Annotated in this window: 52 protein-coding genes (2 of these 52 cut by a window edge); 16 read left to right on the forward strand and 36 right to left on the reverse strand. The window is 73.2% G+C overall.

Translation table 11 applies throughout. The annotated features are described in order from the left end of the window. The 8 genes from TOK_RS08650 to TOK_RS08685 form a co-directional block, all read right to left on the reverse strand. A protein-coding gene (locus tag TOK_RS08650; RefSeq protein WP_098957278.1) for a salicylate synthase crosses the window boundary here: on the reverse strand, positions 1–4,365 show its 5' portion. It extends 417 nt beyond the left edge of the window; only the first 4,365 of its 4,782 coding nucleotides appear in the window; its start codon is at positions 4,363–4,365; the stop codon falls past the left edge of the window. A 45-nt stretch (positions 4,366–4,410) separates the two neighbouring features. After that, positions 4,411–4,650: an MbtH family protein gene (locus TOK_RS08655; protein ID WP_098957279.1), complete on the reverse strand. Its 240-nt coding sequence runs from the start codon at positions 4,648–4,650 to the stop codon at positions 4,411–4,413. Between the two features lie 121 nt (positions 4,651–4,771). Next, a complete protein-coding gene (locus TOK_RS08660) occupies positions 4,772–5,578 on the reverse strand; it encodes an alpha/beta fold hydrolase (protein WP_098957280.1) in 807 nt (268 codons plus the stop codon). After that, positions 5,578–7,254: an ABC transporter ATP-binding protein gene (locus TOK_RS08665; protein WP_098957281.1), complete on the reverse strand. Its 1,677-nt coding sequence runs from the start codon at positions 7,252–7,254 to the stop codon at positions 5,578–5,580. Before TOK_RS08665 ends, TOK_RS08660 begins: the two co-directional genes overlap by 1 nt. Further along, the gene (locus tag TOK_RS08670) at positions 7,247–8,977 is read right to left on the reverse strand and encodes an ABC transporter ATP-binding protein (RefSeq protein WP_253258262.1); all 1,731 of its coding nucleotides are present in this window, start codon (positions 8,975–8,977) and stop codon (positions 7,247–7,249) included. Before TOK_RS08670 ends, TOK_RS08665 begins: the two co-directional genes overlap by 8 nt. Next, positions 8,964–9,794, reverse strand: a complete 831-nt coding sequence (locus TOK_RS08675) for an ABC transporter ATP-binding protein (RefSeq protein ID WP_216361905.1) — start codon at positions 9,792–9,794, stop codon at positions 8,964–8,966. Before TOK_RS08675 ends, TOK_RS08670 begins: the two co-directional genes overlap by 14 nt. Next, positions 9,794–10,867, reverse strand: a complete 1,074-nt coding sequence (locus TOK_RS08680) for an iron chelate uptake ABC transporter family permease subunit (protein ID WP_098957283.1) — start codon at positions 10,865–10,867, stop codon at positions 9,794–9,796. The genes TOK_RS08675 and TOK_RS08680 overlap by 1 nt, the downstream gene beginning before the upstream one ends. After that, a complete protein-coding gene (locus TOK_RS08685; protein WP_098957284.1) occupies positions 10,864–11,928 on the reverse strand; it encodes an iron ABC transporter permease in 1,065 nt (354 codons plus the stop codon). Before TOK_RS08685 ends, TOK_RS08680 begins: the two co-directional genes overlap by 4 nt. 194 nt (positions 11,929–12,122) lie before the next feature. Between TOK_RS08685 and TOK_RS08690 the strand changes: the two genes are divergently transcribed. The 5 genes from TOK_RS08690 (at position 12,123) to TOK_RS08710 (ending at position 17,895) form a co-directional block, all read left to right on the forward strand. Beyond that, positions 12,123–12,440: a metalloregulator ArsR/SmtB family transcription factor gene (locus tag TOK_RS08690; protein ID WP_253258263.1), complete on the forward strand. Its 318-nt coding sequence runs from the start codon at positions 12,123–12,125 to the stop codon at positions 12,438–12,440. Positions 12,441–12,561: 121 nt separating this feature from the next. Then, on the forward strand, positions 12,562–15,357 hold the full coding sequence (gene ppc, locus TOK_RS08695) for a phosphoenolpyruvate carboxylase (RefSeq protein WP_098957286.1): 2,796 nt from the start codon (positions 12,562–12,564) through the stop codon (positions 15,355–15,357). Between the two features lie 168 nt (positions 15,358–15,525). Then, on the forward strand, positions 15,526–16,284 hold the full coding sequence (locus TOK_RS08700) for a LamB/YcsF family protein (protein ID WP_098957287.1): 759 nt from the start codon (positions 15,526–15,528) through the stop codon (positions 16,282–16,284). 118 nt (positions 16,285–16,402) lie between these two features. Then, on the forward strand, positions 16,403–17,017 hold the full coding sequence (gene pxpB, locus TOK_RS08705) for a 5-oxoprolinase subunit PxpB (protein WP_098957288.1): 615 nt from the start codon (positions 16,403–16,405) through the stop codon (positions 17,015–17,017). Continuing rightward, complete coding sequence (locus TOK_RS08710; RefSeq protein WP_098957289.1) at positions 17,014–17,895, forward strand: biotin-dependent carboxyltransferase family protein; 882 nt, start codon at positions 17,014–17,016, stop codon at positions 17,893–17,895. The genes pxpB and TOK_RS08710 overlap by 4 nt, the downstream gene beginning before the upstream one ends. 54 nt (positions 17,896–17,949) lie before the next feature. On the opposite strand, the gene TOK_RS08715 is transcribed toward TOK_RS08710, so the two are convergent. Continuing rightward, positions 17,950–18,330, reverse strand: coding sequence for a glyoxalase superfamily protein (locus TOK_RS08715; protein WP_098957290.1), 381 nt, complete (start codon positions 18,328–18,330; stop codon positions 17,950–17,952). 135 nt (positions 18,331–18,465) lie between these two features. Between TOK_RS08715 and TOK_RS08720 the strand changes: the two genes are divergently transcribed. Together TOK_RS08720 and TOK_RS08725 are read left to right on the forward strand one after the other, a co-directional pair. Then, the gene (locus TOK_RS08720; protein ID WP_098957291.1) at positions 18,466–19,305 is read left to right on the forward strand and encodes a MerR family transcriptional regulator; all 840 of its coding nucleotides are present in this window, start codon (positions 18,466–18,468) and stop codon (positions 19,303–19,305) included. Then, positions 19,302–19,661, forward strand: a complete 360-nt coding sequence (locus TOK_RS08725) for a VOC family protein (RefSeq protein ID WP_098957292.1) — start codon at positions 19,302–19,304, stop codon at positions 19,659–19,661. Before TOK_RS08720 ends, TOK_RS08725 begins: the two co-directional genes overlap by 4 nt. 42 nt (positions 19,662–19,703) lie before the next feature. Here TOK_RS08725 and TOK_RS08730 read toward each other — a convergent pair whose 3' ends face one another. From TOK_RS08730 to TOK_RS08745, 4 genes are read right to left on the reverse strand one after another with little or no spacing between them, the layout of a single operon-like run. Next, entirely contained in the window at positions 19,704–21,179 is a 1,476-nt protein-coding gene (locus TOK_RS08730; protein ID WP_098957293.1) for an adenylate/guanylate cyclase domain-containing protein, read from the reverse strand. Between the two features lie 20 nt (positions 21,180–21,199). Next, positions 21,200–22,027, reverse strand: coding sequence for a MaoC/PaaZ C-terminal domain-containing protein (locus TOK_RS08735; RefSeq protein ID WP_098957294.1), 828 nt, complete (start codon positions 22,025–22,027; stop codon positions 21,200–21,202). Then, the gene (locus tag TOK_RS08740; protein WP_098957295.1) at positions 22,027–23,406 is read right to left on the reverse strand and encodes a 3-oxoacyl-ACP reductase; all 1,380 of its coding nucleotides are present in this window, start codon (positions 23,404–23,406) and stop codon (positions 22,027–22,029) included. Before TOK_RS08740 ends, TOK_RS08735 begins: the two co-directional genes overlap by 1 nt. Beyond that, complete coding sequence (locus TOK_RS08745; protein WP_098957296.1) at positions 23,406–24,686, reverse strand: acetyl-CoA C-acetyltransferase; 1,281 nt, start codon at positions 24,684–24,686, stop codon at positions 23,406–23,408. Before TOK_RS08745 ends, TOK_RS08740 begins: the two co-directional genes overlap by 1 nt. Positions 24,687–24,765: 79 nt before the next feature. Between TOK_RS08745 and TOK_RS08750 the strand changes: the two genes are divergently transcribed. Together TOK_RS08750 and TOK_RS08755 are read left to right on the forward strand one after the other, a co-directional pair. Then, on the forward strand, positions 24,766–25,398 hold the full coding sequence (locus TOK_RS08750) for a TetR family transcriptional regulator (RefSeq protein ID WP_098957297.1): 633 nt from the start codon (positions 24,766–24,768) through the stop codon (positions 25,396–25,398). Beyond that, positions 25,395–27,293: an acyl-CoA dehydrogenase gene (locus TOK_RS08755; protein ID WP_098957374.1), complete on the forward strand. Its 1,899-nt coding sequence runs from the start codon at positions 25,395–25,397 to the stop codon at positions 27,291–27,293. Before TOK_RS08750 ends, TOK_RS08755 begins: the two co-directional genes overlap by 4 nt. Positions 27,294–27,382: 89 nt before the next feature. Here TOK_RS08755 and TOK_RS08760 read toward each other — a convergent pair whose 3' ends face one another. From TOK_RS08760 to TOK_RS08795, 9 genes are all read right to left on the reverse strand, one after another. Next, positions 27,383–28,114, reverse strand: coding sequence for an SDR family oxidoreductase (locus tag TOK_RS08760; RefSeq protein ID WP_098957298.1), 732 nt, complete (start codon positions 28,112–28,114; stop codon positions 27,383–27,385). Positions 28,115–28,223: 109 nt separating this feature from the next. Beyond that, positions 28,224–28,796, reverse strand: coding sequence for a TetR/AcrR family transcriptional regulator (locus TOK_RS08765; protein WP_098957299.1), 573 nt, complete (start codon positions 28,794–28,796; stop codon positions 28,224–28,226). 36 nt (positions 28,797–28,832) lie between these two features. Further along, the gene (gene map, locus TOK_RS08770; protein ID WP_098957300.1) at positions 28,833–29,603 is read right to left on the reverse strand and encodes a type I methionyl aminopeptidase; all 771 of its coding nucleotides are present in this window, start codon (positions 29,601–29,603) and stop codon (positions 28,833–28,835) included. 152 nt (positions 29,604–29,755) lie between these two features. Then, a complete protein-coding gene (locus TOK_RS08775; protein WP_098957301.1) occupies positions 29,756–30,685 on the reverse strand; it encodes an NADP-dependent oxidoreductase in 930 nt (309 codons plus the stop codon). 121 nt (positions 30,686–30,806) lie between these two features. After that, positions 30,807–30,977 carry a hypothetical protein gene (locus TOK_RS33285; RefSeq protein ID WP_216361906.1) on the reverse strand — a complete coding sequence of 57 codons (171 nt, stop codon included), beginning with the start codon at positions 30,975–30,977 and terminating at the stop codon, positions 30,807–30,809. After that, positions 30,974–32,092 carry a glycosyltransferase gene (locus TOK_RS08780; protein WP_098957302.1) on the reverse strand — a complete coding sequence of 373 codons (1,119 nt, stop codon included), beginning with the start codon at positions 32,090–32,092 and terminating at the stop codon, positions 30,974–30,976. The genes TOK_RS33285 and TOK_RS08780 overlap by 4 nt, the downstream gene beginning before the upstream one ends. A 1-nt stretch (position 32,093) precedes the next feature. Continuing rightward, positions 32,094–33,260, reverse strand: coding sequence for a pyridoxal phosphate-dependent aminotransferase (locus tag TOK_RS08785; RefSeq protein WP_098957303.1), 1,167 nt, complete (start codon positions 33,258–33,260; stop codon positions 32,094–32,096). After that, a complete protein-coding gene (locus TOK_RS08790; RefSeq protein ID WP_098957375.1) occupies positions 33,260–34,903 on the reverse strand; it encodes an SDR family oxidoreductase in 1,644 nt (547 codons plus the stop codon). The genes TOK_RS08785 and TOK_RS08790 overlap by 1 nt, the downstream gene beginning before the upstream one ends. Before the next feature lie 5 nt (positions 34,904–34,908). After that, the gene (locus TOK_RS08795; RefSeq protein ID WP_098957376.1) at positions 34,909–36,108 is read right to left on the reverse strand and encodes a PLP-dependent aspartate aminotransferase family protein; all 1,200 of its coding nucleotides are present in this window, start codon (positions 36,106–36,108) and stop codon (positions 34,909–34,911) included. Positions 36,109–36,273: 165 nt separating this feature from the next. Between TOK_RS08795 and TOK_RS08800 the strand changes: the two genes are divergently transcribed. After that, positions 36,274–37,587 carry a multidrug effflux MFS transporter gene (locus TOK_RS08800; RefSeq protein ID WP_098957304.1) on the forward strand — a complete coding sequence of 438 codons (1,314 nt, stop codon included), beginning with the start codon at positions 36,274–36,276 and terminating at the stop codon, positions 37,585–37,587. A gap of 13 nt (positions 37,588–37,600) precedes the next feature. On the opposite strand, the gene TOK_RS08805 is transcribed toward TOK_RS08800, so the two are convergent. Further along, on the reverse strand, positions 37,601–38,137 hold the full coding sequence (locus tag TOK_RS08805; protein ID WP_098957305.1) for a PadR family transcriptional regulator: 537 nt from the start codon (positions 38,135–38,137) through the stop codon (positions 37,601–37,603). Positions 38,138–38,264: 127 nt separating this feature from the next. On the opposite strand from TOK_RS08805, the gene TOK_RS08810 reads away from it, so the two are divergent. Further along, a complete protein-coding gene (locus tag TOK_RS08810) occupies positions 38,265–39,647 on the forward strand; it encodes a carotenoid oxygenase family protein (protein WP_098957306.1) in 1,383 nt (460 codons plus the stop codon). 339 nt (positions 39,648–39,986) lie between these two features. Further along, positions 39,987–40,658, forward strand: a complete 672-nt coding sequence (locus tag TOK_RS08815) for a PASTA domain-containing protein (protein WP_098957307.1) — start codon at positions 39,987–39,989, stop codon at positions 40,656–40,658. Between the two features lie 16 nt (positions 40,659–40,674). Here the strand turns inward: TOK_RS08815 and TOK_RS08820 are convergent, their stop codons facing one another. Together TOK_RS08820 and TOK_RS08825 are read right to left on the reverse strand one after the other, a co-directional pair. Next, positions 40,675–41,025: a VOC family protein gene (locus TOK_RS08820; RefSeq protein WP_098957308.1), complete on the reverse strand. Its 351-nt coding sequence runs from the start codon at positions 41,023–41,025 to the stop codon at positions 40,675–40,677. Further along, positions 41,022–41,699: a YitT family protein gene (locus TOK_RS08825; RefSeq protein ID WP_098957309.1), complete on the reverse strand. Its 678-nt coding sequence runs from the start codon at positions 41,697–41,699 to the stop codon at positions 41,022–41,024. Before TOK_RS08825 ends, TOK_RS08820 begins: the two co-directional genes overlap by 4 nt. A 209-nt stretch (positions 41,700–41,908) precedes the next feature. On the opposite strand from TOK_RS08825, the gene TOK_RS08830 reads away from it, so the two are divergent. Then, entirely contained in the window at positions 41,909–43,789 is a 1,881-nt protein-coding gene (locus TOK_RS08830) for an ABC transporter ATP-binding protein (RefSeq protein ID WP_098957310.1), read from the forward strand. A 46-nt stretch (positions 43,790–43,835) separates the two neighbouring features. Here the strand turns inward: TOK_RS08830 and TOK_RS08835 are convergent, their stop codons facing one another. Next, positions 43,836–44,312, reverse strand: coding sequence for a bifunctional nuclease family protein (locus tag TOK_RS08835; protein WP_253258264.1), 477 nt, complete (start codon positions 44,310–44,312; stop codon positions 43,836–43,838). 314 nt (positions 44,313–44,626) lie between these two features. Here TOK_RS08835 and TOK_RS08840 point away from each other — a divergent pair, with 314 nt between their 5' ends. Then, the gene (locus TOK_RS08840; protein WP_141566322.1) at positions 44,627–45,841 is read left to right on the forward strand and encodes a hypothetical protein; all 1,215 of its coding nucleotides are present in this window, start codon (positions 44,627–44,629) and stop codon (positions 45,839–45,841) included. Positions 45,842–45,856: 15 nt separating this feature from the next. Here TOK_RS08840 and TOK_RS08845 read toward each other — a convergent pair whose 3' ends face one another. The 10 genes from TOK_RS08845 to TOK_RS08890 form a co-directional block, all read right to left on the reverse strand. Next, positions 45,857–46,510: a PspA/IM30 family protein gene (locus tag TOK_RS08845; RefSeq protein ID WP_098957312.1), complete on the reverse strand. Its 654-nt coding sequence runs from the start codon at positions 46,508–46,510 to the stop codon at positions 45,857–45,859. 26 nt (positions 46,511–46,536) lie between these two features. Further along, entirely contained in the window at positions 46,537–47,115 is a 579-nt protein-coding gene (locus TOK_RS08850; RefSeq protein ID WP_098957378.1) for a TerD family protein, read from the reverse strand. A 47-nt stretch (positions 47,116–47,162) separates the two neighbouring features. Further along, positions 47,163–48,626: a peptide MFS transporter gene (locus TOK_RS08855; protein WP_256387967.1), complete on the reverse strand. Its 1,464-nt coding sequence runs from the start codon at positions 48,624–48,626 to the stop codon at positions 47,163–47,165. 203 nt (positions 48,627–48,829) lie between these two features. Further along, a complete protein-coding gene (rutA, locus tag TOK_RS08860) occupies positions 48,830–49,882 on the reverse strand; it encodes a pyrimidine utilization protein A (RefSeq protein WP_098957313.1) in 1,053 nt (350 codons plus the stop codon). Position 49,883: 1 nt separating this feature from the next. Then, positions 49,884–50,909 carry an LLM class flavin-dependent oxidoreductase gene (locus TOK_RS08865; RefSeq protein ID WP_098957314.1) on the reverse strand — a complete coding sequence of 342 codons (1,026 nt, stop codon included), beginning with the start codon at positions 50,907–50,909 and terminating at the stop codon, positions 49,884–49,886. After that, positions 50,902–52,293 (reverse strand): MmgE/PrpD family protein, encoded by a 1,392-nt coding sequence (locus TOK_RS08870; protein ID WP_098957315.1) that lies wholly within the window; start codon positions 52,291–52,293, stop codon positions 50,902–50,904. The genes TOK_RS08865 and TOK_RS08870 overlap by 8 nt, the downstream gene beginning before the upstream one ends. A gap of 28 nt (positions 52,294–52,321) precedes the next feature. Beyond that, positions 52,322–53,749 carry an amidase gene (locus tag TOK_RS08875; protein WP_098957380.1) on the reverse strand — a complete coding sequence of 476 codons (1,428 nt, stop codon included), beginning with the start codon at positions 53,747–53,749 and terminating at the stop codon, positions 52,322–52,324. Next, positions 53,746–53,946, reverse strand: coding sequence for a hypothetical protein (locus TOK_RS08880; protein WP_098957316.1), 201 nt, complete (start codon positions 53,944–53,946; stop codon positions 53,746–53,748). The genes TOK_RS08875 and TOK_RS08880 overlap by 4 nt, the downstream gene beginning before the upstream one ends. Beyond that, entirely contained in the window at positions 53,943–55,106 is a 1,164-nt protein-coding gene (locus tag TOK_RS08885) for an acyl-CoA dehydrogenase family protein (RefSeq protein WP_098957317.1), read from the reverse strand. The genes TOK_RS08880 and TOK_RS08885 overlap by 4 nt, the downstream gene beginning before the upstream one ends. A gap of 1 nt (position 55,107) precedes the next feature. After that, positions 55,108–56,331, reverse strand: coding sequence for a CaiB/BaiF CoA-transferase family protein (locus TOK_RS08890; protein WP_098957318.1), 1,224 nt, complete (start codon positions 56,329–56,331; stop codon positions 55,108–55,110). Between the two features lie 98 nt (positions 56,332–56,429). Here TOK_RS08890 and TOK_RS08895 point away from each other — a divergent pair, with 98 nt between their 5' ends. Together TOK_RS08895 and TOK_RS08900 are read left to right on the forward strand one after the other, a co-directional pair. Continuing rightward, positions 56,430–57,188 (forward strand): FadR/GntR family transcriptional regulator, encoded by a 759-nt coding sequence (locus tag TOK_RS08895; protein ID WP_098957319.1) that lies wholly within the window; start codon positions 56,430–56,432, stop codon positions 57,186–57,188. Between the two features lie 310 nt (positions 57,189–57,498). After that, positions 57,499–57,671: the 5' portion of an NlpC/P60 family protein gene (locus tag TOK_RS08900; RefSeq protein ID WP_098957320.1), read on the forward strand. The gene runs 1,186 nt beyond the window's last position; only the first 173 of its 1,359 coding nucleotides appear in the window; it begins with the start codon at positions 57,499–57,501; the stop codon falls past the right edge of the window.

The following is a 57,671-nucleotide window of genomic DNA, read 5'->3' on the forward strand; positions in this document are numbered from 1 at the left end:
CGGCAGCACGTCGAGGACGACGACCTCCTCCGGCACCATGTGCGACGGCAGGGTGTCGCGAACGGCCTCGCGGACCGCGTCGGCGTCGAGACCCGCCCCGGCGACGGCGGCGGCGAGCGTCGAGGTACCCGCGACGACGGCAGCCGCACCCGTCACTCCGGTGACCGCGGCCAGCGCCGCCTCGACCTCGCCGAGCTCGACCCGGAAGCCGCGGATCTTGACCTGGTTGTCGTTGCGGCCCAGGAACTCGAGTGTGCCGTCACCGCGGTAGCGGGCGAGGTCGCCGGTGCGGTACCAGTTCCGGCCCTGGTGGGAGACGAACCGGTCGGCGGTCCGGGCGGTGTCGCCGCGGTAGCCGCGGGCGACGCCGTCGCCGCCGATCCACAGCTCGCCGGGTACCCAGTCCGGGCAGTCGCGGCCGAGCTGGTCGACGACGCGGCAGACCACGTTGGACAGCGGGGTGCCGTAGGGGACGCAGCGCCAGTCGTCGGGGACGTCCGCGTCGACGACCTCGCACACCGTCGAGTGGATCGCGGTCTCCGTGGTACCGCCGAGGCCCACGAACCGGGCGCCGGGCACCGCGGCGGCGAGCCGACCGGGCAGGTCGACGCCCACCCGGTCGCCGCCGAGCAGCACCAGCCGCAGGCTCTCACCCAGCGGGACCCCCGACGCCAGGACCATGTCGAGCAACGGCGGGACGCAGTTGAGGACCGTGACGCCGTGCTCGGCGATCGTCGGCCCCCAGGACTCGACGTCGCGACGGTCGTCGCCGGGTGTGGTGACGACGGCGCCGCCGACCGACAGTGGTGCGAACAGGTCGAACACCGACAGGTCGAAGTCGAGCCCGGACAGCGCGAGGGTGCGGTCTGCCGGTCCGATGCCGAAGCGGCCGACGAGGTCGTCGATCGTGGTCATCGCCGCGCGGTGCGGCACCTCGACCCCCTTCGGCTCGCCCGTCGAGCCGGAGGTGAACAGCACGTAGGCGAGGTCCTCCTCCGCGCCGTCGACGGGTGCGGCGAGCGGGCGTGCGGCGGGCACGAACGACTCGTCCACGACGACGGTGTACCCGGCGACGGCCGCGATCCGGGCGGCGCGGGCAGGCGGCTGGGCGGCGTCGACCGGCACGTACACCCCGCCGGCGGCGAGCACGCCGAGGACGGCTGCGACCTGGCCTGCACCCTTGGGCAGCGTGACGGCCACCGGGTCACCGGAGGTGACGCCGCGGTCGACGAGTGCGGCGGCGATGCGCAGCGCCTCGTCGGCCAGCTCGCCGTAGGTGAGGGTGCGCGCGCCGAGGATCGCGACGGCCGCCGGGTCGGCGGCGGCGTGGGCGAAGAAGCCCTCGTGCAGACGCCGGTGGCTGCGGGGCGCGGCGGTGTCGTTGACGGCCGCGCGGGCGCCGAGGGCGGCCTGCGGGACGAGCCCGTCGACCGGCGCGGTCCAGGCCCCCGGGTCGTGGGCGAGCCGGGACACCAGCGCGGCGAAGGCGTCGAACATCGCGTCGACGACGCCGTCGGCCAGCTCGCCGACGCGGGCGTCCCAGTTGACGAGCAGCCCGCCGGCCAGCTCGGTGACCTGCGCGTCGAGGACGACCTGCGGGCCCTGGGAGATGATCCAGACCGGGTCGCCGAACTGCTCGTGCACGGCCGCGCCGAACAGGTCGCCCAGGGCGAGCGCGCTGGTGAACACGACGGGGGCGACGACCTGCTCGCCGCTGCTGCGGGTGAGGTCGCGCAGCACCTCGACGCCGGTGTAGTCGGCGTGGGCGGCGTCGGCGTGCATGCGGGCCTGGACCCGGCGGGCGCGCTCGACGAAGGTCAGCTCCTCGGTGAGGTCGACCTCCAGCAGCACCGACCCGGTGAAGTCGCCGACGACGTGCACGACGTCGGGGTGCACCGGCTCGCGGTCGAAGAGCGGCACGTTGAGCAGGAACCGCGGCTGCGAGCTCCAGGCGCCGATCATCTCGGCGAACGCGGTGGCGACGACCATCGCCGGGGTGAGGCCGTGCACGCGGGCGGCGTCGGTCAGCGCGGAACGCTCGGCCGCCGGCAGTACGACCGACCGCCGGGTGCTGCGGGTGCTCCACGGACGGTCGACGACACCGGCGGGCGTCGGCGCGGCCGGCAGCTCCGGGGCGCCCGGCAGCGTCGGGAGCCGGTCGCGCCACCACGCGGCGGCCCGCTCGCGGGCCTCGGCGCGCAGCTTCGGACGGGCGGCCCGGTAGCGGGCGTAGTCGTACTCCAGCGACGGGAGGTCCGCGGCCGCGTCGTCGCCGTCGGCGCTGTAGAGCGCGGCGAGGTCGGACAGCATGATCCGGTAGCTGACGGCATCGGCGGCGACCATGTCGACGTCGACGTGCAGCCGGGTGCGGCCGCCGGGCAGCAGGCTCAGCGCGGTCGCGAAGACCTCGCCGGACTCGATGTCCAGCAGCTGATGGGAGTTGACGTCGCGGACCTCCTCGAGGCGCCGCTCGCGCTCGTCGTCGGAGACCGAGCGCAGGTCGTGCACGGTGAGCCCGCGCCAGCCCGACGCCGGGGCGATGTGCTGGCGGCCGTTGTCGGTGACGACGGCGCGCAGCATGCCGTGCCGTGCGACGAGCCGCTCCAGGGCGGTGGCCAGGCGCTCGGCGTCGACGTCGGCGCCGTCGAACTCCGTGTACAGGTGCGCGGCCACGCCACCGAGGCGCTGCGCGGGTGAGCGGCCGATCCAGTAGGCGTGCTGCAGCGTGGCGAGCGGGAAGTCCTCGGACGCCGGTTCGGCGGGCACGACGGGGGCCGGGACGACGACCTCGGCCCGCCGCGACGACAGCAGCTTCGACCAGCCGTCGAGGGTCGGGGTCTCGGCCAGCTCCGCGAAGTTGACCTCGACGCCCGCACGCCGCCAGCTCGCGACGAGCTGCATCAGCGCGATCGACTCCAGGCCCAGCTCGAAGAGGTTGGCGTCGGCGGCGATCGTCTCGGCGTCCTCCTCGGTCAGCTCCGCAGCGGTCGCCCGCAGCCCCTCGACGGTCAGATCGGGTCCGGTCACCTGCGCAGGTCCTTCCTGATGGGTGGCCGCCGGGACCAGGAACCGCGAGATGCTGCGCAGCTTCTCGTTGGTCTCCTCGAACTCCCGCTCCGGTGTGGACGGTGCGACGATCCCCGCGCCCGCCCGCAGCCAGGTCCGGCCGTCCTGGGAGAACACGGTGCGCAGCACCAGTGCCGCGTCGAGCGTGCCGTCGCAGCCGACCGACAGGACGGCGCCGCTGTAGAGGCCGCGGGGGTACTCCTCGTGCTCGGCGATCAGCTCGAACGCCGGGGCCTTGGGGATGCCGGACGCGGTGATCGCGGGGAAGAGCGCGGCGAGCGCGTGCCAGGCGTTGCGGCCGTCGGCGAGGCGTCCGGTGACGCGGGAGGCGAGGTGCTGCACGCTGCCCCGCTCCTGGACGTTCATGAACTCCTCGACGAACACGCTGTCGGCGCGGCAGACGCCGGCGAGCTCGTCCTGGGCGAGCCGCACCGAGATGGCGTGCTCGAAGATCTCCTTCGGATCGCCCAGCAGCTCGACGCGGCGGGCCAGGTCGGCGACGGGGTCACCCAGGAGGGCGCGGGTGCCGGCGAGCGGCTGGGTCGAGACGCGACCGTCGGCGCCGACCTCGACGACCGTCTCCGGGCTGAAGCCGGTGGCCGCGAGCCCGCCGAGGTCGAACAGGAACGAGCGGGCGGGGGTGTTGCCGCGGCGGCCCGCGACGTAGCTGTCGACGAGGTCGATCTCGTCGGGCACCGGGACGACCCGCGACAGGATGACCTTCTGCAGCCGGTCGTCGCGGATGTCACGGACGGCGGCGGTCACCGCGGCCCGGTAGGCCTCACCACCGGTCGCCGCGACGTCGATGGCTCCACCGGGGGGACGGGTCGGGGCGGTCGCGGCGAGGGCGGCGGCCAGGGCGTCGAGCCCGGCGTCGTCGGTCGCGGCGAGCTCGGCACCGGCCGGGTCGAGACGGACCTCGCGCTCCGGCACGACGAGGTGCAGGACGGGTCGGTCACCGGCCATCGCGGTGTTCCCGCTGACGACGGTGTGCAGCTCGTACGCAGCCCAGCCGACGGCCCGCCACTGTCCGAAGGGCAGGGTCGTGAGCAGTCGCGAGACCTGCTGGAGCGGTTCGTCGCCGACCGGCTCGACCACGGTCGTCGATCCGGTCCGGAGCCGGATCCCCCGGGCGTCCATCGTCAGTTCGGCGCGCGCGCCGGACGCGAACGTCCATCGCCTGGACTGCTCGTAGACGACGTAGGGACCGGTCGCGGCGCGGGCGAGGGCCGCCGCCGCGAGGAGCGGATCGGCGACCGGGCCCACGGTCCGGCGGACGGGATCGAGGGCAGGGGTCATCGCGGCGGGTCCTTGTCGGGTTGCGGGGTGCGGGACGGATCGCGGTCAGGCGCTGGCGGCGCGCTCGCGTTCGTCGCGCTCCATCTGCTCGACCAGGCTCTTGGGCCGCATGTCGGTCCAGTTCGCCTCGATGTGGTCGAGGCACTCCTGCCGTGACGCCTCGCCGAAGACGACCGTCCACCCGGCGGGGACGACCGCGAACGTGGGCCACAGGGAGTACTGGCCCTCGTCGTTGATCAGGGCGTAGAACACGCCCTCGTCGTCGTCGAACGGATTGCCGGACATCTGGTGACCCCTTCGTGCGTGTCAGGCTCGCCTGGCCTGATCTAAGGTGAGCCTAACTAACTCGCTTGCTGACTCCGTTGAGCCTTTCGAGTGATTCGACCGGTACCGACCGTGAGGAGGGTCAAGCCCTCACGAACTCGAGGACCAGCGCGTTCACTGCATCCGGCCGCTCCAGGTATCCGAAGTGGCCACAGTCCGCCAGCTCCACGTAACGAGCGCCGGGAATCGCGTCCGCGACCTCCCGCGACAGGTGCGGCGGCAGCACCATGTCGTCCGCGAAGCCGACGACCAGCGTCGGTACCCGGACGCCGCGGTACGCGGCCAGCCGGTCGTCGTCGGCCAGCTCCAGCTGCGCCCGCACCCCCGGCCCCACCCGGGAGCCGGAGAACTCGAACAGGTCCAGCCAGTCCTGCACCGCGACCGGGTCGGCCAGCGTCCGCCGCGAGAGGTTCTGCTGCGCCGTGATCGCCGCGTGGTAGCGCGGCGGCAGCTCGATCCCCGCGTCGTGCAACGCCCGCTCGCCCTCGGACAGCGTGCGCTGCAACGGGTCCGGCCGGCCGTGCGCGGCGAGCAGCACCGCCTGGCCCACCAGGTCCGGCCGGGCCAGCGCGAGCTCGGCCACGATGCGCGCCCCCAGCGACGTCCCGACGACCCGCGCCGGCGCCCCGAGCAGCTCGACCAGGGCGGCGACGTCGCCCGCCATGTCGTCGAGCGTCATCCCGCCCGCGCACTCGTCCGACGGTGGGATGCCCCGGTTGTCCAGCGTCGCGACCCGGTGGCCGGCCGCGGTGAACGCCGGTACCTGATGCAGGTTCCAGACCCGGCCGGGACTGCCGGTGCCCATCACCAGCACCATCAGGGCGCCGTCGTCGGGGCCGTGGACCGTGTAGGACACCCGGACCCCGCCCGGGCGTTCCAGGAACGGCATCAGACCACCCGTCCCGCGTCGAGCCGGACCACCCGGGGCAACCGGTCGATCGTCGCCTCCCGGTGGGCGATGACGATGAGGGTCCGCTCCTGGCGCAGCCGGTCGACCGCCTCCTCGATCCGCGACGCCGTCGCCGGGTCGAGGTTCGCCGTCGCCTCGTCCAGGACGAGTACCGCCGGGTCGACCAGCGCCGCCCGGATCAACCCGACCAGCTGCTGCTCACCCGCCGACAGCTGGTCGCCCCGCACCCCGACGTCGGTGTCCAGCCCGTCGTCGAGGCCGTCGACCCATTCCCCCAGGCCCAGCGCCTCGACCGCGCCCAGCATCGCCACCCGGTCCGGGTCGCCCGGGGCGAGCGCCAGGTTGTCGGCGATCGTCCCGGTGATCATGTGCACCTGCTGCGGCACGAGCACGACGCGACGTCGCAGCTCCGCGGTGTCGACCTGCCCGATGTCGACACCGGCGAACCGCACCGCGCCGAGGTCGGGCTGGTAGAGCCCGGTGATCAGCTTGGCCAGCGTCGTCTTGCCGGAGCCGGTCTCGCCCACCAGGCCGACCCGGTCCCCGTGCGGGATGACGACGTCCACCCCGTGCAGCACGTCGGTGTCGGCCAGGTAGGAGTAGCGCAGCCCGTCGACCTCGATCGCCCCCCGCGCGGGGAGCGTCGCCGCCGACGTGGGCGGCTCGACGTGCGTGGCACCCAGCAGGTCGTGCAGCCGGGCCAGCCCGATCCGCGCGGCCTGGTAGTCGCCCACCAGTTGCGACATCGCGACGACGCTCTGGAACAGGTTGGCCGTGGCCAGCACGAACGTCACCAGCGTGCCCAGCCCGATGCGATCGGTGCCGACGAGCCACACGCCCAGCGCCAGCAGTGCCGCCGTCGCGATGCCCTCGAGCAGCGCGACGACCTCCAGCCGGTTGAGCACCGCGACCGTGCGGCTCGACGCCCCCACGACCGCGTCGTTGTCCCGGTCGAGGCGACGCCGCCACACCGCCATCCCGCCGGTGGCCTGCAGCGTCTCGCGGGCCGACAACGTCTCGGTGAACGTCGCCGCGAGCGTCGCCTCCGCCGCGGCCTGCCCGCCGAACGCCGGGCCCGCCGCCTTCTCGAACCACTTCATCACCAGGTACGCCGCCGGCAGGAACAGGACCAGCAGCATCAGCGTCAGCAGCCACGAGTAGAACGCGAGCACGACCGTCGTCGCCACCAGGGTGATGACCACGCCGAGCAGGTTCGGCAGGTCGCCGCGCACGAACTGCGCCAGGTCGGCGATCTCGCCCGTCGTTCGGCGCAGCAGGTCACCGGTGCGGTGCGCCTCGATGAACCGCAGCGGCGCGTTCGCCAGCCGCTCGACGGCGGTGTCGCGCATCTCGCGCACCACCCGTTCACCGGCGCGCGTCAGCAACAGCTCCGACGTCCGCAGCAGCAGCAGGCGGCCGACGATCAGGCCGACCAGCAGCCCGACGGCCCACCACAGGCCGGCCCGGTCGCCCGCCACGACGGCGTCGACACCCCGGCCGATGGCCGGGGCGATCAGCACGACCGCGAGGGTGCTGCCGATCGTCACCACCAGCGCGAGGCCGATCGCCCAGCGGTGCGGGCGCAGGTAGGGCCATGTGCGGCCCAGGATGTGCCGCGTCGACGGCTCGTCGGTGAGGACCCTGACCTCAGCCACGTACTGCCGCCTTCTCCAGGTTCACGACGACGTCGGCGGCGGCGACGGCCGCGGGCCGGTGCGTCACGAACAGGACCGTCGTGTCGGGGAGGAACTCGCGCAGCCCCGCGAGGATGCGTTTCTCGGTGGCCGGGTCGACCGCCGACGTCACGTCGTCGAGGACGAGGACCCGGGGCCGGCCGATCAGGGCCCGCGCCAGCGCCAGCCGCTGCACCTGGCCGCCCGACAGCGTCGTGCCGCGCTCACCGAGAACGGTGCCGAAGCCCTCCGGCAGCGCCTCGACGAATCGGTCGGCGGCCGCCGCGGCGCACGCGGCGGCGACGACGTCGGCCGGCACGTCCCGGCCCAGCAGCAGGTTCTCGGTGACGGTTCCCGACAGCACGACGGGCCGCTGCGGCACCGTGGCGATACGCGCCCGGACATCGGTGAGGGCCGCCGTACGCAGGTCGACCCCGCCGAACGTCACCGACCCGGCGTCGGGGTCGTCGAGCCGGCCCAGGAGCCGCGCCAGCACCGACTTGCCCGACCCGGTCGCCCCGGTCACCGCCACGAACGCGCCTGCCGGGGCGGTCAGGTCGACCGGCCCCAGCACCCGCCGGTCGCCGCGATGCGCGACCACACCGTGGACCTCCAGCGCGCCCAGCTCCGGCAGCGCGACCGGATCCACCGGCTCGGTGACCCGCGGCTCCGCGTCGGCCACCGCCGCGATCCGGCCCGCCGACACCCGCGCCTGACCTCGGTTGGACATCATGTCGACCGCCACCCCCGCGGCGATCGCCATCGTCGTCATCCACGAGGTGAACGCGACCAGCCCGCCGACGGTGAGGCTGCCGTCGATGACGGAGAACCCGCCGACCAGCAGCCCGGCCGCGATCGCGAACCGCGGCAGCGACGGCGGGATCGCCGACCACCATGACGAGATCCGGGCGACGCCCATCGTGTGCTCGGTGACCAGCCCCGACACCCGGTGGTGGCGACGCACCAGTGCCCGCTCACCACCGAGGCCACGCACCGCCGCGCTGGCCGAGAGCAGGTCCTCGACGGCGTCGGCACGGTCGCTGTGGGCCTGCGACAACGTCTCGTTGGCGCGGGCGAACCGGCGCGGGAACAGGATGTTCGCCGCCACCAGCAACGGCACCGTGACGAGGGTGACGCCGAGCAGCCGCACGTCGAGCACCGCGAGCGCCGGCAGCACGACCGCGACGGTCACCCCGATCCGCACCCACGCCGCGAGGCCCTGCACCCAGTCCCGGACCATGTCGACGTCGCGGGTCAGCCGGATCGCGAGGTCACCGTGGCCGAACCCGGCCTCGGCCATCCCCGCCCGGTCGAGCACCGCGATGCGGTCGATCAACGTGCGCCGCACCGCCTGTGCGGTGCGGAAGGCCGCGAGTCCCATCCACCACTGGCCGCCGACACCCGCGCCGAACATGACGAGCGCGAACACGGCCACGGCGCCCGACCACATCAGCGCGGTCCCGAGGTCGCCGGAGGTGATGCCGTCGTCGATGGCGTACTGCGTCGCCCAGGGCATCGCGAGCATGGCCAGCTGCTGGACCAGCGCCGCGACGATGCCCAGCGCGAACAGCCCCCGCTGCTCGCGGAGGCGGGCGCGCAGCAACCCGTCGGCCACGGCCCGGTCCGTCTCGACGACCGTCGTGGACCCGGCGGCGTCGGGCGCCTCCGGGACCTGCGGGGACGCCCCGGTCTCAGCGTGTGCCACGGCCCTCACCAGCGGACTCGACGGAACGCGCGCGGGTACCGCGCGCCACGGGCACGATCAGCGGCGTCCCCGTCTCGGGGTCCGGGATCACCCGGCACGGCAGGTCGAACACCTCGCCGATCAGCTCCTCGGTGACGATCTCGGAGGGGTCGCCCTGCGCGGCGACACGGCCGTCGCGCATGACGATCAGATGGGTGGCATAGCGGCACGCGAGGTTGAGCTCGTGCAGCACGAGCACGAGGGTGTGTCCCTCGTCCTCGTGCAGCTGCGCGCACAGGTCGAGCACCTCGACCTGATGGGCGATGTCGAGGAACGTCGTGGGCTCGTCGAGCAACAGGATCGACGTCTCCTGGGCGAGCACCATCGCGAGCCACACCCGCTGGCGCTGCCCGCCCGACAGCTCGTCGACGAACCGGTCGGCCAGGTCCAGGGTGTTCGTGCGCCGCATTGCAGCGACGACGACGTGCTCGTCGTCGGCCGACCACTGGCGCAGCAGCTTCTGGTGGGGGTAGCGGCCACGGGCCACGAGGTCGCCGACGGTGATCCCGCCGGGCGCGATCGACGTCTGCGGCAGCAGCCCCAGCCGGCGGGCGACCTCCTTGGTGGAGTGCGACGAGATCGCGGCGCCGTCGAGGTAGACCGTGCCCACCCGTGGCTTGATCATCCGCGAGAGCGCCTTGAGCATCGTCGACTTTCCGCAGGCGTTCGGCCCCACGACGACGGTGAACGACCCGTCCGGGATCGTCACGGCGAGGTCGGTGGCGACGACGCGCTCGTCGTAGGCCAGCGTCAGGTCCTCGGCGCACAGCCGGTCCATCAGGAGCGTCCCTTCCGCCATTCGCGGCCCAGCAGGACCGCGAGGTAGAGCCCACCGATGGCGCCCGTCGTGAGTCCGACGGGCAGCTGGGTCGGGGCGATGAGCCGTTGACCGGCGAGGTCGGCGGCGGTGAGCAGCGCTGCGCCGGTGAGCGCCGCGGGGAGCAGCCCGGCTCCGGTCGAGCCGGTGAGCCGGCGGGCCACCTGCGGTGCGGCGAGGGCGACGAAGCCGACCGGACCGGCCGCCGCTGTGGCGACGGCCGTCAGCCCGACGGCGGTGAGCAGCAGGGCGAGCCGGCTGCGCTCGACCGGCACGCCACGCGCGGCCGCGGCCTCGTCGCCCATCTCGAGCATCATCATCCGCTTGCCGAGCACGACCGCGATCGGCAGCAGCGCCGCGATGGCGGTCCACACCGGGACGACGTGCTGCCAGCCGCGGGCGTTGAGGCTGCCGACGAGCCAGAGCTGCGCGTTCTGCGCGTCGCGCAGGGTGGCCCGGCTGAGCAGGAACGCGTTGACCGACGCCAGCATCGCGCTCACCCCGATGCCGATCAGGATCAGCCGGAAACCGGAGACGCCGCGCTTGAACGCGAGCATGTACACGACCAGCGAGGTGACGACACCGCCCGCGATCGCGCCACCCGCGGTGCCGGACATCGTGTCGCGGAAGACGAGGATGACGAGCAGCGCACCCGTCGCCGACCCGGTGGTGAAGCCGATGATGTCGGGGCTGCCGAGCGGGTTGCGCGACAGGCTCTGGAAGATCGCGCCGCTCACGCCCAGCGCGACGCCGACGGCGATCCCGACGAGGATCCGCGGCATCCGGAAGCGGTTGACGATCAGCTCCAGGCCGGGCGGCCCGTCGCCGAACACGGTCCGCACGACCTCGCCGACGGTCGCCGGGTAGTCGCCCGTGACGAGCATCAGCACGGCGACGACCAGCACCACGACGACCAGCACCCCGCCGACGACGAGCGAGCGCGGGTGGGCCCGCACCGAGAGCCGGCCCGAGCGCGAGCGCAGGACGCGGCCGGTGAGCAGGGCGGGCGCGGGTGGCGGCTTCGTGACGGTCACAGCTGCGCGATCCGCCGTCGACGGCACAGGGCGATGAAGACGGGCGCCCCGACGAACGCCATGACGATCCCCACTTCCAGTTCGCCCGGCCGCACGAGGACGCGGCCGACCACATCGGCCCCGACGACGAGAACCGGTGCGAGGACCACCGTGTACGGCAGCACCCACCGGTGGTCCGGGCCGGTGATCATGCGGGCCACGTGCGGGACGGTCAGGCCGACGAACCCGATCGGCCCGGCCGCGGCTGTCGCGGCGCCGCACAGCAGGGCGACGGCGATCGCCCCGGTCAACCGGGTCGCACCGACGCGGGCGCCCAGCGCCCGGCCGGTGTCGTCGCCGAGGGCCAGCGCGTTGAGCGGACCGGTCAGCGCGAACGCCACGATGACCCCCACCAGGATGAACGGACCGACCTGTTCGACGATCGTGAGGTCGCGGCCGGTGAGCGACCCGATCGCCCAGAACCGGAACCGGTCGAACGCCCGGGCGTCGAGCAGCAGCGTGCCCGCGACGAACGCACCCAGCACCGCGCTGATCGCCGCGCCGGCGAGCACCATGCGCTCCGGAGTGGCCGACCGTCCCGTCGACCCCAGCAGGTAGACCGCGACCGACGCGACCCCGGCACCGATCAGCGCGAACCACACGTACCCGCCGGCGCTGGTGATGCCGAAGAAGGAGATCGCGGCCACGACGGCCGTCGACGCGCCGATCTCGACGCCGAGGAGCCCGGGGTCGGCCAGCGGGTTGCGGGTCAGGGCCTGCATGAGCGCCCCCGCCAGGCCGAGTGCGACACCGACCATCAGCCCGACGACGGTCCGCGGGAACCGCAGGTCACGGACGATGTAGGCGGCCTCGCTGCCGTCGTCGTGCCACAGCAGGCCCCACACCGAGCCCAGCTCGAGCGAGCGGGCACCGACGGCGAGGCTGAGCCCGCAGACGAGGACGAGCACCAGGACGGTCAGCAGCAGGCCACCGGCGCGGGTGGACAGCCGGCCGCGCCGGATCGGCGTGCCGTCGACGGGTGCCGCGACCGGAGCCGGGGCAGGAGCCGTCCCGGGGGTCACCGACAACCCTCCACTGACAGACCTCCTGCGTCACCGCGTGATCACCACTCGGTGATGAGGGAAGCCTAAGTTGCCTTGCTGATCGGATCAACAGCCCCCGTGGCCGATCCACGATGTGGGAGGAACCCGTACTCCAGGACATTCGCCACGTCCGCACGGCTCGTCAGATGATCCGGGCCGGGTACAGTGACGACGTGCATGACGGCATAGCAGGCTTCGAGATGCCCGACCCGGACGATGTCCGGCGGGCGGCCGATGCCCTGCGCATGCTCGCCGACCCCACCCGGATCAAGATCCTGTGGGCCCTGCTCCAGGGCGAGACCAACGTGGCCTGCCTCGCCGAGCTCGTCGGGTCGCAGCCCGCCGCGGTGAGCCAGCACCTCGCGAAGCTCCGCCTCGCGGGGCTCGTCGAGGGTCGCCGAGAGGGCACGTTCGTGTACTACACAGCGCCCGACGAGCGCGTCCGCAGGCTGCTCAGCGAGGCCATCGGCCAGCCGATCGCCACCACCTGAGCGGTTTCACCCCCAGCACCCTCCTTCCCGCGGTCGCGCGCGCCCGGCCGCCGGGTGCAGGATGTGCGCTTCCCGTCGTTCCCGCCGTCGCGAACGAAGCCACCACGCGAGCGAGGACACGATGACGGCCGACACCTCTGTTCCCGACACAGTCGTCCCCGGATCCCTCGTCCCGGGAGAGGCGCAGGCCGTCGCGGCGGGCGTCGTCTCCGAGGCCGAGCACGAGGCGCTGCGCGGCGACATCCGCAGGCTCTCGACGATGCTCGGGCGCACCGTCGCCGACCAGGCGGGCGAGGAGCTCCTCGAGCTCACCGAGACCGTCCGGAGGCTGGCCCGCACCGCCGTCACCACCGGTGGCGCCACCGACGACGAGATCGCCCGGCTGCTCTCGGGCCTGGACGCGCCGACGACCGTCACCCTCGCCCGCGTCTTCTCCCAGTACTTCCAGCTCGCGAACATCGCCGAGCAGCTGCACCGGGCCCGGGAGCTGCGCACACTGCGCGACGACGAGCACCGCCCGCTGCGGGCCCTGATGCGCCGGCTCGCCACCGAGGCCGACCGCGGCGCCGTCGAGGACGCACTCGCCCGCGCGGAGCTCGCGCCGGTGTTCACCGCGCACCCCACCGAGTCGTCGCGGCAGTCGGTGCTGCGCATCCTGCGCCGCATCGCCGAGCTGCTCGCCGAGGGCGCCGGCGACGACGAGCTCCACGCCATGGTCGACGCCCTCTGGCAGACCGACGAGATCCGCCCCGGCGCCCCCACCGTCGCCGACGAGGCCCGCGCCATCGGCTGGTACCTCGAACAGCTCGGCCGCAGGGCCGTGCCCGACCTCGTCGCTGAGCTGGAGGCCCAGGCCCGTGCCGCCGGGTTCACCGTGCCGTCCGGCGCCCGCCCGATCGCGCTCGGCACCTGGGTCGGTGGCGACCGCGACGGCAACCCCAACGTCACCCCCGAGGTGTCGGCCGAGGTCATGCGCCTCTACGCCGACCGGGCGCTGCGCATCCACCGCGAGCAGGTCGACGCCCTCGTGCACGAGCTCAGCGTCTCCACGCGCGTCGTCGAGGTCTCGTCCGAGCTGACCGAGTCGCTGGCGCTGGACCACGAGGCACTGCCCGACGTCCACGACCGCTTCATCCGGCTCAACGCCTTCGAGCCCTACCGGCTCAAGGTCAGCTACGTCCTCGCCCGCCTCGACAACACCGCCGCGCGTATCGAGGACGGCACCCCGCACGTCCCCGGCCGCGACTACCGCGACGCCGCCGGCTACGTCGCCGACCTGGAGGTCATGGACCGGTCGCTGCGGGCCAACCTCGGCGAGCGCATCGCCGCGGGCCGGCTCGCCCGCGTGCTGCGCACCGCGAAGGCGCTCGGCCTCGTGCTCGCCGCACTGGACGTCCGCGAGCACGCCGCCGCCCACCACGAGGCACTGACCGCGCTCTACGGGCGGCTCGTCGACCCCGTCATCCCCTACGCCGACCTCGACCGGCCGGCGCGCACAGCGCTGCTGGTCAAGGAGCTGGGGCTGGGCCGCCCGCTGGCACCCCGCCACGGCACCCTGCCCGAACCGGCCGACCGGGTCATGGCGACGTTCGACATGCTCCACGACGCCCAGCACCGCTACGGCGTCGACGCCGCACACACCTACATCATCTCGATGTGCCAGGGCATCGACGACGTGCTCGCCGTCGCCGTGCTGGCCCGCGAGGCCGGGATGATCGACCTCACGTCGGCGGACGGGAGCTCGTCGCTCGACATCGTCCCGCTGTTCGAGACCGTCGAGGAGCTGTCGCGGGCCGGTGAGCTGCTCGACGCCCTGCTCTCCGTGCCCGGGTACCGCCGCCACGTCACGCAGCGCGGCGACGTGCAGGAGGTCATGCTCGGCTACTCCGACTCCAACAAGGGCGCGGGCATCACCACCTCGCAGTGGCAGATCCACCGGGCGCAGCGCCAGCTCCGCGACGTCGCCGCCGGCCACGGGGTCCGGCTGCGGCTGTTCCACGGCCGCGGGGGGTCGGTCGGGCGCGGCGGTGGCCCCGCGGGCGAGGCGGTCGCGGCGTCGCCGTTCGGCACCGTCGACGCGACGCTGAAGCTCACCGAGCAGGGCGAGGTCATCTCCGACAAGTACTCGCTGCCCGAGCTGGCCCACGACAACCTGGAGATCCTGCTCGCGTCGATGCTGGAGTCGACGCTGCTGCACCAGGCCGCGCGCTGGCCGTCGGACGTGCACGCCCGCTGGGACGAGGTCATGGGGTGCCTGTCCGGCGCCGCCCAGACCGCCTACCGCGAGCTCGTCGACGCCCCCGGCCTGCCGGAGTTCTTCACCACCGCCACCCCCGTCGACGAGCTGGGCCGGCTCAACGTCGGCTCCCGGCCGTCGAAGCGGCCCGGCCAAGGGGCCCGGCGCCTCGACGACCTGCGCGCCATCCCGTGGGTGTTCGGCTGGACCCAGACCCGCATGGTCGTACCCGGCTGGTTCGGGTTGGGCACGGGCCTGCGCGCCGCCCGCGACGCCGGCTACGGTCCGGTCCTCGACGAGATGCGGCGCTGGGGGTTCTTCGCGAACCTGCTCGGCAACGTCGAGATGACGCTGGCCAAGACCGACATGCGGATCGCGCGGCGCTACGTCGACGTCCTCGTCGCCGACGAGCACCGCCCCCTCTTCGACGTCATCCGGGAGGAGCACGAGCGCACCCTCGGCGAGGTGCTGCGCTGGACCGGGTCGACGACCCTGCTGCACCGCCACCCCGTCCTGCGCAACACCCTCGCGGTGCGGTCGAGCTACCTCGAACCGCTGCACCACCTGCAGGTGCAGCTCCTCGCGCAGCGCCGGTCGATCGAGGAGCCCGGCCCCGACCTGCGCCGCGCCCTGCTGCTGACGATCAACGGCATCGCCGCGGGGCTGCGCAACACCGGCTGACGCCGTGAGTGGCAACCGCTCGTCACAGGCCCGGCAGTGCGGCGCTGCCCCTGCGCGACTGCAGGAACGGCACTGTCCCGCAGCCCGGTTGCGGGAAAATGCCGTTCCTGCAGTCCGGGGGCACGGCCACCCGAGCGCAGCGGCGCGGCGTCGGCAAGGATCGGCGACGTGACCGTGATCGACCTCAACTCCGACGTCGGTGAGTCCTTCGGGCGCTGGCGTCTCGGCGACGACGAGGCGATGCTCGCGCTGGTGACCTCGGCGAACGTGGCCTGCGGCTTCCACGCCGGCGACCCGTCGACGCTACGGGCGACGACCACCGTCGCCGCCCGCGGCGGTATCGTCGTCGGCGCACAGGTCGGCTACCGCGACCTCGCCGGGTTCGGTCGCCGGTTCGTCGACGTCGCCCCCAGCGAGCTGGCCGACGATGTCGTCTACCAGCTCGGCGCCCTCGACGGGATGTGCCGGGTCGCGGGTACTCGGGTCCGCTACGTGAAGCCGCACGGCGCGCTCTACAACACCGCGGTCCACCACGAGGGACAGGCGGGCGCGATCGTCGCGGCGGTCCGCGACTACGACTCCGGCCTGCCGATCCTCGGGCTGCCCGGGTCGGCGTTGCTGCGGGCGGCGGAGGCGGCGGGGCTGCGGGCGGTCCCTGAGGTGTTCGCCGACCGCGGCTACACCCCCGACGCGACCCTCGTCCCGCGCTCCGAGCCGGGTGCGGTGCTCGAGGATCCTCTGGAGGTCGCGCAGCGGGTGTTGCGGATCGTCACCGACGGCCTGGTGCGTGGCGTCGACGGCACCGACGTGCGGGTACGGGGCGACTCGGTGTGCGTGCACAGCGACTCCCCCGGCGCGGTCGAGATGGCGTCGGCGGTGCGCGCTGTGCTCGACGGCGCCGGCATCGACGTGGCGGCATTCGCATGATCCGCGCCGCTGCCTCCCTGCCTGCCGGCCGAACCCGCGCCGAGCTCGACATGAGACTGGTTCCGGGCGCGGGAAGACCAGTCCCCTGTCGAGCTCGGCGGGCTGGTCGTCGGTGCTCATGAGGGCGCTGACGTGCGGGGACGCTGCGGTGCTGTTCGAGGTCGAGACCCTCGACGAGGCCGTCGCGCTCGCCGCTGCCGTGCGGGCCGCGGAGCTGCCGGTGGTGGTCGACGTCGTCCCCGCGGCGCGGACCGTCCTCGTCGTCACCGATCCGGGTGCCGACCTCGGGGCGTTGCGCCACACCGTCTCCGAGCTCCCGGTCGCGGAGGCCGCCGTGACCGCCGACGCCGATCCGGTCGAGATCCACGTCGTCTACGACGGCCCCGACCTCGACGAGGTCGCCTCGCTCACCGGCCTCGGGGTCGACGAGGTCGTCGCCGCCCATACCGCGACGCCGTGGCGGGTCGCGTTCGCCGGGTTCGCGCCCGGATTCCCCTACCTCGTGGGCGGCGACCCGCGGCTGCAGGTCCCGCGTCGTGACGAGCCGCGCACGAGCGTCCCGGCCGGGTCGGTGGGGCTGGCCGGGCAGTTCTCCGGCATCTACCCGCGCGCCACCCCGGGCGGCTGGCAGCTGCTGGGCCGCACCGCCGCGACGTTGTGGGACACCGACCGCCACCCGCCGGCGCTGCTCGCGCCGGGTGACCGGGTGCGGTTCGTGAGGGTCGACCGATGAACGCGCCCCGGCGGGCGGATCATGAACACAGGACCCTGACCGTGCTGGCGACGGGACCGCGGGCGCTGCTGCAGGACGGCGGTCGTCCGGGGCTCGCGTCGATCGGGGTGGGCCGCTCGGGCGCCGCCGACCGTGGGGCGTGGGCGTTGGGCAACCGGCTCGTCGCCAACGACGGGGGCGGGGCGTCGGTCGAGGTGCTGCTCGGCGGCCTGCGGGTGAGGGCGGAGCGGGACGTCCTCGTCGCGCTCACGGGCGCCCCGGCACCGGCCACGATCGACGGGAGACCGATGGGGCACAACACCCTCCTTCCGCTGCCGGCCGGTGCGGAGCTCGCGCTGGGCACCCCCGACCGCGGACTGCGGACCTACCTCGCGGTGCGGGGCGGGATCGTCGTCGACGAGGTGCTGGGGTCCCGCAGCACCGACACGCTGTCCGGCATCGGGCCGCCCCCGCTGGAGGCGGGCGCGACGCTGCCGGTCGGGCCGTCGCCGCGGGCGTTCCCGCTGGTCGACGTGGCGCCGGTGGCGCTGCCGTCGGACGGACCGGTGACGTTGCGCGTCGTCGCCGGTCCCCGCGACGACCGGCTCGCCGACGCAGGAGCCCTCGTCGCGACGACCTGGACCGCATCCGACCGCAGCGACCGCGTCGGGCTGAGGCTGACGGGCGAGCCGCTGCGCCGGCGCGACGACGCGGAGCTGCCCAGCGAGGGGGTGGTCCGCGGTGCGATCCAGCTGCCCCCGGGCGGCGAGCCGGTGCTGTTCCTCGCCGACCATCCCCTCACCGGCGGCTACCCGGTGGTCGGCGTGGTGCGTGACGCCGACGTCGACCGCGCCGCCCAGGTCCGCCCCGGCCAGTCCGTCCGCTTCCGCCTCGCCTGAGCCCGGCTGCACCCCATCGCTGCCCGCGCAGCAGTGAGGTCGCGCGCGGACGGGTCAGGACGGGCGGACGATCTCCTGCAGCACCCAGCCGTTGCCGTCGGGGTCGGTGAAGTAGACGAAGTTGCCCCAGGGCTGGGCGTCGACGTCGGAGCACTCGATGCCGCGCCCGCGCAGGTGGTCGAGGGCGTCGGCGGCGCTGGGGACGACGACCTGGATGCCTTCGAGGCTGCCGGGCGTCATCTCGGTGAGGCCCTTGCCGATCGTGAACGAGCACGCCGAGCCCTGCGGGGTGATCTGGACGAACCGCACGTCCTCGCTCATCACGTGGTCGTGGTCGAGGGTGAAGCCGACGGTGTCGACGTAGAACTGCTTCGCGCGCTCGACGTCCGCGACCGGGAGGTGGATGAGCTCGATGCGCCAGTCGGTGATCGGCATGATGCCGTCCTCTCGTCGGTGATCCGGCTGTTCCCGAATCCGCTGAGCACGACCCTACTGAGACTTGTGGACGGATCCTGGCCACAAGGTGCGACCGCTTGACCTTTCCCCCGGGTCAAGGTCGACGCTTGCGTCATGGACGAGGACCTCCTGACGATCGGGGCCTTCTCACGGGCGACCCTGCTGTCGCCGAAGGCGCTGCGCGGCTACCACGACTCGGGGCTGCTCGTGCCTGCCGTCGTCGACGCGCGGACCGGCTACCGCGGCTACAGCCGGGTGCAGCTCGGCGACGCCGGCGTGATCCGGGCGCTGCGGCAGCTGGACGTGCCGTTGCCCGAGATCGCGCGGGTGCTGGCGGCGCGCGACCCCGTCGAGACCAGGGCGGTGCTCGCCCACCACCGCGACCGGATGCGGGCGCAGCTGGCCCGTACCGAGCAGATCCTCGGTGAGGTCGACTCGCTGCTCACCGACCCGTCGACGCTGACCCGCCACGCCGTCGTCGAACGCGACGAGCCCGCCCTGCCGGTGATCGCCCGCAGCGGCTCGTGCCGCGAGGAGGAGTTCTCCGGGGTCATCGGCGACGCCTTCCCGCGGCTGGTGGCGTTGCTGGCCGGGCAGGGCGTCGAGCCGGCGGGGCCGCTCGGGGCACTGTTCCCGGCCGAGTTCTCCGACGATCCCGCCGACGTCACCGTCTACCTGCCGCTGCCCGCCGGCGTGACGGTCGCCGGCGGCGACGGGTGCTCGGCGCAGCTGCTCCCGGCCGCCCGGCTGGCGGTCGTGACGTTCGTCGGCCCCTACACCGAGCTGTCGGAGGGGTACCGCTCGCTGGGCGCGTGGCTGGCCGGCGCCCGGGTGCCCGTCGCCGGCCCGGTCCGGGAGTCCTACCTGGTCGGGCCGGGTGACGGAGAGCCCGAGTCCGCATATCGCACCGAGATCGGCTGGCCGTTGGGCCGGCCGGAGAGGACGGAGTCATGACGTTGCAGATGGGTGGGGTCACGTTCGACTGCGAGAGCCCGCTGAAGCTGGCCGGGTTCTGGTCGGAGGCCACGGGCCGGCCGGTGGACGCGATGTCGAACGACGAGTACGCCATGGTCGGCCGGGAGAACCCCGGAGCGTTGCCGCCGATGATGTTCCTGCGCGTTCCGGAGGGGAAGACCGCGAAGAACCGTTGCCATCTCGACCTGCACAGCTCTGACCGGGAGGCCGAGGTGCTGCGACTGGTGGAGCTGGGCGCCGAGCGCGTCGAGGACCACGAGCTGGCCGAGTTCGGCCTGACGTGGACGGTGCTGCGCGACCCCTCGGGCAACGAGTTCTGCATCGCCCAGGACTGACCTGTGGGCAGCGGGGTCGGCTCACGAACGAGGCGGGGCCGCTCACCAGCGGGACGGAGTCGCGAGTCGGGTCGGGCCGGTGCGCCCGCGCAGGGTGACCGCGTCGCCGAGGCTCCAGTGCGCGGCCTCCGCCGGGTCCGCGGCGGCGACCGTGGCGCCCGCCGCGAGCACCCGCCCCTCGGTCGACTTGGCCAGCTCGGTGAGCCGGGCCGCCTCGTTCACCGGGTCGCCGATCACCGTGTACTCGTAGCGGCGCGGGTCGCCGACGTTGCCCGCCACCGCGTCCCCGGCAGACACCCCGATGCCTGTCTCGCACCCCGGCAGCTGCGCGCGAAGCCGCTCCGCGAGGGTGCGGGCGGCGCACAGCGCGCGCCCGTCGGGGTCGTCGAGTGACGCGGGGGCACCGAAGACGGCGAGCGCGGCGTCACCCTCGAACTTGTTGATCCAGCCGCCGCAGCTCTCCACGACCTCGACGACGATCCCGAAGAACCGGTTGAGCAGGGCGACGACCTCGGTCGGAGGCCGGCGCGCGGCCAGCTCCGTCGACCCGACGAGGTCGACGAACAGCACCGCGACGTGCCGCACCTCCCCGCCGAGCTCGACCTCACCGGCCGCCGCGGCCAGCGATGCGACGTCACGCCCGACCTGCCGGCCGAACAGGTCACGCAGCCGCTCCCGCTCGCCCAGCCCCTCGGCCATCGTGTTGAAGCCGGCCTGCAGCAGGCCCAGCTCGGTGCCGTCGTAGACGGGGACGCGGGCGTCGAGGTCGCCGCCCTCGACGCGGTGCAGCGCGCGGCGGACCGCGGTGACCGGGTCGGCGACGGCCCGTGCGGCACCGACCGTCGTCAGGAAACCGGCGAACAGGGCGACGAGCCCGACCGCGATCATGATCGTCGCGAGCTGGGTCGCGGGAACGTCCTGGAAGACCAGCGCCGAGACCGCCGACAGGATCAGCCCGACGACCGGCACAGCGGTGCCCAAGGCCCAGAACAGCACCGAGCGCACCAGGACCCCGAACCGCATCCGTCGCCGCGGCGGCCGGGCGGCCAGCACCCGGGCGGCGGCGGGACGCAGGATGCGTTCGGCGAACAGGTAGGAGAGCGCGGTCGTGGTGATGCCGCCGATGAGGATCGTCTCGCCGACGGTGAGCGCGAGCCGCCACGAGTACTGCAGGTTGACCAGCACGAACAGCACCATCGCGCCGAACCACAGCACGGCCTGGACGGTCGCGAGCCGCAGCGGGCCGTAGAGGACGAGGCGGCGCTCGTCGTCGTCGCGGCGCACGCGCAGCAGCAGCCCGCCCCACACGAGCCCGATCGGCAGCGACACCAGCAGGTACCCGGCCAGGATCAGCAGGTTGACGACGCGGATGCGCCCGACGTCGTCGACATCGCCGGTGGGCAGCACCCACGCGGCCAGCACGACGACGATCGCGGTCCCGGTCAGGTTCGCGGTCGCGACGACGACGCCGAGCAGCAGCCGGACCGGCCGGCCGACGACCGACCGCCCGGGCTTCATGGCGCCGGAGTGTAAGGGGCTCAGGCGGTGCGCACCGTCGCCCGCAGGTGTTCGACCTTGCCCGCGACGCCCAGGTCCCAGCCGTCCGCGGTTCGGCGGGTGCGCAGTGAGACCCGCGACGGCAGCCGCAGCGGCTTGCGGAACTCGACGTCGTAGGCCATCGCGTCGTCGAGTCGGCCCTGCATCGATGCCAGCGCCCGCGCGGCCGTCCACATGCCGTGGGCGATCGCCGTCGGGAAACCGAAGGCCTTGGCGCTCAACGGGTGCAGGTGGATCGGGTTGACGTCGCCGCTGACGGCGGCGTAGCGGCGGCCGGTGTCGGCGGGGACGAGCCACTGCGCGGCGGCCGGTTCGCCGGACACGTCGGGCAGCTCCTCGGCCGCGGCCGCGATCGCACCGGCAGGGGCCGTCGCACCTCGGGCGAGGTAGGTGCTCCGACCGGACCAGACGGGCGCACCCTCGACCGCCACGTCGGTGACCAGGTCGACCTGCGCCCCCTTCGGGTGTGGGACGAACCTCTCGGCGTGCACCGCGATCCGCAGCAGCTCACCGGCGTCGACCGCCCGGGTGGCGACGATCCTGTTGCGCACGTGGACGAGTCCGGGCAGCGGCAACGGGAACGTCCGGCGGGCCATGAGCTCGACCTGCAACGCGAACCCGAGCACGTGCGGGTAGGTCAGCGGCAGCGTGTCCGACAGGGCGAACCCGCAGACCCGGGCGTAGTCGGCGACGTGCCCGCGGTCGACGAGGACGTCGTCGCGCACGACCTCGTCGGCGGGCAGCGTGGTGCCGCGGCCGGGCAGCACCGCCCCGACGGCAGCCTTGGCGTACAACGGCGCGAGCGACATCAGGCCCCCAGGATCGACTGGCCGCACACCCGCACGACCTGCCCGTTCACCGCGCCCGACGAGGCCTGGCCCAGCCAGCCGATCGTCTCGGCGACGTCGACGGGCAGCCCGCCCTGGCGCAGGCTGTTGACCCGGCGGCCCGCCTCGCGCGTCCCGACGGGCATCTTGGCGGTCATCTCGGTCTCGATGAACCCAGGCGCCACGGCGTTGATCGTCGCGCCGTGCTCGGCGAACCGGGGCGCGAGGGCCCGGACCATGCCGATGATCCCGGCCTTGGACGCCGCGTAGTTGGTCTGGCCGCGGTTGCCCGCGATCCCGCTCTGCGACGAGACGCAGACGATGCGGGCGTCGGGGCCGAGCAGGTCGGGCGCGGCGAGCAGGGCCTCGTTGATCGTGAGCTGGGCGCCCAGGTTCACGCCGAGCACCGAGTTCCAGCGCTCGTCGTCCATGTTGGCCAGCAGCTTGTCGCGGGTGATCCCGGCGTTGTGGACGACGAGGTCCACCCGGCCGTGCCGCTCCTGCAGGAAGCCGGTCAGCCGGGACGCGGCGTCCGGCGCCGTGATGTCGAGCTGCAGCGCCGTGCCGCCGGTGCGGTTGGCCACGGCCGCAAGGCCTTCACCGGCGGCCGGGACGTCGACGGCGACGATCGTCGCGCCGTCGCGGGCCAGGGTGTCGGCGATGGCGGCGCCGATCCCGCGCGCGGCCCCGGTGACGACGGCGATCCGCCCGGCCAAGGGGCGCACCGGGTCGATCGGGTCGTCCATACCCGCGGGGTCGACGGGTTCGCCCGCCGGGACGCCGAGGTGCACGACCTGCCCGTCCACGTAGGCCGAGCGCGCGGACAGGAAGAACCGCACGCTGGAGTCGACGGTCGCGGGCGCGGCGTCCGGGTCGACGATCAACAGGTTCGCCGTCGCCCCCGCCCGCAGCTCCTTGCCGATCGACCGCACGAGCCCGTCGAGGGCCTGTGCCACGGCAGCGCCTTCGGCGCCCTGTGAGTGGCGATAGTCGCTGTGGCGACTATCGCCACTCACGGGGCCCAGGAGCAGGAGCCGGCCGGACGGGGCGAGCTTGCGTACAGCGGGGGTCAGGATGCGCTGGGCCGCGGCGAGGTCCGCGAGCGTCGTGATCTCCGTGAGGTCGACGACGACGGCCGCGAGCTTGTCCTCGCCCGGCTCCGTGACGACCGGCGCGCCTTCCTCCTCGATCAGCGCCGTGATCGGCGTGACGAACCGCCCGGCGCCGACCGCCGCGACGAGCGCCGGGCCGTCGAGCAGCGGCTGGCCGGGCTCGTAGCGGCGCAGGACCGGGATGCGCGGGGCACCCAGGCGCCGGGCGAGACCCGTGTTGGACCAGTTCCGCAGGGTGTCCGTGGGCATCAGGCACCTTCCAGGATCGCGACGACGCCCTGGCCGCCCGCGGCGCAGATCGAGATGAGGCCGCGGCTGCCGGGGCCCTTCTCGTGCAACAGCTTCGCCAGCGTCGCGACGATCCGGCCGCCGGTCGCGGCGAACGGGTGCCCCGCGGCGAGCGAGGAGCCGGTGACGTTGAGACGGGACCGGTCGATCGCGCCGAGCGGGGCGTCGAGACCCAGGCGCTCCTTGGCGAACGCGGGGTCCTCCCATGCCTTGGTCGTCGCCAGCACGGTGGAGGCGAAGGCCTCGTGAATCTCGTAGAAGTCGAAGTCCTGCAACGTGAGACCGGTGCGCTCCAGCAGCCGCGGGACGGCGAACACCGGTGCGGTGAGCAGCCCGTCGCGGCCGTGGACGTAGTCGACGGCGGCGGTCTCGGCGTCGACGACGTGGGCCAGGACCGGGAGCCGGTGCGCGGCGGCCCACTCGTCGGACCCGAGCAGGACGAGCGCGGCGCCGTCGGTGAGCGGCGTCGAGTTGCCGGCGGTCATCGTGGCGTCCTCGCCCTTACCGAAGACCGCCTTGAGCTTCGCCAAGGCCTCGACCGACGAGTCGGGCCGGAGGTTGTCGTCGCGGGTCAGGCCCAGGTACGGGGTGACCAGGTCGTCGAAGAAGCCGCGCTCGTAGGCGGCGGCGAGGTTGCGGTGCGAGGCGGCGGCGAGCTCGTCCTGGGCCTCGCGCGAGACACCCCACTCCTTGGCGGTGATCGCGGCGTGCTCGCCCATCGAGAGCCCGGTGCGCGGCTCGGCGTTGCGCGGGATCTCGGGCACGATCTGCCCCGGCCGCAGCTTGCCGACGAGCTTGACGCGGTCGCCGAGGGTGCGCGCCGAGTTGAGCGCGACGAGCACCTTGCGCAGGTCCTCGTTGACGGCGATCGGCGCGTCGGAGGCGGTGTCGACGCCGCCCGCGACGCCGGACTCGATCTGCCCGAGCGCGATCTTGTTCGCGACAGCCATCGTGGCCTGTAGGCCGGTGCCGCAGGCCTGCGCGATGTCGTAGGCGGGCGTCGACGGCGCGAGCCGGCTGCCGAGGACGGCCTCGCGGGTGAGGTTGAAGTCGCGAGAGTGCTTGAGGACGGCCCCGGCGACGACCTCGCCGAGCCGTTCACCGGACAGGCCGAAGCGGGCGACGAGCCCGTCGAGGGTCGCGGTGAGCATGTCGAGGTTGGAGGCCCGTGCGTAGCGCTTGTGGGCGCGGGCGAACGGGATGCGGTTGCCGCCGATGACGGCGGCGCGCCTGGCAGGCATGTGGTTCTCCTCTGATGCTGGGGTGCCCCGGCGTACCCGTCGGTAGCTGATACTCAAAGTACACGGTACTGTCGGTCCCGTGAAGTCAGTCCGCGACCGCCGCGACAGCCGCTGGGACACCCACCGCGAACAGCGGCGGGCCGAGCTCGTCGCGGCCGCCATCGAGGCGGTCCGGACACACGGCGCGGGCGTCGGCATGGACGACGTCGCCGCAGCGGCCGGAACGTCGAAAACCGTGGTGTACCGGCACTTCCAGGACCGGACGGGCCTCTACGTCGCGGTGTGCGAGGCCGTCGCCGCGACGCTGGTGACGCGCATCCGCGCCGCCGTCGACACGGCCCGCGAGGAGACCGGCAGCCCGCACGCCATGGTCGCCGCCGGCATCGACGCCTACCTGTGGCTGATCGAGAACGACCGCGAGGTGTACCGGTTCGTGGTACACCGCCCCCTGCTCGACACCGGTACGACGGACCCTGTGACGGATCTGACGACGGTCATCGGCGACCACGTCGCCCTCGTGATCGACGCGGCGGTGCACGACGAGAGAGCCGCCCGCTCCTGGGGCCACGGCATCGTCGGCCTGGTCCGCGGCGCCGCCGACGACTGGCTCGCCCGCCCCGACGGAACGACCCGCGCCGAGCTCACTGCCCGGCTGACCGATCTCGCGTGGACCGGGCTCGCCGGCCTGCGCACCCCGGAGGTGACCCCGTGACCGCACCCGTCGATCCCCGCCTGACCGCCCTGCGCACCCTGCTCGACGGCCGCTGGGCCGACGTCCGCGCGGAGGTCCGTGAGCAGATGGGCCGCTTCCGGCCCGTCGAGCCCGGGCTCTCGACCGAGGACTACCGCGCCCGCGTGCTGGAGCTGATGCACGAGCTGGCCGCCACCAAGCGCCCGCACGCCGGGTTCGCGCCCGAGTACGGCGGCGAGGGCGACATCGGCGGGACCGTCGTCAGCTTCCAGGCGCTCGGCTACGGCGACCTCTCGCTGCTGGTCAAGGCCGGGGTGCAGTGGGGTCTGTTCGGTGGTGCGGTGCAGGTGCTGGGCACTTCACGTCATCACGACGAGTACCTGCGCCGGATCATGGACGGCGAGCTGCTGGGCTGCTTCGCGATGACCGAGACCGGGCACGGCTCCGACGTCCAGCACCTGCGCACGACCGCGACCTACGACCCGGACACCCACGAGTTCGTGATCGACACCCCGGAGCCGGGGGCGCGCAAGGACTACATCGGCAACGCCGCGCGCGACGGCCGGATGGCGGTGGTCTTCGCCCAGTTGGTGACCGCCGGGGAAACCCATGGCGTGCACGCCTTCCTCATGCCCATCCGTGACGACGCCGGCACCTCCATGCCGGGCGTCACCATCTCGGACTGCGGCGAGAAGGCCGGGCTCAACGGCGTCGACAACGGGCGCCTGGTGTTCGACCACGTCCGCGTCCCGCGCGAGGCGCTGCTCAACCGGTTCGCCGACGTCGCCGAGGACGGCACCTACTCCAGCTCGATCGAGAACGAGAACCGCCGCTTCTTCACCATGCTCGGCACGCTCGTCCGCGGCCGGATCAGCGTCGCGGGCGGGGCGGGCAGCGCCGCGCAGAAGGCGCTCGCGCTCGCGATCCGCTACGGCGCGCAACGTCGCCAGTTCTCCGACCCGACGACGGGCGAGGAGGTCGCGCTCCTGGACTACCGCGCCCACCAGCGCAAGCTGCTCCCCGCCCTCTCCACGACCTACGCCCTGCACTTCGCGCAGGAGGACCTCGTCGCGGAGATGCACCGCATCCAGGCGCCGGGCGCCGTCGTCACCGATGAGAAGGCCCAGCGCGACCTGGAGTACCGGGCGGCTGGCCTCAAGGCCGTCGCGACCTGGCACGCGACCGCGACGATCCAGGCCTGCCGCGAGGCCTGCGGTGGCGCCGGATACCTCGCCGAGAACCTGTTGCCGCAGCTCAAGGCCGACTCCGACGTCTTCACGACGTTCGAGGGCGACAACACCGTCCTGCTCCAGCTGCTGGCCAAGGGCCTGCTGTCGGATTACGGCCACCGCGTCGGGTCACTGGGCCCGGTCGGGACGGCCCGGTTCGCTGCAGGGGTCGCGGCGGAGGCGGTCGCGGAGAAGACCGGGCTGAACAAGCTGCCGCACCGGCTGACGAAGATCGACCCGCGCGACGCCGCCACGCAGCGGGCGCTGCTGCACGACCGCGCCGAGCACCTGCTGGCGAGCCTCGCGCGCAGGCTGCGACCGGCCCTCCGTCCCGGAAATGATCAGTTCGGCATCTTCAACGACGCGCAGGACCACCTCCTGCACGCCTCCCGAGCGCACGTCGAGGCCACGGTGTACGACGCGATCGCCACCGCGGTGGAACAGGTCTCCGACGCCCCGGCCCGCGACCTGCTCGCCCAGGTCCGCGACCTGCACGCGCTGTCGGTCATCGAGGCCGACCGGGCGTGGTTCCTGGAACACGGGCGGCTCACCGTCGCCGAGTCGCGCGCCGTCACGGCAGGGGTCAACGACCTCTGCGCGAGCCTGCGCCCGCACGCCCGGCTGCTCGTCGACGCCTTCGCGATCCCGGAGAACTGGCTGGACTGCCCCCTGCTGCACGTGTCCTGACGCTCCGCCGAGTTCGACCTCAGCCTGCTTCGATCATGCTCGGGAGCAGGCTGGCGTCGACACTCGGCGGCGGGTTCGACGGGCCGCCGTCAGGGCTGCGCGGCGAGGAACTGGCGCTCGAGCTCGGGGTAGAGCAAGCGCTGGTCGTCGGACAGCGCGGACTTCACCTGCCGGCTGAAGTCGTCGACGGAGACCTCTGCCGCACCCGCCTCCAGCCCGTCGAGGGCAGCGGTGGCAACGGTCGCAGCCTCGACCTTCGGGCTGTCGACGCCGATCGTGAGGTCGGTGTCGACGAAGCCGACGTGCACGCCGACGACCTCGGTCTTCTGCTGCCGCAGCTCGATGCGGGCCGCGTTCGTCCAGGCCCAGACGGCCGCCTTCGAGCCGGCGTAGGTCGACAGCGCGGGCGGTGCCACCCAGGAGACGACCGAGAGCATCGTGACGACGGCGCCGCCGCCGTTGACGGCGAGCACCGGCGCGAAGGCCTGCGTCAGCCCGACGACGCCCAGGTAGTTGGTCTCGATCTCGCGGCGGGCCTGGTCGAGCGGCGCTGTGAGCGGCGTGCTGAACCCGGCGACACCGGCGTTGTTGACCAGCAGCGTGACGTCCCTCAGCTCGGCGGCGACAGCCGCGATCCTGCCGGGGTCGGTGACGTCGAGCCGCACGGGCACGATTCGCGGGTCGGTCACCTCGACGCTCGACTCGTCGCGGGCCCCGGCGTAGACCTTGCTCGCGCCGCGGGCCAACAGCTCGGCGACGAACGACCTGCCGATGCCCCGGTTGGCACCGGTCACCAGTGCGACTGCTCCCGTGATCTCCATGGAACGACTCCTCATCGTGTGCGAGCTCTCGTAGTACGTGAACGTCGTCGGAGAACTAAATATGACCGGTCATCTTGACTTCGACACACGGAGCCCGTGCCCGGGGCGCTCACCCGAGCAGGACACCGAACGTGACGTCGAACCACTCCCCCAGCACCGCCGGCTCCCCCGAGGTCTTCACCCGCGCGATCGCACCCTCGAACCCGTCGAGCACGTAGCGGGCGAGCACCTGCGGGTCCGGCCCGGGACGCAGGTCCCCCACCTGCCGGGCCTCGGCGAGCGCCGCCGCGACCGCGGCCGTCCACTGGTCGAGCCCCGCAGCCACCTGCGCCCGCAGCTGCGCGTTCGTCGCGGGAACGCCGGTGCTGAAGTTCCCCAGCAGGCAGCCGTGCGGGCCGTACTCGCGGGTACGGCGTTCAGCCACGGACTGCAGATGCTCCCGCAGCCGCTGCAGCGGCGGGCCGCTGCGCACGTAGAGCTCGTCGAGGCCGCTGTCGGCCACGTAGCGCCGGGTGATCTCGACCGCCAGCTCCTCCTTGCCGGAGAAGTGGTTGTAGAACGACCCCTTGGGCACGTGCGCGGCGTCCACCAGGTCCTGGATGCTCGCGCCCTGGAAGCCCTTCTCGAGGAACACGCCTGTGGCGTTCTCGACGATCCGCGACCTCACACTGACCTGTGGCACGTCTCCAATATGACCGATCGTCTTGGCCCTGTCAACTCAGCCCTTCGACGTGAGCACCCGCGGGCCCGACTCGGTCACCGCGATCGTGTGCTCGACGTGCGCGGCGCGGCTGCCGTCGGCGGTGCGCAGCGTCCAGCCGTCCTCGTCGTGGCGGTAGCGGTCGGTCCCACCGGCGATGAGCATCGGCTCGATCGCGAACACCAGCCCGGGTTCCAGGCGCATCCCGCGGCCGCGCTTGCCCTCGTTGGGGACGTGCGGGGCCTCGTGCATCTGCCGGCCGACGCCGTGCCCGCCGTGGTCGGCGAGCATCCCGTAGCGAGCCGCGCGGGCCACGGCCTGGATGGCGTGCCCGACGTCCCCGAGGCGGTTCCCGGCAAGGGCCGCGTCGATCCCCGCCAGCAGCGACCGCTCCGCGGTGTCGATCAGGGCGAGGTCCCCCGGGTCGGCGGCGCCCACGACGAAGCTGATCGCCGAGTCGGCGCACCAGTCGTCGAGATGCACCGCGAGGTCGATGCTGACGAGGTCGCCGTCGGCCAGCACCTGCGGGCCCGGCACGCCGTGCACGACGGCGTCGTTGACGCTGATGCACGTCACGGCCGGGTACGGCGTCGGGGCGAAGCGCGGGTGGTAGTTCAGGAAGGTCGGCCGCGCCCCGGCGCCGGCGACCAGCTCGCTTGCGGCGGCGTCGAGGTCGGACACCCGCACACCGGGGACGGCCTGCGCGCGGACTGCGGCCAGCACGTCGGCGACGACCGCGCCCGCCGCGGCGATCGCGTCGATCTCCGACGGCGTCTTCAACTCGACCACTGCACACACCTTCCGCGCGGACGCGACGACGACCCGGCATTGCTACCACGCCGCCGCGTCCCGCCGTGCAGCATCGGACCGACCCAGCCCCACCGGGCGCAACACCGGTGCGGTCCCGAGGGCGCGGAGACCGGTCCGCGGCGAGCTCAGCGTCACATCTGCAGGACGACCTTGCCCATCGCGTGCCCGGACTCGACCGCGGCCAGGGCCTGCGGGGCCTCGTCCAGGGGGCGGACGTCGACGACGTGCGGCGAGAGCGAGCCGTCGGCGACGAGCGCCGCGACCTCGGAGTAGACGGCCGTCGTGCGGCGGCGTTCGACGTCCCGGCCGCCCAGCTCCTTGACCAGGGACTTGTCGGCGATGCTGATCAGGTTCGCCCGGTCCTTCACCAGTTCTGCGATCTCGCGCAGGGCGTCGCCACCGACCATGTCGAACACCGCGTCGACGCCGTCGGGCAGCAGCTCGCGGACGCGGTCGGCCACCCCCGGGCCGTAGCCGACGAGCGTCGCCCCCAATGACTCGACGAGCTCGCGCTTGCCCTCGCTCGCCGTGCCGACGACGGCGACCCCGCCGTTGCGGGCGAGCTGGGCCGCGGCCACCCCGACGCCGCCGCCGATGCCGTTGACCAGCAGCGTCGCCCCCTCCGGCAGGCCCAGGGAGACGACGCCGTCGTAGGCGGTGCAGACGGCGACGGGCAGCGCAGCGGCATCGGTCCACGACACGTGCGTCGGCTTCGGGGCCGACGACTCGGCCCACAACAGGCTGTACTCGCCGTACCCGCCGGCGCCGGGTGCGGTGGAGCCGAACACCTCGTCGCCGACCGCGAAGCCCTCGACGTCCTGCCCGACCCCGCGCACGATCCCCGACACCTCGCGTCCCAGGACGGCGGGGAACTCCGTCGGTACCGGGCCGGGTCCACCGCGCCGCGACTTCCAGTCGGCGGGGTTGATCCCCGCGGCACGGACCTCGACGAGCAGCTCCGCCGGCCCGGGCGTAGGGATCGGCAGGTCGAGGAACAGCTGGTTCTCCGGGCCGCCGACGGCACTGAAGCCGTAGGCACGGAAGGTCTCGGTCGTCGCCATGTCCCTGTCCTACCCCGTCCGGCGTCGCGGGGCTTGGCGGCGGGCGCACGAAACCCGGGCGCACCCTCGCGGTCGCCGTCCCGGCGTCGGACAGCAGTGGGTTGCGGCCCGGTCGTGGCTCTCAGCGGGGCGGGCGGAGGTCGTGCAGGTGGTGCTCGACGTCGTGCAGGAAGTACCTGGCGACGGTGGCGACGGTGACGACGCTGCCGTTGCTGCGGCGGGCGGGCCCGGGCCGGTCGAGCACCCGGGTCCAGTCCTTGCCGTCGGGAACGATCCCGTCCGCTGCCGTCATGGTGCCCAGCGTGCCTGGTCGAGCACCGATGCCGGGTCGGGCATCGCCGCGATCTCGGTGCGGACCTCCCGCGCGGCCTCGTGCAGACTCCCGTCGGTGACCAGCCTGGTCAGCGTCGCGGCGGTGATCGACCGTGCCGCGACCGAGAGGCCCGCACCGCGGCGGACGACGAGATCGGCGTTGAACCGGCGGTCGCCGGGGCCGGGGACGAGCAGCTGCGGCGTCCCCGTGGCGAGCGCGGTGAGGACGGTGCCCGCCCCGCCGTGGTGCACCACCGCCGCGGCGTGTGGGAGGGCGGCCGAGAGCGGCACCCAGCCGACGGTGCGGACGTTGGGCGGCAACGCCTTCCGGGTCAGCCGGTCGGTGGGGCGGACGAGCACGATCTCGGCGTCGACGTCGGGTGCCGCGGCGACGACGGCCACCATCGGGTCACCCCCGCCCGGTCCGGCGACGGTGGAGCGGCTGACCAGGATCCGCGGCCGGGCGGTGGGTTCGGTGAGCCAGTCGGGCAGGCCGGCGCCGTCGTCGGGGACCGCGCGCATCGGCCGCCCGCCCCTGACGCCGACGACGCTCGGCGGCGCGATCGTGAGGATGTCGGCGGGCGGGGGCAGCTCGTCGAGCAGGCCGTGGCGGCGCAGCGCCCGGCGGAACAGCGGGCTGCGGACGACCGCCGCGACCAGCGACGGCCCGTCGAAGAGCGAGTTCTCCTGCAGCACCGCGGGCACGCCGAGCCGGGCGGCGGCCAGCGCCCCGGCGGGGGCGAGCGGCTCGTGCACGACGACCTCGGGCGCGAACGCGCGCGCGACGGCCACGACCGGGTCGGCGAGCCCCTCGTTGACGGCACCGAACAGCAGCCCGACCACGTCGGTCCCCGCTGTCCCGGCCAGCTCGCGGCGGGCGAGGCCGGGGTGGGCGAGCATCGTCCGGGCCGCGCAGCGACGCAGCGACACGTCCTGGGCGACGTCGACGGCGGGCAGGCCACCGAGGTCGCGGCCGACGGCGTCGCCACCCGAGGCGATCACGACCTCGTGGCCCAGCTCGGCCAACGCGTGCGCCGCCGGGAGCATCGGCAGCAGGTGCCCGACCAGCGGCGCCGCGACGACCAGGATCCGCACCTCAGCCCCGCAGGCCGGCCAGCCGTCCGACGGCCTCGGTGAGCACCTCGTCGCGCTTGCAGAACGCGAACCGCACCAGCGGCCGCGTCGCCTCGACCCCCTCGGGCGACGACGCGAACACCGACACGGGGACGGCCGCGACGCCGCAGAGCGACGGCAGGTCGTAGGCCAGCTTGTAGCCGTCCTCGAAGCCGAGGGGGCGCCCGTCGACGACGATGAAGTACGTCCCGCGCGGCTGGTGGACGGTGAACCCGGCCGCCTTCAGGCCCGCGGACAGCAGCTCGCGTTTGCCGCGCAGCGACGTCGCGATCTCGTCGTAGAAGCTGTCGGGCAGCGCGAGCGCGGCGGCGACGGCCGGCTGCTGCGGGGCGCCCGCGGTGTAGGTGAGGAACTGCTTGACCGCGCGGGTGGCCGCGACCAGCTCCGACGGGCCGTGGATCCAGCCGATCTTCCAGCCCGTCACCGAGAACGTCTTACCGGCCGACGAGATCGTCAGGGTCCGCTCGGCCATCCCGGGCAGGGTCGCGATCGGGATGTGCGGCACGTCGAAGGTCATGTGCTCGTAGACCTCGTCGGAGACGACGATCGCGTCGTGCTCGGCGGCGAGGTCGGCGATCAGCTGCAGCTGCTCCCGGTCGAACACCGCGCCCGTCGGGTTGTGCGGGGAGTTGAGCAGGATCATCCGGGTGCGCGAGGAGAACGCGGCGCGCAGCTCGTCGGGGTCGAAGACGAAGTCCGGGGCGCGCAGCGGGACGGGCCGGAACGTCGCGCCGGAGAGCGCGACCATCGCCGGGTAGGAGTCGTAGAACGGCTCGAAGGCGATCACCTCGTCGCCCGTCGAGCACAGCGACAGGACCGCCGACGCGATCGCCTCGGTCGCACCCACGGTGACGAGCACGTCGGCGGGGTCGACGTCGAGGCCGTAGAACCGCTCCTGGTGGGACGCGACGGCCGTGCGCAGCGTGGGGACTCCCGGGCCGGGCGGGTACTGGTTGAGCCCACCCATGATGTTGGTGCAGGTGTCGGACAGCAGGCTCGCGGGACCGTCGGTGTCGGGGAAGCCCTGGCCGAGGTTGATCGCGCCGGTGTCGACGGCGAGCTGGGTGATCTCGGCGAAGATCGTCGAGGTGAAGGGCGTCATGCGCTCGACCAGCATGGTCACCGACATTAGTCGGCGCCGCCGCGACGGGCGATGGCACGCAGGAGACCGGGCGCGAGACGCGACACCAGCAGCCCCACATGGGCCTCCGCGGTGACGGGCGCCAGCGCCAGGTCCTTCTCGACGGCACGCACCAGCTTCGCCGCCACCCGGTCCGGGGTGTAGTTGCGACGCCGGTAGGCCTCGGTCGCCGCCTCCCGGCTGCGTCGCTCCGTCTCCGGGTCCTGCCCGGCGAACCGGGACGTCGCGGTGATGTTGGTGTGCACGAAGCCCGGGCACAGCGCGGTGACGCCGATGCCGTCGCCGGCGAGCTCGGCGCGCAGGCTCTGCGACAGCGCCAGCACGGCGGCCTTGGTCGTCGCGTAGGCGCTCATCGAGCGGTGCGGCAGGAACGCCGCCGCCGACGCCACGTTGACGATCGACCCGCCCTCCCCGCGCTCCTGCATCATCGGCACGAACGCCTTGCAGCCGTGCACGACGCCCCACAGGTTGACGTCGACGATCCGCCGCCACTCCTGCTCGGTCGTCGCGGTGAAGGGTCCGGCCATCCCGATCCCGGCGTTGTTGACGACGACGTCGGGCACCCCGTGCTCGCGCGCGACATCGGCGGCGAACTTCTCCATCGCGCCTGCGTCGGCCACGTCCAGCTCGTACGCGGCGCCGTTCGTGGACGCGGCTGTGTCGGACGCGGCGGCGAGGTCGACGTCCGCACCGACGACGAACGCCCCGCGCGCCGCGAACGCCTTCGCCGTCTCCCGGCCGATCCCGCTGCCCGCCCCGGTCACGACGACGACCTTCCGCGCCCGGGCCGGCTCCGGGCCGCCACCGTCGACGTGCGCCTCGATGTCGCGCACCGCACGGGCGACGACGTCGGGCCGGGTCCGCGGCAGCCAGTGCGGCCCGGCGACCTCCCGCACCCACAGCCGGTCGGCGAAGGTCTCGGCCGACCGTGCCAGCGACGGGCCGACGTAGGCGTCGTCGCGGGGGGCGAGCACCTGCGTCGGCACCTGCGTGACGCGGCGCTGCGGCGAGCGCACCCGGTCCCCGATGTTGGCGCGGTAGAGCTCCAGCCCGTTGACCGCGGTCCTGGTCGTCGGACGCGCGATCTTCTCGCGACCGGCCAGCACCGCACCGAAGATCCCGCTGCGCCACGCCAGGACGGGCACGACCGGGAGCCGGAAGAACGAGATGTACCAGGACTTCCGGGCCTGCCGGCGCCGGTCGCGGGCCGACGCGGTGCGGAACCAGCGGCCGATGTGGTCCAGGCACGGCCCCGAGATCGACGTGTACGACGCGAGCCGGTCGCGGAAGTCCGGGTCCGTCACGAGGTGCCACGACTGCACGGAGCCCCAGTCGTGTGCGAGCAGGTGCACGGGCCGGTCGGGGCTCACGGCGTCGATCACGGCGGCGAGGTCGGCGGCCAGCCGGTCGACCCGGTAGGCGTCGCGGCGCCGCGGCGCCTCCGACTCCCCCGCGCCCCGCACGTCGTAGGTGACGACGTGGTGGTCGACGGCGAGGTCGGCGACGACGTCGTCCCACACGTGCTGGTCGTCGGGGTAGCCGTGCACGGCGACGACCGTCGGCATGGAGGCGTCGCCGTGCTCCCGCACCGCGAGCCGCAGACCGTCGGACGTCCGGATCTCGTCGACCATGCCCGTCACCCTAGGGATCGACGCGGGGGAAGTGCGGCCTCCAGCTCGGCGATCAGGTCGGCGGGCTCCTCGATGCCGACCGAGAGCCGGACCAGGCCGTGGGTGATCCCCAGCTCGGCGAGGGCCTCGGGCGTCAGGGACCGGTGCGTGGTCGTCGCCGGGTGGACCAGGGTGGTGGCGACGTCGGCGAGGCTCGGGGAGAGCGGGATCGCCGAGCCGAGGCCGCGGATGAGGTCGTCGACACCCGCGCGACCGGCGGCCAGCTCGAACGACAGCATGCCGCCGACGCCGTCTGGCAGCATCCGGGCGGCCACCTCGGCGTGCGGGTGGCCGGGCAGCGACGGGTGGTGCACGTGCGTGACCGCCGGGTGCGACGCCAGGAACTCGGCGACGGCCAGCCCGCCGCGGGTGTGCGCGGCCATCCGCAGCGGCAGGGTCTTCAGCCCGATCAGCGCCATCCAGGCGTCGAACGGTCCGAGGGTGCCGCCGTAGTGCACGACCGACGCCCGGATGCGACCGATCAGCTCGGCGTCGCCCGCGACGATGCCGCCCATCGCGGCGGAGTGCCCGCCGAGGTACTTCGGGATGCTGTGCCACACCAGGCCGGCGCCGTGCTCGATCGGCCGGAACAGCGCCGGGGTGGCGAACGTCGAGTCGACGACGACCGTGACGCCGGCCTGCTCGCCGATCTCGACGAGCGCGGGCAGGTCGGGCACCCGCATCGTGGGGTTGGTCAGGGCCTCGACGAGCAGCAGCTTCGTCCGCGGGGTGATCGCGCGGCGGACCTCGCCGGCGTCGGCGGCGTCGACGAGGGTCGTCTCGATGCCGAGCCGCGGCAGCTCCAGGTCGAGCAGGGTCCGGGTGCCGCCGTAGGCGTTGCGGTCGGCGACGACGTGGTCGCCGGACTCCAGGAGGCCGAAGACGATCCCGGTGATCGCGGCCATGCCCGACGCCGTGGACACCGCGTCGGCGGCACCCTCGAGGTCGGCGACTGCCCGCTCGAGCACCTGGCCGTTGTAGTGGCCGAAACGGTAGTAGACCTGGCCCTGCTCCTCGTCGTCGAGAACGCGGTGCAGCGCGGCGAGGTCCGGGTAGGTGTGGACGGTCGACTGGACGAGCGCGGGCGTCAGCGGCAGCGCGGCCCCCGGCGCGATGTGGGTGCCGGCGCGGGCGGCGAGGGTCGTCGGGTGCGGCCTGCTCGTCATGCTGTCGTCCACTCCAGGGTGTCGGGGTGCGGCTCTCGGGTCAGATGATGCCGGTCCTCACGAGAAGTTTCTCCCGAGGGCCGGACCCCCCGGGGACCCGAGTGCAGCCGGTCACATCCCGGGCATCCGGGAACCTTCACCCGTTCCGGGGTGTTGCACCTTTCCGTGACCGACACCTCCCGAACCGCCGTTCCGGGACGGTTGCGCCTCGCGCTGCTGCTCGGCGCCTTCGTCGCCCTGGGCCCGCTCACCATCGACATGTACCTGCCGGCCCTGCCGCAGATCAGCTCCGAGCTGAACGCGTCCGACAGCCTCGTCCAGCTCACCCTCACCGGCACTCTCGCCGGCCTCGCCCTCGGCCAGCTGTTCATCGGACCGCTGTCCGACGCGATCGGCCGCCGCCGTCCGCTCTTCGCCGGCGCGCTGCTGCACCTCGTCGCATCGCTGCTCGTGCTGATCGCACCGAACATCGAGATCCTCGGCGTGCTCCGGGTCCTGCAGGGCATCGGCACCGCAGCCGGCGCCGTCGTCGCGCTGGCGATCGTGCGCGACCTCTACGTCGGCCGCGACGCGGCGAACCTGCTGTCGCGGCTGATGCTCGTGATGGGCGCGGCACCCGTGCTCGCGCCGACCATCGGCGGCGGCATCCTGCACTTCACCGACTGGCGTGGCGTGTTCGTCGTGCTCGCCGTCTATGCCGCACTGCTGCTGCCGCTGGCCTGGAAGGTGCTGCCGGAGACGCTGCCGGTCGAGCGCAGGCGCAGTGCCCGGATCGGCGAGACCTTCCGGACCTACGGCGGCCTGCTGCGCGACCGGGTGTTCGTCGGCCTGGTGCTCGTCGCCGGCTTCACGATGGCCGCCCTGTTCGGCTACGTGTCGGGTGCGTCGTTCGTCTACCAGGAGCAGTTCGGGCTCGGCCAGCAGATGTTCGGGCTGGTGTTCGGGGCCGGCGCGATCTGGCTGATCGCGGGTACGCAGTTCAACCCGGTCCTGCTGCGCCGCTGGGACCCGCGCCAGATCCTCAGCGGTGCGGCCGTCGCCGGTTCGGTGGCGGGTGTCGTCCTGATCGCCGTCGGCGCGACGGGAGTCGGCGGGCTCGTCGGCATCCTGGTCCCGATGTGGGCGGTGCTGGCCGCGGCGGGCGTCATGCTGCCCAACGCGCCCGCGGTCGCGTTGTCGAAGCACGGCGAGGCCGCGGGTACCGCAGCGGCCCTGCTGGGTGCGGTGCAGTTCGGGGTCGGGGCCGCGGTGTCGCCGCTGGTCGGCGCCCTGGGCAACGACGCGCTCGCGATGACGACGGTCGTCGCCGGCGGGATGTTCGTCGCCCTGCTGGTGCTGGTGGTGGTCGTGCGGCCGTGGGGGCTGCCCGACCTGGAGGACGGGCAGGCACCTGCCCGGTCCGAGGCCGCGCCCGCCGTGGCCACCGCCGACGAGATCGCGGTAGCGGACGCCGCGGCCGCCGGCGGCCGGACCGCCTGAGCCCAGCCGGCGGTCAGCTCCGGGCCACGGGTTCCCGGAGCTGCTCCATCGCCCACAGGGCCCAGGTGTGGACGGCCTCGAACTGCCGCAGCCCGTACTCGGCGGCGAGCTGGCCGAACCCCTCCGGACCCGGCTCGACCGGGCCCGCCTGCTCGCGGATGGCGCGTAGCACCTCGGCCTGCTCGCCGGTCGACACGGCGATGCGCTCCAGGACGACGACCGCGTCGGCCGGGTCGAGCGCCGACAGCATGAACATGCGCAGGACCTGCTCGTTGCGGACCTTGCCCTGTCGCGTGGGCGGGGACATCAGCCAGGTGCGCAGCTCGGTGCGTCCGGCATCGGTGACGGTGTAGGTCTTGCTGCCGCGTGCGCCTTCGGCGGTGACCTCGACGAGCCCGCGCTCCGCGAGCTTGCCCAGCTCGGGGTAGATGCTCGTGTGCCCGGCCTGCCAGGCGTAGCGGCCGAGGTCGGTCTCGAACGCCTTGGTCAGCTCGTAGCCGGACCGCGGCTCGACGGCGAGGAGTCCGAGCAGCGCGTGCGTCAACGACATGCCGCAACCATACATGTCAAAAATGACATGTCGAAACTTTCAGCTCGACCCTTGACATGTCATTTCTGACAGATCAGTGTCTTCCCAGTACCCGGCCCGTCGACACAGGGCCACCGAGGAGGACACGATGACCGACACCACCACCGCAGCCGGCGTCACCCTCGAGGGCTACCTGGCCCCCGTCGCGGACGAGATCGAGGCGCACGACCTGCCCGTCGAGGGCACCCTGCCGCCCGGGCTCACCGGCCGCTACTTCCGCAACGGCCCCAACCCGCGCCCCGGCGAGAGCACCCGGCACTGGTTCACCGGCCACGGCATGCTCCACGGCATCCGGCTCGACCGGGGCCGCGCCGAGTGGTACCGCAACCGCTGGGTCCGAACCAAGGCCCTGCAGGGCATCCCGATGATCGGTGCGGACGGCACGTTCGACCGCAGCGTCGGCGTCGCCAACACCCACGTGGTCGAACACGCCGGCCGCATCATGGCGCTCGTCGAGAGCAGCTTCCCGACCGTCGTCACCCCCGACCTCGACACCGTCGGCCCCTGCGACTTCGACGGCCGCCTCACCACCGCGATGACCGCCCACCCCAAGACCGACCCCATCACCGGTGACCTGCACTTCTTCGGCTACGGCGTCATGCCGCCGCTCGTCACCTACCACCGGGTCTCGGCCGCCGGGGAGCTCGTCACCAGCGCCGAGATCGAGGTCCCGGGCCCGACGATGATGCACGACTTCGCCATCACCGACCGGCACGCCGTCTTCCTCGACCTGCCCATGACCTTCTCCTTCGAGCGGCTCGCCACCGGCATGCCCTACGGCTTCGACGAGTCCTACGGCGCCCGCATCGGCGTGATGCCACTCGCCACCCCCGGCGTCGTGACCTGGTACGACGTCGAGCCCGGCTACGTCTTCCACGTCGGCAACGCGCACACCGACGCCTCCGGGAAGGTCGTCGTCGACGGGGCGCGCTACTCCCCGGCCGACACCGTCGCCATGTGGGACGACCTCGGCACCGACCCCTCGGGGCTGGCCGCCGACGCCGCCGCCACCGGCGCCGCCCGCTACCACCGCTGGGTCCTCGACCCCGCCACCGGCCGGGCCACCGAGACCCCCCTCGACGACCGCGCCGTCGAGTTCCCCACCGTCGACGACGCCCTCGTCGGCCGCGACGCCCGCTACCGCTACGCCGTCAGCCAGGAGCGCGGCCGCGCCGCGATCGTGAAGATCGACATCGCCGCCGGCACCGTCACCGAGCACTCCCTCGGCACCGGGTCCGTGGCCGGCGAAGCCGTCTTCGTCCCCTCCGCCGCCGCGGACCGCGCCGAGGACGACGGCTGGCTGCTCACCATCACCACGACCCGCGACGGGGCAGCCTCGAACCTGCTGGTCCTCGACGCGACCGACGTCACCGCCGCGCCCGTCGCCACCGTCACCCTGCCCCGCGGCGTGCCCGCCGGGTTCCACGGCTCGTGGATCGACGACGCTGCCCTGACCGGCGAGGAGAACTGAGATGACCGCCCCCTGCTCGACCGGGAGAACACCGTGACCCCCGCGTCAGCTCCACGGTCTGGGGAGCGGCCCTGCTCGCCGAGGCCCTGATCCGCATCCCGCTCGTCCACCTGCTGCCGGTCGGCGTCATGGTCGGGCTCGGCGAGGCGATGCCGTTCGTGACGATCGGCCTGTTGATGGCCTGGAAGGTCTGGTACGTCCGGCGCGCCGAGGCCCGGGCCCGCAAGGCGTCCTGACCGCGCCCCGAAGTGCCGTTCCTGCATGTGGGCCCTCGGATCGGCGGCGTCAGGGTAGCCTGACGACGGGCGTCAGGATGACTTGACGCATTCGGGAGGCGACATGAGCAAGGAGAAGGGGCCGTGGCGCGACGGCCGACGCGCGTGGGAGCGGCTCGCGTTCTGGTACCCCGACGGCAGACCCGTCCGCGACGATCCGGAGCGCGACCCGCTCACCGCCCTCGCCGACGTCGGGCTCGTCCGCCGGCTGCTCGACGAGACCGAGCTCGAGGCCGTGCGCAGCGCCCGGCGGCGGGGACTGTCGTGGGCCGAGATCGCGACGAAGCTGGGCGTCAGCAGACAGTCGGCCTGGGAACGCTGGCGTGACCTGGACACCTCCGAGCCCACCCCTGCGCCCGCACCCGAGCCCGCCGGCCGCAGCGAGTTCCTCGACCGGGCAGCCCGGGCCGCGCGCCGGCAACGGTTCGTGCGGGTGCCGCACGTCGTCGGCAAGACCGTCGAGGAGGCCCACCACATGCTCGACGACCACGGCCTGCTCGCCGTCTCCGCCGACCCCGACGGCCCGCCGCCCGCCGTCCTCGAGCTGGGGCAGCTCGTCGTGTCCGGGCAGAACCCCGACCACGGCGCCAAGGTGCCGGTCGGCACCGCGGTGAAGCTCTGGACCGAGCGTGGCGGCGGCTCCGGCGTCCGCGAGCCCCGCCGCCCGAGGCCCACGCCGCTGGCCGAGCGCGAGCTGCCCGACGAGGCACTGGGCTCGCAGCAGGCCGTCGGCTGACCCGCTCGCGCAGGCGTCAGCGGCGGGTGACCAGGCAGACGACGTGGCCGTCCGGGTCGGTGAGGACGGCCTGCCGCTCGCCCCAGGGCTGGTCGGCGGGGGCGTCGAGCACCCCGCAGCCCGCGGACACGGCGGCGTCGGTGGTGGCGTCGACGTCGTCGACCGCGAAGCTCAACGCCACCCCGGCCGCGCTGGGCTGCGACGGACGCTCGTGCAGCATCAGCTCGGTGCCACCGGGAACGGGCAGGAACACGACGTCGGTCGTGCGGGTGCCCACCGGCAGCGCGAGGACATCGCGGTAGAAGCGCAGCGCGGTGTCGAGGTCGGCGACCGAGACGATCGCCCTGGCGAGGCCTGAGGTGCTCACGCCGCCAGTGTGGTCCCGGGGTTCGTGTCGGGAGCGCCGGGGACGGTCTCCACCGCGCGCTCGCGGTAGGTGGAGAACGGCAGGAACGCCTGGGTGAGGGGGCCGATCGCCAGCGCGTAGAGCACCGTCCCGATGCCGACGGTGCCGCCGAGCAACCAGCCCGTCCCGAGTACGACGATCTCGATCCCGGTGCGCACCAGCCGGATCGACCAGCCCGTGCGGGCCGAGATGCCCGTCATCAGGCCGTCGCGGGGCCCGGGGCCGAGGCGGGCACCGATGTAGAGCGCGGACGCGATGCCGTTGAGGACGACGCCGCCGACCATCATCGCGATCCGCCAGGCCAGGCCGGTCGGGTGCGGGAGCAGGGCCAATGCGGCGTCGACGGCGAAGGCGATGACGACGACGTTGGCCACCGTGCCGACGCCCGGCCGCTGCCGCAGCGGGACCCAGATCAGCAGCACGATGACGCCGGTGATGGCCGTGATCGTGCCGAAGCTCAGCGGGAACTTGGTGGTCAGGCCCTGGTGCAGGACGTCCCACGGGTTCAGGCCGAGGGCCGCCTTGACCTGCATCGCCATGCTGGTGCCGTAGAGCGCGAGGCCGAGGAAGAGCTGCGGGAGCCTGCGGATCGGGGATCGCGTGACGGGCAGGGGTCGCAGGTCCGGGCGTTGCACCCTCCGATCGTGCGCCTCGGTGGCCTGCCCTGCCAGAGCCAATCCCGCGTGAGTGGCCTGTCCCGTGCCGGGCCGAACTGCAGGAACGGCCCTTCCCGCAGTCCGGTTGCAGCACAGTGCCGTTCCTGCAGAATCCCCCCGCACCGCCGGGCGCGGCGCGGCCCCACTTCTTGACCTGAAGTCAGGTACAGCTCCTACGGTCGGCGCCCATGGACATCAGCACGTGGAACGCCCTGCGGACCGCCTCGACCGATCCCGGCACCCGGCACGCCCCGGCGTGCGTCACGGCCCGGCGGATCGCCGCGTTCGCGCTGCCCCATCGTCGACGGCTGGGATGGTTCGTGGCGCTGAGCGTCGTCGGCGCGATGCTGGCCGTGGCGACGCCGGTGCTGGCCGGGCGGGTCGTCGACGCCATCGTGGGTCGCGATCCGGCGGGCGTCGTCGGCGGGCTGGCGGCGCTGATCGCGGTGATCGCCCTGGCCGAGGCGGGGCTCGGGCTGGTCACGCGCAAGCTGTCGTCGTCGATCGGCGAGGACCTCATCCTGCAGCTGCGGACCACGGTGTTCGACCACGTGCAACGGATGCCGGTGGCGTTCTTCACCCGCACCCGCACGGGCGCGCTGGTCAGCCGCCTGGACAACGACGTACTGGGCGCGCAGCGGGCGTTCAGCGACACGCTGTCGGGCGTCGTCGGGAACGTGGTGACGCTGGCGCTGACGCTCGTCGTCATGCTGCAGATCTCCTGGCAGGTGACGGTGCTGGCGCTGGTGCTGCTGCCGGTGTTCGTACTGCCGGCGCGGCTGATGGGCAGGCGGCTGGCCGCTCTGCAGCGTGAGGGCGCCGACCACAACGCCGCCATGACCGCGCAGATGACCGAGCGGTTCTCGGCACCGGGAGCGACGCTGGTGAAGCTGTTCGGCCGCCCCGCCGACGAGTCCGCCGACTTCGCGGCCCGCGCGAGCCGGGTGCGCGACATCGGGGTGCGGACGGCGATGGTGCACTGGGTGTTCGTGACGGCGCTGACCGTCGTGTCCGCGCTGGCGTTGGCGCTGGTCTACGGCGTGGGCGGGACGCTGGCGATCGCGGGCACGCTGGAGGCGGGGGCGGTCGTGTCGCTGGCGCTGCTGCTGACCCGCCTCTACGCCCCGCTGACCGCGCTGGCCGGTGCCCGCGTCGAGGTGATGACCGCGCTGGTGAGCTTCGAGCGGGTGTTCGAGGTGCTGGACCTGCCGCCGCTGATCGTCGACGCCCCCGACGCCCGCCCGGTGCCGGCGGGCCTTGTGTCGGTCGAGTTCGACCACGTGCGGTTCGGCTACCCGGCGGCGTCGCAGGTGTCGCTGGCGTCGCTGGAGGACGTGGCGACGCTGGACACCCGCGGCGGTGTCGAGGTGCTCCACGACGTCTCGTTCCGCGCCGAGCCGGGCCAGTTGGTGGCGGTGGTGGGCTCGTCGGGTGCGGGCAAGTCGACGATCGGGTCGCTGCTGCCGCGGCTCTACGACGTGGACTCCGGCGCGGTCCGGCTCGCGGGCATCGACGTGCGGGAGCTGAGCTCGGAGTCGGTGCGCGCGACGGTCGGCGTCGTGACCCAGGACGGGCACCTGTTCCACGACACGATCCGGGCGAACCTGCTGTTCGCCGCGCCCGGAGCGGACGACGCACAGCTCTGGGAGGCGCTGCGCCGGGCCCGGCTCGAGGGTCTGGTGGCGGGCCTGCCGGACGGGCTGGACACCGTCGTCGGCGAGCGCGGGTACCGGCTCTCGGGCGGCGAACGGCAGCGGCTCACGATCGCGCGCCTGCTGCTGGCCCGCCCGCGGGTCGTGGTGCTCGACGAGGCGACCGCACACCTGGACTCCACGTCCGAGGCGCAGGTGCAGGAGGCGCTCGGCGAGGCCCTCGACGAGCGGACGGCGATCGTGATCGCGCACCGCCTGTCGACGGTCCGTTCGGCCGACCGGATCCTCGTCGTGGAGGACGGCCGGATCGTCGAGACGGGAACCCACGACGCCCTGCTCGCCGCGGGCGGCCGCTACGCCGACCTGCACCGCACGCAGTTCAGCGACGCCGCGCCGGCGCCCGTGACCGCCGCCTGACCCGCGCCCCGAGGGGCCCGCACACAGGGTCGGGCTACTCACACGGTCACTCCTTGAAGTCCTCCGGGGAGACGTCGTCGATGAACTCACGGAACTCCTGGATCTGCTCCTCCGGGGGCGAGTCACCGCCGTCGGGGAAGAGAGCGGAGATCGGCTGGCCGACCTCGTCGAGGATCGCCTCGGCCATCCCGATCGGCAACGAGTCCCGCACGGCGAGCGACAGCGCGTCGCTCGGCCGGGCCGGGACCCGGGTGTCGCCGTCGAACACGACGTCGGCGCTGAAGGTGCCGCTGGAGAGCTCCGTGATCTCGACGCCCTCGATCCGCCGCCCCAGCCCCTCGACGATCGGCACGATCATGTCCTGGGTCAGCGGCGGCTGGGCATCGCTGCGGACGCCGAACGCGATGACCTCCGCCTGCGGCCCGCGGAGGAACACCGGGACGCAGCGGTCGCCGTCGACCTCCCCGAGCAGCAGCACCGGCTGTCTGCTCGGCGCGTGCACCACCAGTCGCAGTACCCGCATCGCACGCATGGTCACCCCCGGTGGGAGGCGCCGGACCGGTCGTCGGCGCCCGGATCGCACAGTGTCGTGCACCGGGGCCGCCGCGGCCAGCGGATGGATCATTCTGAGACCGCGGGCCATCCCAGCTTCTCGGGCAGGATGGTGACGTGACCCTGGGGACGGACGGCGCCGACATCGCCGCGGTGTGGGAGCGCCCGCCGGGCGCTGGACGCGGTGGAACCACGTGCGCGCGGTGACGTCGACGGTCGCGACGGTCCTGCTGGTCGTCGGCTGACGCACCTAAGCTGATCAGGTACGGACGGGAGGGGGCATCGATGACGCGGGCAGCGGCCGGATCGGTGCGCGACGCCGCCGACTCGGCCTACCGCGCTGCCGCCGACGCATTCCTCGCCCTCGACGAGGCCGAGCTGTCGGCCTGGGAGGCCGCCGACGCGCTGGTCGCGCTGGAACCCCGCCGCGAGGCCGCGATCCGCGCCGACGTCGACTCCTCGTGCAGGTCCGCGAACGCCGCGGTCGTCGACTGGATCACCGCGGTCGACACGCACCAGACGGCGATCCGCGACCCACAGGCCAACCACGCGGCGCTGGCCGCGGCCGCCCGGGACTTCACGACGGTGCGGGCCTCGCTGGAACGCGCCACCCCGATGGCGCGGCGCTACCGCGAACGCAACGAGGACGCCGTCTCCAGGCTGGCCGCGGTGGCCGGGAAGCGCGACGTCGCCGCGCGGGCGGCGTTCGTCGCCGTCGACGAGGCGTCAGCCGCCGTCGAGCGGGCCCGCGCGGCGGGTCTGGCCCCCGCGGAGCTCGACGTCGCGCTCGGCACGGTCCGCGACCAGGTCGCTGCCGCCGGGGCCGCCGGCATCGGTCCCGCGGCCGTCTCGGCGTGGGGTGCGGCCGAGACCGCGGCGCGCGAGGTCGTCGGTGCGGCGGAGCGCGCCGAGCGGGTGCGCACCGACCTGCCCAAGCGGGTGCGGTCGCTGGCGACCCGGGCGGCGGGCATCGAGGGACGCGCGGAGTCGTTGCCCGACAAGCTGTCCAACCTCCGGCGCAGCTACTCGCTCGCGTGCTCGGCCGGGCTGGAACGAGCGGGCGACGACGTCGCCGGAGCCCTGACCACCGGCCGCCGTGCGCTCGCCACCGCGGAGACCGCGATGGGTGCCGACGACTGGGCCCGCGCGACCCGCGAGGTCGACACCGCGCGGAGCTCGCTCGACGACGCCGAGAAGGTCCTCAGCGCCGTCGCCGACCGGCTGCGGATGCTCGACGAGGTCCGCGCCGACCCGAAGGGCCGCCTCGACAAGGCGCGGTTCACCCTGCGTGACGCGCAGCGGCTCGTCGTGGCCACCGGGCCGCGCGTCGCGACCGAGATCCCGACGCTCGACGCGCTCGCCGGCCGGCTCGACCGCGCGCCGCAGCTGCTCGACGCCACCCACCCCGACTACTGGTCCTACCTGCAGGAGCTCGACGCGGTGACCCGCGACGCGCAGGCCACGGTCACCCGCGTCCGGGAGCGGATAGCAACGGGCTGAGCCGGTCCTCGACGCTCAGCCCTCGCCGCGCATCTCCCCGAGCCGGCGTTCGACCGAGTCGGGCGGTGCACCCGGCGTCGCCGCCCCGCGCCCGCGGGCCGAGGCTGCGGCGACCTCGGCGTCGGCACCCGCCCGGTACGACAGCGCTTCCGCCTCCTCGCGGGTGCGGGCGAGCAGGGCAGCCGGGTCGTCGTCGACACCCGGGGTGGCGGCGAGGACGGCCGCCGCACGTTCCTGTGCCTCGGCTGCCGACAGCGTCGCCAGCACCGTGGCCTTCTCGGCCTCCATCCGGTCGAGGTCGTCGCGCAGCCGGGCCGTCATCTCCCGCATCTGGACGAGCTGGTTCGCGATCTGGTCCCGGTGCGCGGTGAGGCCCTCGATCTGCTCGGCCAGCCCGGCCTGGCGCACCAGCAGCCGCCGGGCCTCGTCCTCACGGCCGGCGCGCAGCTGCTCACGGGCGGCGTCGTCGAGGTCGGTGATCTCACTGCGGTAGCGGGCCACCAGCAGCTCGAGGCGGCGACGGCCCGTGGCCACCTCGGCCATCCCCAGCCGCGCCGCGGCGTACTCGTCGGCGCGGCGGGCGACGGCGTCCTCCAGCTGACGACGGGGGTCGGCGGGCGGCGTCGGTTCCGGCTCACGCCCGCCACCGAAGATCCGTCTCAGCACCATCCCGGGTCCCCTCGCCGCACGCCGGGTCAGCCCACGTTGACGCCGTAGTCCCGCGCGATCCCCGCCAGCCCGGACGCGTAGCCCTGACCGACGGCACGGAACTTCCAGTCGCCGTTGTGCCGGTAGACCTCGCCGAAGATCATCGCGGTCTCGGTGGAGGCGTCCTCGGTGAGGTCGTAACGGGCGATCTCGACGCCGTTCTCCTGGTTCACCACACGGATGAACGCGTTCGAGACCTGGCCGAAGTTCTGCAGGCGGGCGTCGGCGTCGTAGATGCTGACGGGGAACACGATCTTGGACACGTCGTCGGCCATCTTCGACAGGTCGATCTTGATCGCCTCGTCGTCGCCGTCGCCGTCACCTGTGAGGTTGTCGCCGGTGTGCTCGATCGTGCCGTCGGGGCTCGTGAGGTTGTTGAAGAACACGAAGTGATCGTCGGACAGCACGCGCCCGGACGCGCCACAGGCCAGCGCGGACGCGTCGAGGTCGAAGTCGTGTCCGGTGGTCACCCGGGCGTCCCAGCCGAGGCCGATCAGCACGGCCGTCAGGCCAGGAGCCTCCTTGGAGAGGCTGACGTTTCCACCCTTGGCAAGACTCACACTCACGAACCGATCCACCTTCCGCTAGCCGGACATCCCACACCGAGTATTCCCTATCGGACGCCGCTCATGAGGCGACGGACGAGCGGGGTGACCGCCAGCAGCAGCAGGCCCACACCGATCGCGACAGCACCGAGTATGCCGAAGTACGGGACCTCGTCGTCGGCGTTGTAGTACCCGGCCAGCGTGCCCGACAGGGCCGTTCCCAGCGCGATGGACAGGAAGAACAGCGCCACCATCTGCGTCCGGTACGACTCGGGGGCGAGCTTCGTCGACACCGACAGCCCGACGGGCGAGAGCAGCAGCTCGCCGATCGTGAACACGAACAGGATGCCGACGATGCCCAGCAGCGGCGCGCTGTTCGGCCCGCCGCCCGCCATCGGCAGGAACAGCAGGAACCCCACGCCGACGATCGCGACGCCGAGGGCGAACTTGACGGGTGTCGACGGCGCCCGGTTGCCCAGCTTCGTCCAGACGACGGTGAACACGCCGGACAGGATGATGATGAAGACGGGGTTGATCGACTGCACCCACGCCACCGGCATCTCCCAGCCGAACAGGTTGCGGTTGAGCCGGGTGTCGGAGTAGATCGTCAGCACCGTGAACTGCTGCTGGTACAGCGACCAGAACGCGGCGCTCGCGATGAACAGCGGGATGAACGCCAGTACCCGCTTGCGCTCGACCTGGTTCACCTTGCGGCTGGTGAGCAGCAGGGCGAAGTAGGCGATCGCGGCCACGATCGTCACGCCGATGACGATGAGGTCCAGCCGGTCGGCCGCAAGCGCACCGGTCAGCGCCAGCACCACGATGACGACGGCCACCGCGACGGCCGCGGCGATCGCGATCGTCCGTTCCCGCGCGGACAGCGGCGACGGCACCTCACGCGCCGAGTCGGGCAGGTGCCGGCGGCCGAAGGCGTACTGGACCAGGCCCAGCGCCATGCCGACCGCCGCCAGGCCGAAGCCCCAGTGGAACCCGGCGGTGTCCTGCAGCAGCCCGGTGAGCAGCGGCCCGACCAGCGCGCCCAGGTTGATGCCGAGGTAGAAGAGCGAGAACCCGGCGTCGCGACGTGGGTCGTCGGTCTCGTAGAGGGTGCCGACGAGGCTGGTCGCCGTCGCCTTGACCCCACCACTGCCGACGGCGATCAGCACCAGACCGACGCCCACTCCCAGCAGGCCGGGCAGCGCCGACAGCGCGATGTGCCCGAGCATGACGACGACCGCGGCGTAGAACAGCACCCGCTCCGGGCCGGCGACCCTGTCCGCGATCCAGGCGCCGAGGATCGTCGACAGGTAGACCAGACCGCCGTAGGCGCCGACGATGCCGGCCGCGACGCCCCGGTCGACGCCGAGGCCGCCCTCCGCGACGGAGTAGTACAGGTAGATGAGGAGGATGCCCTGCATCCCGTAGAACGAGAACCGTTCCCACATCTCAACGCCGAACAGGCTGGCCAGGGTGCGAGGTTGCCCGAAGAAGGTCCGTTCCGGACGTGTCGGGCGTTCGGCGACGTCGCTCACGTGATCACAGTGCACCCGGATGCGCACGATCCGCTACGGCTGTGCCTGTGCGCCACCCACGTCGTTGCAGGATCGGCACTTTCCCGCAACCGGGCTGCAGGAAGATGCCGTTCCTGCACGTGTCGCCCGCCCCGAACGCGAACGAACGGCCCAGTCGCGCGACTGAGTTGCAGCACTGTGCCGTTCGTTCGGATCAGCGGGCCTCAGCCCAGCAGGGGCATGACCTTCTCCCCGAAGTCGTGCACGCCCTGCTCGAAGTCGTCGAAGGTGAACATCATTCCCTTGACGCCCTCCATCCCGGCGACCTGGTCGATCTGGCGCGCGACCGTCTCGTGCGAGCCGACGAGCGTCGCCATGTTGAAGTTGATCGCGCCCTCGGGCAGCGTGATCGTCCGGGCGGTGCCGGAGCCGTCGGCGGAGACGTCCTTGCCGCCCTCGTCGGACATGTAGCCGAGCGCGGCGGCGTCGGCGCCCGCGATGTAGGAGGCCCACTTGGCCTGGGCCTCCTCGTCGGTGTCGGCCATGATCGCCATGAACAGCGGCAGGGAACCGACGTCGCGGCCCGCCTCCTCGGCGAACCGGGCGAGGCGCTGGGTGGGCTCGCGGTAGGTCTCGGGGTCGTTGACGCCGGGGTTGAGGATGAAGTTGTAGTCGCCGTGCTCGGCGCAGAACCGCATGCCGCGCTCGGACTGGCCCGCGCACACGATGTCGACGTGGGCGGACGGGCGCGGCGAGAGCACGCAGTCGGTCATCGTGAAGTACTCGCCGTCGAGGTCGCAGCGGCCCGTCTCCCACAGGTCGCGCAGCACCTTCACGTACTCGGTCGAGTAGTCGTAGCGGTGACCGAAGTACTCGTCGCCGGGCCACAGGCCCATCTGCTCGTACTCCCCCGACGCCCAGCCCGAGACGATGTTGATGCCGAACCGGCCGGGGGCGATGGAGTCGATCGTCGACGCCATCCGGGCCACCAGCGCCGGCGGCAGGGTGAGTACCGCCGTGGAGGCGTAGAGCTTGATCCGGTCGGTGACGGCCGCCAGGCCCGCCATCAGCGTGAACGACTCCAGGTTGTGGTCCCAGAACTCGGTCTTCCCGCCGAAGCCGCGCAGCTTGATCATCGACAGCGCGAACGCGAAGCCCTGCCGTTCGGCCTCCTGCACGACGCGCTTGTTGAGGTCGAACGTCGGCATGTACTGAGGGGCGTTCTCCGAGATCAGCCAGCCGTTGTTGCCGATCGGGATGAAGACACCGAAGTCCATGTCAGCTGCCTTTCCTCGATTCGCGCAGTGCGGGGACGACTTCCTTGGCGAGCAGTTCGATCGAGCCGAGCGCGTCCTGCATCGGCATCCCGGCCCAGTCGGTCCGGAACAGGAAGTGGTCGACGCCCAGCTCACGCCACGGGAGCAGCGCGTCGAGACAGTCCTGCGGGGTGCCGATCACGAACCGGTCCGACGACAGCTCGTCGTAGGCGGTGCGGAAGGACTCCTTGTCGGGCATGACCTTGTCCTGGCCCCAGTCCGCGTAGACGGCGTACTTCGCGGCGAGGTGCGGGCCGGCCAGCTCGACGGCCTTCTCCCTGGTCGGGGCGCAGAAGACCTCGCGCATCAGGGGCAGCTCGGTGACGGGTCCGCGGTCGGCCGCCGCGCGTTCGTCGCCGAAGATCTCCAGCTGCCGACGGACGGTCGTCGCCGTGGCGTGCGGGTTGATCATCCAGGTGTCGGAGAGCCGGGCGGCGCGGCGGACGGCCTTGTCGCTGTTGGCGGCCATCCAGATCGGGGGCTTCCCGAGGGGCAGCATGGTGGCTCGGACGCCGTCGAGGCGGCACCACGGCAGGTCGGCGTGGACCTCCTCGCCCGCCCACAGCGCCTCGACGATCCGCAGGTTCTCCTCGAACCGGTGGACCCGGCCGGTCTTCCCGATGCCGAACGCGTCGTACTCGAGGTCGCGGTAGCCCAGGCCCACACCGAAGATCAGCTTCCCGCCGCAGACGATGTCGAGGCTCGCGTAGTTCTCGGCGGTGTCGACGGGGTTGTGCAGGGCGAGCAGGTGGATCCCGATGCCGACGCGCATGTCCCCGGCCTCGGCGGCGAGCCGGGCCAGCCAGGGCAGCGGCTGGATGTGCGCCAACGACTCCGCGAGATGGTGCTGGCCCGCGAAGACGGAGTCGTAGCCGAGGTCGCGGGCCGCCCGGACCAGCGTCAGCTGGTCGTCCAGGGTGGCCCGCGCGTCCTGGCCCGCCGGTCGCTGGTGGGTGAGGAAGATGCCCGCGGAGCAGCCGTCAGCCACGGAGCGCCTCCGCGAAGTCGCGGGCGGGCGTGTCGTCCCCGAGCCCGAGAACCGCCTCGCGGACCCGATCCGCCACAGCGGAGTCGACGACCAGCGCCATCGACTCGGCGAACTTGGCGGCGATCTCGTCGTTGGAGAGCGGGCGCTCGTCGTGGCCCCGGTTCACCTGCTCGCGACGGGTCAGCACGCGGCCGTCGGCGAGCTCGATCTCGACGTAGCCGGAGTAGGCGCGCGGGAATGCGCTCTCGTCGTCGGGGGTGACGGTGACCTTGCGGGCGAGGTCGAGGATCTCCCGGTCGGCCAACACCTCGTCGGCCAGCTCGGCCAGCCCGAAACGCCCGCGTGCGAGCGCCGCGGACACGACGAACGGGAGGCTGAACTTGGCGTCGTAGTCGCTGCGGGGCTCCCACTTCGCCTCGGGCGGCTCGCAGACGACCTTGCCCGGCACGGGATGGATGCGGCAGCGGATCGCGGCGATGTCGCCCGTCGCCAGGTCGTGCTCCGCGCGCAGGTCCAGCACCGCGTCGGCGAAGGCGTGGATGAAGTGGCAGATCGGGTAGGGCTTGACCGCGGTGCGCATCAGCTCCCACGTGGTGCCGAGTCCCTCGGCGACGGCGCCCGGATCGGTGTCGCGTCCGGCCAGGTGGGTGTTGTAGAGGCCGAACCGGCCCTCGTAGACCGCAGGCGGGCCGACCCAGCCGAAGCGGGCGAAGCTCGCCGCGGTGAGCCCGCACATCGCGGCCCAGCCCGGGTGCTGACGCTTGGTCCACGACCCGTCCTGCAGGAACTCCATGATCCCCGCGGCCATGGAGCCGACGGTGCCCTGCGCGGCGACGAGCCCGTCTGCGTCGAGGCCCGCGAGCTTGCCCGCGGCGACGGCGGCGCCGAACGCGCCCGCAACGCCGGTGGGGTGGTAGCCGACGTCGTGGAACCCGGGGGATCCGCCCATCCCCACCCGCGCCGAGACCTCGACGGCCAGCACGTACGCGGTGAGCAGGTCCCGGGTGGTCGCGCCGGCTGTCGTCGCCGCGGAGAGCGCCGCGGGCAGGGCGGCCGCCGTCACGTGGGTGACGGCCGGGATGTGGGTGTCGTCGAAGTCCAGGCCGTGGATGAGCACACCGTTGAGGACCGCGGCGTCACGCGGGTCGAGGCGGTCGGGCATGCCGATGACGGGATGGTCGCCCCTGGTCAGCGCGGACAGCGCGTCGCGGGCGACGGCGGGATATCCGTAGGCCGTCGACGCGAACGCGAGACCCACGGCGTCGAGGACGAGATGACGGGCACGGTCGAGGACCTCGGCCGGGATGTCGGCGTACTCCAACGCTGCGCCGAACTCCGCGACCCGTCCGGACATCGTCGTGCGGACCGGGCTCTCGATGCTCACAGCAGTACCTCCGAGTCGATTTCTCGCGTCAGTCGGGTGTGGTGCCGCTCACGCCCGACGATACGTCGGACAATTTGCGGACGGAAGGGACGGCGAGGTGGTGCGCCGTCTGTTGCTGGAAGACCCGGGCCGCGCGCAACGCGACCGCTTCGCCGTGCGGCGGGGCCATGAGCTGCGCGGACACCGGCAGGCCGTCGGGGGCGAACCCCGTGGGCAGCGCGAGGCCCGGCGCCCCCGTGAGGTTGCCGAGCATCGTCGAGCGCGACTGGGCCGCGTAGAGCGGGAACTCCTCCCCGTCGACGACGACCGTCCCGTCGGGCAGCCGCGGCGCGGTCGACGGGCACGTCGGGACGACGATCAGGTCCGCGCCGGCGAAGACGTCGTCGAGCTCGCGCTGCAGCCGCACCCGGAACTGCTGGGCCAGCAGGTAGTCGACGGCCGGGATCGCGATGCCCTGGGAGATGCGCGAGACCAGCACGGGGTCGTACTCCGACCAACGGTCGGCGTTGACCCGGTGCACGCTCGCAGCCTCGGCGAACACGATCCGATAGCCGATCGCGAGCACCTCCGACGCCGACGGGATCGTGGCCTCGACGATCTCCGCACCCGCGTCGGCGAGGGACGCGACCAGCGCGTCGATGCCCGCGCGAACCGCGGCGTCGCACATCTCGGTGAGGTAGCCGCCGACGACGGCGACCCTGATGCCGCGCAGGTCGTCGCCGAGCTCCGGCATGAACGGTGGCAGCTCACCGGCGCGCGGGTCGACGCCGTCGGGCCCGCGCAGCAGCCCGAACAGCAGTTCCGCGTCGCGGGCGCTGCGGCACAACGGCCCGACCGTCTCGACGGTCCACGACAGCGGCAGGACGCCGGTCCGCGGGATCGCGCCCATCGTCGGCTTGAGGCCGGTGAGCCCGCACCACGCCGACGGCAGCCGGACCGAGCCGCCGACGTCTGTCCCCAGCCCGAACGGCACCGCCCGCGCCGCGACGGCCGCCGCCGTGCCCATCGACGAGCCGCCCGCCCAGCGCCGCGGGTCCCACGGGTTGCGGGTGGCGCCGAAGCGCGGCGGGTTGGGGCCGCCGACGGCGAACTCCGTCGTCGCGTCCTTGCTGATCGCGATCGCGCCCGCCGACTCCAGCCGGCGCACGACCTCGGCGCTGCGGACGGCGGGCGCGTCGGAGGAGACCCAGGAGCCGCCGGTCGTCGGCACACCCTCGACGTCGATGACGTCCTTCACCGCGAACGGCACGCCCTCCAGCGGACGGGCGGTGCCGTCGGCCCAGCGGCGCGCGGAGTCGGCCGCGGCGGCGGTGGCGCGGTCGTCGAGGAAGGCGATGGTGCAGTTCAGGGCCTCGTGGACCTCTTTCAGACGCGCGAGCGAGTCCGCGACCGTCTCCCGTGGGTCGGCGCCCCCGCGGAAGGCGTCGAGCAGGTCGTGGACATCATCAGAGCTCATCGGCCGCGCAGCCACGCGTCGCCGTGTGCGGGGTCCATCGGCCAGCCGTCGTCGAGCGGGGCGTCGGCGCGCAACCGGGCCGCGGCGGGCTCGCCGGCCTCGACGGCAGCGCGCACGTCGGCGATCTGCGCGTCGTCGAGGTGGTAGCCCAGGCGCTCGGCGAGCGCTGCCAGCGCGACGATGTCCGGCAGGCTCACCTGATCACGGCCTTGCCCGACAGCAACGACTTGGCGACGACGGTGCGCAGCACGTCGTTGGTGCCCTCGCCGATCGACATCAGCGGGGCGTCGCGGTAGAGCCGCTCGACCTCGAACTCGGTGGAGTAGCCGTAGCCGCCGTGGATGCGCATCGAGTCGGCGGCCAGCTCCATCGCGGCCTCCGACGCGGCGATCTTGGCCATCCCCGACTCGGTGTCCATGCGGACGCCCTCGTCCATCCGCGACGCGGCCCAGTACGTCATCAACCGGGCGGACTGGAGCTTGACCGCCATCTCCGCCAACCGCAGCTGGACGGCCTGGAAGTCGCCGATCGGGCCGCCGAACGCGGTGCGCTCGCGGGCGTAGTTCAACGCCTCGTCGTAGGCCCGCTGGGCGACTCCGACGCTGCGCGCCGCGATGTTGATCCGGCCGGTCTCCAACGCGGACAACGCCTGCTGCAGCCCGCGCCCCTCGACGCCGCCGAGCAGCTGGGACTCGGGGACGCGGACGTCGGTGAGGACGACCTCGCACGACTCGGTGCCCTTGTAGCCGAGCTTGCCGATGTCGGCGGTGACCTCGAAGCCCTCGGAGTCGGCCTCCACCAGCAGGATCGACATGCCCTTGTGGGCGGGCGTCGCCGACGGGTCGGTCTTGACCAGTACCGGAAGCGGGTCCGCGTAGCGCGCGTTGGTGATCCACATCTTGGTGCCGTTGACGATGTAGGAGTCACCGTCCTTCTTGGCGACGGTCGTGATGCCCTGCAGGTCCGTGCCCGCGCCGGGCTCGGTGAGCGCGATACCGGTCCGCCGCTCACCGGTCGCGAGCTCGGGCAGGTACTTCCGCTTCTGCTCCTCGGTGCCGTGGTGGGCGAGCATCCAGCTGGAGACGGAGTGGCTGCCGAGGATGCCCGCGATGCCCATCCAGCCGCGCGAGATCTCCTCGAACGTCAGCGCGAAGCTGACGTTGTCGGCGCCGAGGCCGCCGTACTCCTCCGGGATCACCAGACCGAACAGGCCCAGCTCGCGCATCCCGGCGACGATCTCCGTCGGGTAGCGGCCCTCCCGCTCCCACTCGCGCGCGACCGGCACGATCTCCCGGTCGACGAAGTCGCGCAACGTCTGCCGGAACAGCCGCTGCTCGTCGTTGAGCCCGAAGTCCATGTCAGTCCTTCCCCACGTCCGTCCGAGAACCGAGCGCTCCCGATCGCCGCAGGGCGGCGATCCGGTCGTCGTCGTAGCCGAGGCCGCGCAGGACGGACCCGGTGTGCTCGCCCATCGCCGGGGCCGCGCGGGTCGGGGCGCGGTCGTCGCCGGGCGGGCCGACCCGCACCGCGGACCGCAGCGTCCGGACCGTCCCGTAGCGCGGGTGCTCGGTCTCGGCGATCAGGTCGCGTTCGAGGGTGTGCGGGTCGGTCAGCGCGTCGTCGACCTCGTTGATCGGTGCGCACGGGATCGACGCCGCGTAGAGGTCGACCAGCCACTCCGCGGCGGTCCGGCCGGCGAAGATCTCCTCCAGCAGCGGGATGATCACGTCGCGGTGCCGGGCCCGGTCGGCGAACGTCGCGAACCGCGGGTCGCCGGCAAGCTCCGGACGACCGATGACGACGGTGAGCCGCTGCCAGAACTTCTCCTTCGCGCAGCCGACCACGAGCCAGCCGTCGGAGGCCTCGAAGGCCTGGAACGGGATGAGCGACGGGTGTGCGGAGTGCCGGGTGCGGACGGGCTCGAACCCCGCGGTCATGTGCCAGGTCGCCGGGTACGTCAGCAGGCTGACGGCCGTGTCGTAGAGGCTGACGTCGCAGTCGGTGCCGACGCCGTCGCGGCGCGCCGCGTGGATGCCCGCGAGGAGCGAGATGGCCGCGACGTACCCGCCCGAGTAGTCGACGAGTGAGAGTCCCGTCTTCTGCGGCGGCCCGCCCGGCTCACCGGTCAGCGACATCCAGCCGCCGAGGGCCTGCAGGACGTAGTCGTAGCCCGGCTCGCGCGACCGCGGCCCGGTCATCCCGAAGCCGGTCAGCGAGCAGCACACGATGCGCGGGTTGACCTCTACCAGGTCGGCGTAGCGGATGCCGAGCTTCGCGGGCACGTCGCCGCGCAGGTTGGAGTAGACGGCGTCGGCACCACGCACCAGGTCGTGGAACACCTCGCGGCCCTCGGGGGTGCGGATGTCGAGGGTGATCGACGACTTGTCCCGGTTGAACGACTCGAAGAACAGCGAGCCGCCGTCCTCGGCGTAGGGCGGGACGTGCCGGCCGACGTCGCCCCCGACACTCGGGTCCTCGATCTTGACGATGTCCGCGCCCAGCTCGGCGAGGTGCATCGAGCCGAAGGGACCTGCACCGTACTGCTCGAGGGAGACGATCCGGACGTCCTCCAACGGCCTCATCGCGACCCACCTCCTCGTCGGTACGACACCACCGCCACGCTAAAACGTCAGACGTTTGACGGTCAACCGCTCACCAGCGACGGATAGGGTCATCGGCCGTGCCCGCCGACGACCCCGCTCGCGCCGCCCGGCTGCAGGTCCGCCGCGACCGGCCCGCCTACCAGCAGGTCGCCGACGAGCTGCGCACCCAGATCGTCGGCGGACTGCTCCCTGCCGGGGCACGGCTGCCCAACGAGGCCGAGCTGAGCCGGTCCTTCGCGGTCAGCCGCAGCACCGTGCGCGAGGCGCTGCGGTCACTGGCGAGCCAGCACCTCGTCGAGACCCGGCGCGGTGTGCAGGGCGGCTCGTTCGTCGCCGCCCCCGATCCGCAACGGCTCGTCGCCGCGCTCGCCGAGTCACTCGGCCTCCTCGTCCGCACCCCGCGGCTCGGGCTCGCCGACCTCCTCGAGGCCCGGCTGCTCCTCGAACCCGCCGCGGCCCGGCTCGCCGCGCAACGCGCCGACCCCGGCACCGTCGAGGCGGTCCGGACCGCCGCACGGGCGCCGCACGACCCGCGCGACCCCAGCGGCTTCGTGCCGCACCTCGACTTCCACACGACGATCCTCATGGCCACCGGGAACCTCATGTTCACGCTCATGGGCCGGCCGGTGTCCGACGTGCTGCGCACCAGCCTCGACCGCGCCGCCGTCGACCAGGGGGAATGGGCCGCCGTCGACGCCGACCACGCCGCCATCGCGGAGCACATCGCAAAGGGCCGGGCGGACGAGGCGGAGTCCGCCATGCGGCAGCACCTCGAGTCGTTGCGTCCGCTCTACGAGCGCGCCGGCCGGTGGGACGACACCGCGACGAGCGGATGATCCTGCACCACAAGCGGTCAGTCGACCGTTCGTCGCGCCGCCACGCACACCTGTGACCGCTCGTCGCAGTACACCCATGCGCTGACGTGCTGTCACTGCCGGTCGTCGCACTCATCGGCGTGGTTGCTGCGGATCTCATCACGGAGTGGTTACTTTCGTATAGCCGCTCGGTGCACACGCCGAGCGACGCGCCTGGTCGGCCGTCTCCACCTGCCCGCCGACACTCCCCCAGGTGCCCGCGCTTCCCGGGGCAGGTACGGACGAGGTCGCTCCCCATCCTCTTCGCCCGTATGACGGCAAGGACCGCTACATGGCTACGCACCGTGCTGTCGCTCTGCTCGACAAACCCGGCGCTACCCGTACTGCTCGCCCCGCCGCCGAACTGATCGCCGAGTTCGGCGTCGAACTGCCGTCGGTCCCGTCCGACCGTCCGCGCCACGGCAGTGCCCTGCCGTTGCCGCGCACCGATGTCGACGCCGCACA

Origin of the sequence: Pseudonocardia sp. N23, from assembly GCF_002583555.1 — a bacterium.
Lineage (GTDB): Bacteria > Actinomycetota > Actinomycetes > Mycobacteriales > Pseudonocardiaceae > Pseudonocardia.

What these genes read in the sequence shown, in the direction of transcription:
- TOK_RS08655 (WP_098957279.1), bottom strand. Translation starts at nt 4,650, where the DNA reads ATGTCCGGCAATCCGTTCGACGACGACGAGGGCGTGTTCTACGCCCTG.
- TOK_RS08660 (WP_098957280.1), bottom strand. Translation starts at nt 5,578, where the DNA reads ATGCCGTTCCTGGAACGCCCGGGCGGGGTCCGGGTGTCCTACACGGTC.
- TOK_RS08675 (WP_216361905.1), bottom strand. Translation starts at nt 9,794, where the DNA reads ATGGACCGGCTGTGCGCCGAGGACCTGACGCTGGCCTACGACGAGCGC.
- ppc (WP_098957286.1), top strand. Translation starts at nt 12,562, where the DNA reads ATGACGGCCGACACCTCTGTTCCCGACACAGTCGTCCCCGGATCCCTC.
- pxpB (WP_098957288.1), top strand. Translation starts at nt 16,403, where the DNA reads ATGAGGGCGCTGACGTGCGGGGACGCTGCGGTGCTGTTCGAGGTCGAG.
- TOK_RS08710 (WP_098957289.1), top strand. Translation starts at nt 17,014, where the DNA reads ATGAACGCGCCCCGGCGGGCGGATCATGAACACAGGACCCTGACCGTG.
- TOK_RS08715 (WP_098957290.1), bottom strand. Translation starts at nt 18,330, where the DNA reads ATGCCGATCACCGACTGGCGCATCGAGCTCATCCACCTCCCGGTCGCG.
- TOK_RS08720 (WP_098957291.1), top strand. Translation starts at nt 18,466, where the DNA reads ATGGACGAGGACCTCCTGACGATCGGGGCCTTCTCACGGGCGACCCTG.
- TOK_RS08725 (WP_098957292.1), top strand. Translation starts at nt 19,302, where the DNA reads ATGACGTTGCAGATGGGTGGGGTCACGTTCGACTGCGAGAGCCCGCTG.
- TOK_RS08730 (WP_098957293.1), bottom strand. Translation starts at nt 21,179, where the DNA reads ATGAAGCCCGGGCGGTCGGTCGTCGGCCGGCCGGTCCGGCTGCTGCTC.
- TOK_RS08735 (WP_098957294.1), bottom strand. Translation starts at nt 22,027, where the DNA reads ATGTCGCTCGCGCCGTTGTACGCCAAGGCTGCCGTCGGGGCGGTGCTG.
- TOK_RS08740 (WP_098957295.1), bottom strand. Translation starts at nt 23,406, where the DNA reads ATGCCCACGGACACCCTGCGGAACTGGTCCAACACGGGTCTCGCCCGG.
- TOK_RS08745 (WP_098957296.1), bottom strand. Translation starts at nt 24,686, where the DNA reads ATGCCTGCCAGGCGCGCCGCCGTCATCGGCGGCAACCGCATCCCGTTC.
- TOK_RS08760 (WP_098957298.1), bottom strand. Translation starts at nt 28,114, where the DNA reads ATGGAGATCACGGGAGCAGTCGCACTGGTGACCGGTGCCAACCGGGGC.
- TOK_RS08775 (WP_098957301.1), bottom strand. Translation starts at nt 30,685, where the DNA reads ATGGCGACGACCGAGACCTTCCGTGCCTACGGCTTCAGTGCCGTCGGC.
- TOK_RS33285 (WP_216361906.1), bottom strand. Translation starts at nt 30,977, where the DNA reads ATGACGGCAGCGGACGGGATCGTTCCCGACGGCAAGGACTGGACCCGG.
- TOK_RS08785 (WP_098957303.1), bottom strand. Translation starts at nt 33,260, where the DNA reads ATGTCGGTGACCATGCTGGTCGAGCGCATGACGCCCTTCACCTCGACG.
- TOK_RS08790 (WP_098957375.1), bottom strand. Translation starts at nt 34,903, where the DNA reads ATGGTCGACGAGATCCGGACGTCCGACGGTCTGCGGCTCGCGGTGCGG.
- TOK_RS08795 (WP_098957376.1), bottom strand. Translation starts at nt 36,108, where the DNA reads ATGACGAGCAGGCCGCACCCGACGACCCTCGCCGCCCGCGCCGGCACC.
- TOK_RS08805 (WP_098957305.1), bottom strand. Translation starts at nt 38,137, where the DNA reads ATGTCGTTGACGCACGCGCTGCTCGGACTCCTCGCCGTCGAGCCGCGG.
- TOK_RS08810 (WP_098957306.1), top strand. Translation starts at nt 38,265, where the DNA reads ATGACCGACACCACCACCGCAGCCGGCGTCACCCTCGAGGGCTACCTG.
- TOK_RS08815 (WP_098957307.1), top strand. Translation starts at nt 39,987, where the DNA reads ATGAGCAAGGAGAAGGGGCCGTGGCGCGACGGCCGACGCGCGTGGGAG.
- TOK_RS08830 (WP_098957310.1), top strand. Translation starts at nt 41,909, where the DNA reads ATGGACATCAGCACGTGGAACGCCCTGCGGACCGCCTCGACCGATCCC.
- TOK_RS08835 (WP_253258264.1), bottom strand. Translation starts at nt 44,312, where the DNA reads ATGCGGGTACTGCGACTGGTGGTGCACGCGCCGAGCAGACAGCCGGTG.
- TOK_RS08840 (WP_141566322.1), top strand. Translation starts at nt 44,627, where the DNA reads ATGACGCGGGCAGCGGCCGGATCGGTGCGCGACGCCGCCGACTCGGCC.
- TOK_RS08845 (WP_098957312.1), bottom strand. Translation starts at nt 46,510, where the DNA reads ATGGTGCTGAGACGGATCTTCGGTGGCGGGCGTGAGCCGGAACCGACG.
- rutA (WP_098957313.1), bottom strand. Translation starts at nt 49,882, where the DNA reads ATGGACTTCGGTGTCTTCATCCCGATCGGCAACAACGGCTGGCTGATC.
- TOK_RS08875 (WP_098957380.1), bottom strand. Translation starts at nt 53,749, where the DNA reads ATGAGCTCTGATGATGTCCACGACCTGCTCGACGCCTTCCGCGGGGGC.
- TOK_RS08885 (WP_098957317.1), bottom strand. Translation starts at nt 55,106, where the DNA reads ATGGACTTCGGGCTCAACGACGAGCAGCGGCTGTTCCGGCAGACGTTG.
- TOK_RS08890 (WP_098957318.1), bottom strand. Translation starts at nt 56,331, where the DNA reads ATGAGGCCGTTGGAGGACGTCCGGATCGTCTCCCTCGAGCAGTACGGT.